The sequence below is a fragment of the Enterococcus sp. AAFC-DPL-5146 genome, assembly GCF_058216635.1.
On the sequence record NZ_CM177103.1, the window covers coordinates 1614285 to 1671955 of the forward strand.

General features: G+C 35.1%; 54 protein-coding genes, 1 pseudogene and 1 other annotated feature (3 of these 56 running past the window's edge). Of the genes and pseudogenes, 13 read left to right on the forward strand and 42 right to left on the reverse strand.

Going from position 1 to position 57671, the window contains the following annotated elements; genetic code table 11:
- Nucleotides 1-139 carry the end of a sensor histidine kinase gene (locus AC4BB2_RS07265; RefSeq protein ID WP_490472302.1) on the forward strand. Its footprint begins 1622 nt before the window's first position, so only the last 139 of its 1761 coding nucleotides appear in the window; its start codon lies beyond the left edge, outside the window; it ends in the stop codon at nt 137-139.
- A gap of 59 nt (nt 140-198) precedes the next feature.
- Here AC4BB2_RS07265 and AC4BB2_RS07270 read toward each other — a convergent pair whose 3' ends face one another.
- From AC4BB2_RS07270 to AC4BB2_RS07355, 18 genes are all read right to left on the reverse strand, one after another.
- On the reverse strand, nt 199-1101 hold the full coding sequence (locus AC4BB2_RS07270) for a phosphate ABC transporter substrate-binding protein PstS family protein (protein ID WP_490472303.1): 903 nt from the start codon (nt 1099-1101) through the stop codon (nt 199-201).
- Between the two features lie 196 nt (nt 1102-1297).
- Nucleotides 1298-2458: a pyridoxal phosphate-dependent aminotransferase gene (locus AC4BB2_RS07275; protein WP_490472304.1), complete on the reverse strand. Its 1161-nt coding sequence runs from the start codon at nt 2456-2458 to the stop codon at nt 1298-1300.
- Between the two features lie 339 nt (nt 2459-2797).
- Entirely contained in the window at nt 2798-3688 is an 891-nt protein-coding gene (locus tag AC4BB2_RS07280; protein ID WP_490472305.1) for a LysR family transcriptional regulator, read from the reverse strand.
- A gap of 14 nt (nt 3689-3702) precedes the next feature.
- Nucleotides 3703-4404, reverse strand: a complete 702-nt coding sequence (locus AC4BB2_RS07285) for a carbonic anhydrase family protein (RefSeq protein ID WP_490472306.1) — start codon at nt 4402-4404, stop codon at nt 3703-3705.
- Nucleotides 4405-4609: 205 nt separating this feature from the next.
- On the reverse strand, nt 4610-5245 hold the full coding sequence (gene pyrE / locus AC4BB2_RS07290; protein WP_490472307.1) for an orotate phosphoribosyltransferase: 636 nt from the start codon (nt 5243-5245) through the stop codon (nt 4610-4612).
- Complete coding sequence (gene pyrF / locus AC4BB2_RS07295) at nt 5242-5961, reverse strand: orotidine-5'-phosphate decarboxylase (protein WP_490472308.1); 720 nt, start codon at nt 5959-5961, stop codon at nt 5242-5244. Before pyrF ends, pyrE begins: the two co-directional genes overlap by 4 nt.
- Nucleotides 5958-6887 carry a dihydroorotate dehydrogenase gene (locus tag AC4BB2_RS07300; protein ID WP_490472309.1) on the reverse strand — a complete coding sequence of 310 codons (930 nt, stop codon included), beginning with the start codon at nt 6885-6887 and terminating at the stop codon, nt 5958-5960. The genes pyrF and AC4BB2_RS07300 overlap by 4 nt, the downstream gene beginning before the upstream one ends.
- Entirely contained in the window at nt 6884-7666 is a 783-nt protein-coding gene (locus AC4BB2_RS07305) for a dihydroorotate dehydrogenase electron transfer subunit (RefSeq protein WP_490472310.1), read from the reverse strand. Before AC4BB2_RS07305 ends, AC4BB2_RS07300 begins: the two co-directional genes overlap by 4 nt.
- 97 nt (nt 7667-7763) lie before the next feature.
- Nucleotides 7764-10946: a carbamoyl-phosphate synthase large subunit gene (carB, locus tag AC4BB2_RS07310; protein WP_490472311.1), complete on the reverse strand. Its 3183-nt coding sequence runs from the start codon at nt 10944-10946 to the stop codon at nt 7764-7766.
- Complete coding sequence (locus AC4BB2_RS07315) at nt 10946-12025, reverse strand: carbamoyl phosphate synthase small subunit (RefSeq protein WP_490472312.1); 1080 nt, start codon at nt 12023-12025, stop codon at nt 10946-10948. The genes carB and AC4BB2_RS07315 overlap by 1 nt, the downstream gene beginning before the upstream one ends.
- A 3-nt stretch (nt 12026-12028) precedes the next feature.
- Nucleotides 12029-13312 (reverse strand): dihydroorotase, encoded by a 1284-nt coding sequence (pyrC, locus tag AC4BB2_RS07320; RefSeq protein ID WP_490474678.1) that lies wholly within the window; start codon nt 13310-13312, stop codon nt 12029-12031.
- A gap of 9 nt (nt 13313-13321) precedes the next feature.
- On the reverse strand, nt 13322-14248 hold the full coding sequence (locus AC4BB2_RS07325; protein WP_490472313.1) for an aspartate carbamoyltransferase catalytic subunit: 927 nt from the start codon (nt 14246-14248) through the stop codon (nt 13322-13324).
- A 104-nt stretch (nt 14249-14352) separates the two neighbouring features.
- The gene (locus tag AC4BB2_RS07330) at nt 14353-15639 is read right to left on the reverse strand and encodes a solute carrier family 23 protein (protein WP_490472314.1); all 1287 of its coding nucleotides are present in this window, start codon (nt 15637-15639) and stop codon (nt 14353-14355) included.
- Nucleotides 15640-15673: 34 nt separating this feature from the next.
- Nucleotides 15674-16294 carry a bifunctional pyr operon transcriptional regulator/uracil phosphoribosyltransferase PyrR gene (gene pyrR / locus AC4BB2_RS07335; RefSeq protein ID WP_490474679.1) on the reverse strand — a complete coding sequence of 207 codons (621 nt, stop codon included), beginning with the start codon at nt 16292-16294 and terminating at the stop codon, nt 15674-15676.
- 370 nt (nt 16295-16664) lie between these two features.
- Nucleotides 16665-17579: an RluA family pseudouridine synthase gene (locus AC4BB2_RS07340; RefSeq protein ID WP_490472315.1), complete on the reverse strand. Its 915-nt coding sequence runs from the start codon at nt 17577-17579 to the stop codon at nt 16665-16667.
- Nucleotides 17557-18033: a signal peptidase II gene (gene lspA, locus AC4BB2_RS07345; protein ID WP_490472316.1), complete on the reverse strand. Its 477-nt coding sequence runs from the start codon at nt 18031-18033 to the stop codon at nt 17557-17559. The genes AC4BB2_RS07340 and lspA overlap by 23 nt, the downstream gene beginning before the upstream one ends.
- Before the next feature lie 6 nt (nt 18034-18039).
- Nucleotides 18040-18741, reverse strand: a complete 702-nt coding sequence (locus AC4BB2_RS07350; RefSeq protein ID WP_490472317.1) for a CBS domain-containing protein — start codon at nt 18739-18741, stop codon at nt 18040-18042.
- Complete coding sequence (locus AC4BB2_RS07355; RefSeq protein WP_490472318.1) at nt 18741-19124, reverse strand: hypothetical protein; 384 nt, start codon at nt 19122-19124, stop codon at nt 18741-18743. Before AC4BB2_RS07355 ends, AC4BB2_RS07350 begins: the two co-directional genes overlap by 1 nt.
- Before the next feature lie 511 nt (nt 19125-19635).
- On the opposite strand from AC4BB2_RS07355, the gene AC4BB2_RS07360 reads away from it, so the two are divergent.
- Complete coding sequence (locus tag AC4BB2_RS07360; protein ID WP_490472319.1) at nt 19636-19836, forward strand: cold-shock protein; 201 nt, start codon at nt 19636-19638, stop codon at nt 19834-19836.
- A 39-nt stretch (nt 19837-19875) separates the two neighbouring features.
- Here AC4BB2_RS07360 and AC4BB2_RS07365 read toward each other — a convergent pair whose 3' ends face one another.
- Nucleotides 19876-20319 carry an EbsA family protein gene (locus tag AC4BB2_RS07365; protein WP_490472320.1) on the reverse strand — a complete coding sequence of 148 codons (444 nt, stop codon included), beginning with the start codon at nt 20317-20319 and terminating at the stop codon, nt 19876-19878.
- An 83-nt stretch (nt 20320-20402) separates the two neighbouring features.
- Between AC4BB2_RS07365 and AC4BB2_RS07370 the strand changes: the two genes are divergently transcribed.
- Nucleotides 20403-20801, forward strand: a complete 399-nt coding sequence (locus AC4BB2_RS07370; RefSeq protein WP_490472321.1) for a ribonuclease HI family protein — start codon at nt 20403-20405, stop codon at nt 20799-20801.
- Between the two features lie 34 nt (nt 20802-20835).
- Here the strand turns inward: AC4BB2_RS07370 and ybaK are convergent, their stop codons facing one another.
- The 5 genes from ybaK to AC4BB2_RS07395 form a co-directional block, all read right to left on the reverse strand.
- A complete protein-coding gene (gene ybaK / locus AC4BB2_RS07375; RefSeq protein ID WP_490474680.1) occupies nt 20836-21288 on the reverse strand; it encodes a Cys-tRNA(Pro) deacylase in 453 nt (150 codons plus the stop codon).
- A 137-nt stretch (nt 21289-21425) separates the two neighbouring features.
- Entirely contained in the window at nt 21426-22181 is a 756-nt protein-coding gene (aroD, locus tag AC4BB2_RS07380; RefSeq protein ID WP_490472322.1) for a type I 3-dehydroquinate dehydratase, read from the reverse strand.
- Between the two features lie 15 nt (nt 22182-22196).
- Complete coding sequence (locus tag AC4BB2_RS07385) at nt 22197-23399, reverse strand: MFS transporter (protein ID WP_490472323.1); 1203 nt, start codon at nt 23397-23399, stop codon at nt 22197-22199.
- 16 nt (nt 23400-23415) lie between these two features.
- Nucleotides 23416-24294: a shikimate dehydrogenase gene (locus tag AC4BB2_RS07390; protein WP_490472324.1), complete on the reverse strand. Its 879-nt coding sequence runs from the start codon at nt 24292-24294 to the stop codon at nt 23416-23418.
- Between the two features lie 16 nt (nt 24295-24310).
- Complete coding sequence (locus tag AC4BB2_RS07395; RefSeq protein WP_490472325.1) at nt 24311-26371, reverse strand: oxidoreductase; 2061 nt, start codon at nt 26369-26371, stop codon at nt 24311-24313.
- 287 nt (nt 26372-26658) lie between these two features.
- Between AC4BB2_RS07395 and AC4BB2_RS07400 the strand changes: the two genes are divergently transcribed.
- On the forward strand, nt 26659-27555 hold the full coding sequence (locus AC4BB2_RS07400; protein ID WP_490472326.1) for a LysR family transcriptional regulator: 897 nt from the start codon (nt 26659-26661) through the stop codon (nt 27553-27555).
- A gap of 40 nt (nt 27556-27595) precedes the next feature.
- Here AC4BB2_RS07400 and AC4BB2_RS07405 read toward each other — a convergent pair whose 3' ends face one another.
- The gene (locus tag AC4BB2_RS07405; protein ID WP_490472327.1) at nt 27596-28768 is read right to left on the reverse strand and encodes a class I SAM-dependent rRNA methyltransferase; all 1173 of its coding nucleotides are present in this window, start codon (nt 28766-28768) and stop codon (nt 27596-27598) included.
- A 308-nt stretch (nt 28769-29076) separates the two neighbouring features.
- Here AC4BB2_RS07405 and AC4BB2_RS07410 point away from each other — a divergent pair, with 308 nt between their 5' ends.
- The 3 genes from AC4BB2_RS07410 to AC4BB2_RS07420 all read left to right on the forward strand — a co-directional run bounded on the left by AC4BB2_RS07410 (nt 29077) and on the right by AC4BB2_RS07420 (nt 32545).
- Nucleotides 29077-31170: an LTA synthase family protein gene (locus AC4BB2_RS07410; protein WP_490474681.1), complete on the forward strand. Its 2094-nt coding sequence runs from the start codon at nt 29077-29079 to the stop codon at nt 31168-31170.
- 108 nt (nt 31171-31278) lie between these two features.
- On the forward strand, nt 31279-31989 hold the full coding sequence (locus tag AC4BB2_RS07415; protein WP_490472328.1) for a hypothetical protein: 711 nt from the start codon (nt 31279-31281) through the stop codon (nt 31987-31989).
- A 4-nt stretch (nt 31990-31993) separates the two neighbouring features.
- Complete coding sequence (locus tag AC4BB2_RS07420) at nt 31994-32545, forward strand: P-loop NTPase family protein (RefSeq protein WP_490472329.1); 552 nt, start codon at nt 31994-31996, stop codon at nt 32543-32545.
- A 51-nt stretch (nt 32546-32596) separates the two neighbouring features.
- On the opposite strand, the gene AC4BB2_RS07425 is transcribed toward AC4BB2_RS07420, so the two are convergent.
- Nucleotides 32597-34066: an ATP-binding protein gene (locus tag AC4BB2_RS07425; RefSeq protein ID WP_490472330.1), complete on the reverse strand. Its 1470-nt coding sequence runs from the start codon at nt 34064-34066 to the stop codon at nt 32597-32599.
- Complete coding sequence (locus AC4BB2_RS07430) at nt 34067-34786, reverse strand: winged helix-turn-helix domain-containing protein (RefSeq protein ID WP_490472331.1); 720 nt, start codon at nt 34784-34786, stop codon at nt 34067-34069.
- 150 nt (nt 34787-34936) lie between these two features.
- Between AC4BB2_RS07430 and AC4BB2_RS07435 the strand changes: the two genes are divergently transcribed.
- The gene (locus AC4BB2_RS07435) at nt 34937-35710 is read left to right on the forward strand and encodes a Cof-type HAD-IIB family hydrolase (RefSeq protein WP_490472332.1); all 774 of its coding nucleotides are present in this window, start codon (nt 34937-34939) and stop codon (nt 35708-35710) included.
- Nucleotides 35711-35741: 31 nt separating this feature from the next.
- On the opposite strand, the gene AC4BB2_RS07440 is transcribed toward AC4BB2_RS07435, so the two are convergent.
- On the reverse strand, nt 35742-35930 hold the full coding sequence (locus tag AC4BB2_RS07440; protein WP_490472333.1) for a hypothetical protein: 189 nt from the start codon (nt 35928-35930) through the stop codon (nt 35742-35744).
- Nucleotides 35931-36172: 242 nt separating this feature from the next.
- Here AC4BB2_RS07440 and AC4BB2_RS07445 point away from each other — a divergent pair, with 242 nt between their 5' ends.
- Nucleotides 36173-36934, forward strand: coding sequence for a threonine/serine exporter family protein (locus tag AC4BB2_RS07445; protein WP_490472334.1), 762 nt, complete (start codon nt 36173-36175; stop codon nt 36932-36934).
- A gap of 12 nt (nt 36935-36946) precedes the next feature.
- Entirely contained in the window at nt 36947-37408 is a 462-nt protein-coding gene (locus AC4BB2_RS07450) for a threonine/serine exporter family protein (RefSeq protein ID WP_490472335.1), read from the forward strand.
- A 70-nt stretch (nt 37409-37478) separates the two neighbouring features.
- Here the strand turns inward: AC4BB2_RS07450 and AC4BB2_RS07455 are convergent, their stop codons facing one another.
- The 5 genes from AC4BB2_RS07455 to AC4BB2_RS07475 form a co-directional block, all read right to left on the reverse strand.
- On the reverse strand, nt 37479-38264 hold the full coding sequence (locus tag AC4BB2_RS07455) for an ABC transporter ATP-binding protein (RefSeq protein WP_490472336.1): 786 nt from the start codon (nt 38262-38264) through the stop codon (nt 37479-37481).
- On the reverse strand, nt 38261-39148 hold the full coding sequence (locus tag AC4BB2_RS07460; protein ID WP_490472337.1) for an ABC transporter permease: 888 nt from the start codon (nt 39146-39148) through the stop codon (nt 38261-38263). Before AC4BB2_RS07460 ends, AC4BB2_RS07455 begins: the two co-directional genes overlap by 4 nt.
- Nucleotides 39149-39166: 18 nt before the next feature.
- Nucleotides 39167-40156: a tryptophan ABC transporter substrate-binding protein gene (gene trpX / locus AC4BB2_RS07465; RefSeq protein ID WP_490472338.1), complete on the reverse strand. Its 990-nt coding sequence runs from the start codon at nt 40154-40156 to the stop codon at nt 39167-39169.
- A gap of 369 nt (nt 40157-40525) precedes the next feature.
- Nucleotides 40526-41107, reverse strand: coding sequence for an N-acetyltransferase (locus AC4BB2_RS07470; RefSeq protein WP_490472339.1), 582 nt, complete (start codon nt 41105-41107; stop codon nt 40526-40528).
- A 114-nt stretch (nt 41108-41221) separates the two neighbouring features.
- The gene (locus AC4BB2_RS07475) at nt 41222-41893 is read right to left on the reverse strand and encodes a hypothetical protein (RefSeq protein ID WP_490472340.1); all 672 of its coding nucleotides are present in this window, start codon (nt 41891-41893) and stop codon (nt 41222-41224) included.
- A gap of 215 nt (nt 41894-42108) precedes the next feature.
- Nucleotides 42109-42356 (forward strand) — a binding site (T-box leader).
- A 150-nt stretch (nt 42357-42506) separates the two neighbouring features.
- Between AC4BB2_RS07475 and AC4BB2_RS07480 the strand changes: the two genes are divergently transcribed.
- Nucleotides 42507-43631 carry a 5-methyltetrahydropteroyltriglutamate--homocysteine S-methyltransferase gene (locus tag AC4BB2_RS07480; protein ID WP_490472341.1) on the forward strand — a complete coding sequence of 375 codons (1125 nt, stop codon included), beginning with the start codon at nt 42507-42509 and terminating at the stop codon, nt 43629-43631.
- 190 nt (nt 43632-43821) lie between these two features.
- Nucleotides 43822-45528, forward strand: a complete 1707-nt coding sequence (gene efbA, locus AC4BB2_RS07485) for a fibronectin-binding protein EfbA (RefSeq protein ID WP_490472342.1) — start codon at nt 43822-43824, stop codon at nt 45526-45528.
- An 18-nt stretch (nt 45529-45546) separates the two neighbouring features.
- Here efbA and AC4BB2_RS07490 read toward each other — a convergent pair whose 3' ends face one another.
- The 7 genes from AC4BB2_RS07490 to AC4BB2_RS07520 form a co-directional block, all read right to left on the reverse strand.
- Entirely contained in the window at nt 45547-47358 is a 1812-nt protein-coding gene (locus AC4BB2_RS07490; RefSeq protein ID WP_490472343.1) for a penicillin-binding transpeptidase domain-containing protein, read from the reverse strand.
- A 666-nt stretch (nt 47359-48024) separates the two neighbouring features.
- On the reverse strand, nt 48025-49473 hold the full coding sequence (locus tag AC4BB2_RS07495; protein ID WP_490472344.1) for a DEAD/DEAH box helicase: 1449 nt from the start codon (nt 49471-49473) through the stop codon (nt 48025-48027).
- A gap of 486 nt (nt 49474-49959) precedes the next feature.
- Nucleotides 49960-50646, reverse strand: a complete 687-nt coding sequence (locus AC4BB2_RS07500; protein ID WP_490472345.1) for an alpha/beta hydrolase — start codon at nt 50644-50646, stop codon at nt 49960-49962.
- Between the two features lie 227 nt (nt 50647-50873).
- Nucleotides 50874-51188 carry a carboxymuconolactone decarboxylase family protein gene (locus AC4BB2_RS07505; protein WP_490472346.1) on the reverse strand — a complete coding sequence of 105 codons (315 nt, stop codon included), beginning with the start codon at nt 51186-51188 and terminating at the stop codon, nt 50874-50876.
- A gap of 19 nt (nt 51189-51207) precedes the next feature.
- The gene (locus AC4BB2_RS07510; protein ID WP_490472347.1) at nt 51208-51624 is read right to left on the reverse strand and encodes a cupin domain-containing protein; all 417 of its coding nucleotides are present in this window, start codon (nt 51622-51624) and stop codon (nt 51208-51210) included.
- Nucleotides 51625-51648: 24 nt separating this feature from the next.
- Nucleotides 51649-52632, reverse strand: coding sequence for an aldo/keto reductase (locus tag AC4BB2_RS07515; RefSeq protein WP_490472348.1), 984 nt, complete (start codon nt 52630-52632; stop codon nt 51649-51651).
- A 548-nt stretch (nt 52633-53180) separates the two neighbouring features.
- Nucleotides 53181-54332, reverse strand: a complete 1152-nt coding sequence (locus AC4BB2_RS07520) for a hydroxymethylglutaryl-CoA synthase (RefSeq protein WP_490472349.1) — start codon at nt 54330-54332, stop codon at nt 53181-53183.
- 178 nt (nt 54333-54510) lie between these two features.
- Between AC4BB2_RS07520 and AC4BB2_RS07525 the strand changes: the two genes are divergently transcribed.
- Nucleotides 54511-56931, forward strand: coding sequence for a hydroxymethylglutaryl-CoA reductase, degradative (locus AC4BB2_RS07525; protein WP_490472350.1), 2421 nt, complete (start codon nt 54511-54513; stop codon nt 56929-56931).
- Between the two features lie 448 nt (nt 56932-57379).
- Here the strand turns inward: AC4BB2_RS07525 and AC4BB2_RS07530 are convergent, their stop codons facing one another.
- Nucleotides 57380-57671: the 3' portion of a hypothetical protein gene (locus AC4BB2_RS07530; RefSeq protein WP_490472351.1), read on the reverse strand. It continues 2 nt past the right edge of the window; the window shows 292 of its 294 coding nt (coding positions 3-294); its start codon straddles the right edge of the window (only 1 of its three bases is visible, at nt 57671); it ends in the stop codon at nt 57380-57382.
- Nucleotides 57660-57671: pseudogene (locus AC4BB2_RS07535) on the reverse strand (HNH endonuclease); it runs 324 nt beyond the window's last position. The gene AC4BB2_RS07530 and the pseudogene AC4BB2_RS07535 overlap by 14 nt, the downstream one beginning before the upstream one ends.

Here is a 57671-nt window from a genome sequence, read left to right on the forward strand (position 1 = left end):
AAGCCGTCATTCTGGCGGAACTGGCTTAGGTTTATCAATTGTACAAAACTATACTGAATTGTTAGGCGGTTCTGTGACAATCGATAGTCATATAGGTTTGGGCTCAACATTTACGGTTAAATTGCCTAAGAATAACTAAAACAAAAAGAGGCTGAATGTAAAAACATTCGCCTCTTTTTTAACTGTTAGGGGAAGAAGTTATTTTGTTGTAATCGTTCCTGATACATCTCTTTCAACTTTCATCGCTGTTATTGGTAAGTAACCCAATTTTTTGACAACACCTTGTTGAACATCATCTGACAATATAAAATCGATAAATGATTGGACATCAGCATCTGGTTGGCCTTTTGTATACATGTGTTCGTATGACCAAATTTTCCAAGAATTATCTGCAACATTTTCTTCCGTTGGTTTTACGTCATCAATACTTAAAGCAACAGTGGAGTCATCCATGTATGAAAATGCAAGATAACTAATTGCTCCAGGTGTTTGAGAAACGATTTGGCGAACGGTTCCTGATGAGTCCTGTTCCTGTGATTGAACGGCAGTGGCTCCATCCAGTCCCCATTTTTCGAATGTCGCTCGTGTACCACTACCACTCGGGCGATTGATTACTGCTATCTCTTGATCTTTTCCGCCTAATTCTTTCCAATTTTTGGTCTTTCCAGTAAAAATATCCATCAATTCTTGTTTAGAAATATTTTTAACGCCAACATCTTTATTTACTACAGGGCCCATACCCACTACAGCAACGCGATGATCTACTAATTTTGACGCGTCAATTCCAGATTTTTCTTCTGCAAAAACATCAGAATTCCCTATGGTTACCGCTCCGTCTACTACTTGAGAAAGTCCTGTTCCACTTCCTCCTCCTTGAACTGAAATTGTATAATTAGGATGTTCAGAAACAAACTGATCCTTTGCTGCATCTACTAAAGGTTGTAACGCTGTAGAACCAACTGCTACGATTTTAACAGGTTGATTACTTCCGCTGTCTTTTTCTTTATTGCTGCTCTGATTAGTTGCAGCTCCTTGGTTGCCGCACCCTGCGACTAAAAGTCCTACACTTAACACAATTGCTGATAATAAACGTTTCTTCATCTTTGCACGTCCTTTTCAATTAGTTACAAGCTTAGTTTAACAGCGTTGTGTTAATTCTGTTTCAACGTTCTGTAAATAATGAGTAAAGGAATGTAAAGGTTTTGTTTAGTAAAAAAAGCCCTAGACAGAACTGGAAACCAGTTTTGTCTAGGAACTAAAATAGAATGTATCGTTTCATAAGTGCTACATATTTTTTCTATTTCATATAACTACCTATTCTTCTCATAGCTTCTTTCAATGTTTCTAAATCAGCCGCATAACTAATGCGTACATAGCCTTCAGCTTCATTACCAAAAGCAACTCCAGGAATGATAGCAATTGCTTGTTTCTGTGCTAAATCCACACAAAATTTCATTGAATCTTGTTCATAACCTGCAGGAATTTTAGCAAAGATATAAAAAGCACCATTTGGTCGAGCGACATCAAAACCAAAAGATGTCATTTGTTCATAGACAAAATCTCGCCGTTCACGATATTCTTCTTTCATAATTGCAGCATCATTCATTCCTTCAATTAAAGCTCTAACAGCTGCTTTTTGTGAAATAGTAGCTGCGGCTGTAACTAAATATTGATGAACTTTGATAATTTCCCCAATCAATTTCTCTGGTCCAAAAATAAAACCAATTCGCCAGCCAGTCATTGCATGAGATTTCGACAAACCATTGATTAAAATGGTTTGTTCTGGAATGAACTCTGCTATGGATACATGTTGATCTTCATAGGTCAGTTCACTATATATTTCATCACTGATAACAAAAATCGAGTAATTTTTCAAAACGTCAGCAATCGCTTTAACTTCATCACGATTATAAGTGACTCCTGTGGGATTACTTGGGTAATTTAGAATAATTGCTTTGACTTGATCCCCATGTTCTTCCATAGCTGCTTCGATCATTTCGGGAGTTAAAACAAAATTATTTGGTCTTGTATCAATATAGATTGGCTCTGCTTGAGCTAAAGTAATCACAGGTTCATATCCAGGATAAATAGGAGCAGGCATCAGTACCTTGTCTCCTGGTTCTAAAATAGATAATAAACTAGCTGAGATTGCCTCCGTTGCCCCAACAGTCACTAAAACTTCTGATGCTGGCTGATAACTTACACCGTATTTTTCTTTCATAAAAAAAGTTGCTGCTTCTCTAACATCAGTCAATCCAGCCATACCTGAGTAATGGGAAAAGTTGTTGTTAATCGCATCATGAGCCGCTTTTTTTATGTGCTCAGGTGTATTGAAATCAGGCTCACCCAAAGTTAGCTTTATTATTCCTTCAATGTCCGTAACTTGTTCATCAAACTGACGAATCGTGGATACGGCAATTTTATATACTTGCTTGTTAAATTTCTTAGATAAATCCATGAAACACCCTCCTCTTACTTATGATCCACCCTTTAATGCTGAATATTTTTAGTATTTAGAAGTTGGTGCATCAAAACACTTGTATATATCCACATTTTTATTAATGAATTTATAATAGCATAATATGATTGAAAATGAAATTTCTATTTCAAAAAAACGCGTTTTCTATTCAAATTCACATATTGCGACAAAAACTTCTTTGCTTACATATAAAAAAAGCGCTCAACGTATAAAATCACTCTTAACAATTTAATTTTTAAGAGTGATTTTTATCTGTTATTTATTATGTCTTTGCTATAACTCAACATAAATTAATAGTACTATCAACAGCCAACTTACTTAGAATAGCTGTTTCAATTCTTTCATAAAATATTGGCCAATTGTACTTATGGCTTTGTTCTTTTGATAGAGTACACAAATTTTGTTATTTGTACTTTCGGCTAATGGAATTAAGCGAATCTCTTTTTTAGTAAATCCAGTAACAACGCCAGAACCTGATGCATAAGCATCTGTTTCTACTAGTAAATTCATTAAGGTTCCCCGATCGTTCGTGTAAATCACCGTTTCTTGTTCTTGGTTTTCGATCAAATCCTCAGAAAAATAAGCAAAATTGCTACCTTCTTGTGTAAAACGTACTTGTGGATAGCAGCATAATTGTTCCAATTGGATTTCCTTTTGGCTAGCTAAGGGATGGTTTTTTCCAAGAAAAATGTGTGTCTTAAAACTTCCTACTACATCATAGGTTAGGTTCGCTTGTTCTAAATAACGCTCGATTCCAGCCTGATTTTGACTATTCAGATAAATAATACCTAATTCACTGTGATAGCTTTTTACATCTTCAATTACTTTTAAGGTTGTTGTTTCAAATACACGAAAATTTTTGTACTGATCCTTAAATTGCTGGATCACCCTTCCCATCACTTCTCCTAAAAAATCGTAATGTTGAGATGAAATTGAAAATCGTTCACTAGTCGCCGCTTCTTGATAACGGTTTTCTATGATTTCCATTTGTGTTAAAATTTTTTCTGCATGTTCTAAAAAAGTTGACCCCTCATCAGTTAAGGAAGCTCCTTTGTTTGTGCGGATAAATAAGGTTACACCAATTTCCTCTTCTAACTCACGTATCCCATTTGATAAACTGGGTTGTGTGATAAAAAGTTTCTTTGCGGCTTCCCGAAAACTGCCATTATTAGCGACAGCTACAACATATTTCATTTGTTGAATATTCATAGAAGTCCTCCGTTTTATTCAGAAAAATAGATTTTACGTCCATTCAGCGGTTGGACTGGTCGATTATTGAACGGCAACATGCCTTCATCTATACGTTGGAAAAAATCACTATCCATTTTTTGAACCGTATCAAATACAAACCAATGAACCGGACCTTTCGTTGGCGGTGTAGTTAATGAACCCAAATAATGAAAATGAGATTTTTGTTCTGGTAAAAAAATGGAAGGATTAAACCATTGTTGATGGGTTTTTGCATTCCATAATAATGTCTCCTGTTTTTTTGAAAACTTATTTTCTTCTTTAGTAATCGTAAATAAACAGCCTACAACTAAGTTTTCGCCAGAATTGTTCATATGAACGAGATGAAATTCTACTGGACAATGTTCTCCATCAAATGTATGCTCACTAGGAGTATGAAAATGAATATCTGTCAAATAATATTTTTCCTCTTCAAAAATTACATAGCTTTCTGTATTAGGTGGAATAAAATGGAACGTATTTTTAAATTCTTTTTCTGTAAATTCTTCTGTTGTATAACAAAAATTGATTTTTCTATTTTCGGATACACCATTGATTAGGTCTTTGGATAAATTGATTGGTGATTGGTATGGATATTTTGCTCCTGTCGAAAACCAATCACAAAGAGTGTGCCAGTTTTCTGGACCACGCTCACCTGTGTATCCCCATTCTACGTCCATATTTCGAATATTTTTCATCAAACCCCACCTTCAGATTTTATTATTTAAATAACTTTATCCTATTTATTATTAACAGTCAATTTTCAAAAACGATTTATTGTTTATTTAATCGTTCACTATTTTTTAATAAACAAATTATAGCATATACAATAAAATTGAGGTATAAAAAAAGAGACATGATTTTTGATTACCCATTCAAAAATCATGCCTCTTTTTACTTTAGTTAATCATTTAGCCAGTTTTCAGGATCTTTTTTCCAATTTTTTAACAAAGTAACATCGTTTTCTTCGATGTAGTTTGATTCTAAAGCTGCATCGATCAAGGTTGAATAATTCGTTAATGTAACTAACTTCATATTGTGTTCTGCAAATTTTTCTTTACCTTTTGGCAATTCATAAGTGAAGATTGCTGCAACTCCTAAAACGTCAGCGCCTTCACGTTCTGCTGCAGTCGCTGCTTCCAACACGCTTCCCCCAGTTGAAATCAAATCTTCAATCACTACCATTTTTTGGCCTTTAAAAATCCGACCTTCAATTTGATTGCCTTTACCGTGTTCTTTAGCCTTACTACGGATGTAAACCATTGGTAAATCTAAAATATCAGCTACCCAAGCTGCGTGGGGAATACCAGCTGTTGCTGTTCCAGCAATGACTTGGACATCTGGATAAGTTTCTTTGATTTTTGCGGCTAATCCTTTAGCGATGTCTTTACGAACGACTGGGTAACTCATGGTAATACGATTATCGCAATAGATTGGACTTTTAATCCCACTTGCCCAAGTAAATGGTTCATTTGGACTTAAAAATACTGCTTCTATTTCTAACAACTCTTTTGCAATGCGTTTAGCTAATTCAGTCATTGGTTTACTCCATTCCATTCATTTTTTATTGTTTGATATGCTTCATAAGGTGCAGTTACTTTTGTAATTGGTCTTCCAACTACTATATAAGTTGATCCAACTTTTCTAGCTTCACTTGGTGTGACAACACGTTTTTGATCGCCAACATCACTACCGCTCGGGCGTATACCAGGTGTTAGACAAACAAACTTTTCACTTGTTGCCTCATGAATCGTTTCAGCTTCTAAAGCTGAGCAGACAACACCAGATAAACCAGCTTCTTCCGCACATTTTGCGTAATGGAGTACACTTTCTTTTAAAGGTACTTGGATTAATTGGTCCTGCTGCATTTCAGTTTCACTCGTTGAGGTTAACTGTGTTACAGCAATCAAAATCGGAACTTGCTCTCCTGATTTGGTTCCTTTTTCCAATCCTGTTTTAGCTGCCTTCATCATTTGAATTCCGCCAGCAGCATGAACATTGGTCATATCCACTCCAAGTTTTGCTAAACCTGTCATTGCTTTTTCAACCGTATTTGGAATATCGTGTAGTTTTAAATCTAAAAATACAGAATGACCTAATGATTTTAACCAACGGACAATCTCTGGGCCTTCTTGGTAAAATAGTTCCATTCCAACTTTGACAAATAATGATTCATCTTGGGGAAATTTGTTTAAAAAAGTTTCTACCTCAATTTTTGAAGAAAAATCTAATGCGATGATTGGTCGTTGACTCATTGATTTTTTCCCTCTCTTACCTCTTTGATTAGTTGTTCTAATGATTCAATCCCAAGTTCGGCCATTCTTTGGGGTAAAGCATCAATCAATTTTGGACAAATGTATGGATCTGTAAAATTCGCTGTTCCAACACCTACCGCACTGGCGCCAGCCATAAACATTTCTAGCACATCATCAACTGTTTGAACACCACCCATACCGATAATTGGTAGATTAGAAATTTGAGAAACTTGATGAATAAGTCGAATAGCAACTGGTTTAATGGCCGGACCTGATAAGCCTCCAGTCTGGTTAGCTAAAATAGGACGACGTGTTTTTAAATCAATTCGCATTCCTAAAAGAGTGTTGATCATTGAAAAGCCATCAGCTCCGCCAGCTTCAATTGCTTGGGCTACTGGTACAATGTCCGTTACGTTGGGAGATAATTTAACATAAATCGGGACTTTAGCGACTTTTTTTACTGCTTGTGTTAATTGAAAGGCAACGTCTGGATCTGTTCCAAAAGCTATCCCACCATGTTTTACATTTGGGCAGGAAATATTTAATTCAATCGCTTTTACATTTTTAGCATCACCGATTTTACTGCAAACTTCTACATAGTCTTCTTCACAGGCTCCAGCGACATTGGCTATGATTGGTAAATCGTAAACTTCTAAAGCAGGTAATTTGGTATTCATAACAACATCCAAGCCTGGATTTTGCAAACCAATCGCATTGAGCATACCACTAGGCGTTTCTGCTACTCTAGGGGTTGCATTACCAAAGCGTGCTTGCGGTGTTGTTGCTTTAATCATGATGGAGCCTAGCTTTCCAAGATCATAATACTTTGCATATTCTTCACCAAATCCAAAACAACCGCTTGCAGGAATAATTGGATTTTTCAATTCTAAACCAGGAATACTTACAGCTAAAGGATTATTCATCATAAAACCACCTCACTCGCTCTAAAAATTGGTCCTTCATCGCATACTTTGACACTTTTTGTTCCTGTTTCATCATCTGGAACGTGACAAACACAAGCATAACAAGCTCCCATGCCACAAGCCATGCGCTGTTCCAAAGAGAGAAAGACATTAGGATTTTCAGAAAAAACTTGTGCTACCATTTTTAACATTCCATTAGCCCCACAGGCGTAAACAGCATCTGGCTGCTCTTTTTCCACAGCATCTAACAAGAGATTACCGACATTTCCTTCAACACCGAATGAACCATCATCCGTTGCAAATCTCGTATCTCCTAATGCTATAAATTCGTCTTGAAAATACGCAACTTCTTTAGAGGCATAGCCAAGAAAATGAACGACTTCTATTCCCTTTTGTTTCAATTGCTTCGATAGTTCATACATTGGGGGAATACCGATCCCACCGCCTATCACATATGCCTTTTGACCAGGATTCAGACAATTCACGTCAAAACCATTTCCTAAAGGTCCCATTACATCTAAAGTGTCACCAGCACAGAGCATAGAAAAGACTTTCGTACCTTCTCCTTCTGTTCGATAAATAATCGTACATGTTTGCGCTTGTTTGTCAATTTGATTTAAACTGATGGGTCTTCTTAAAAGCATATCTTCTCTTGGAACTTTGATGTGAATAAACTGACCAGGTTTTTCCATTTCTTTTACTAAATCGCCAGTCAAAATCATTTGAAAAATCCTAGGAGCTAATTGTTTTTGAGAAACGATCGTCATAATTTCCTGTTTCATGTTTTCTACTCCTTTATAACATATTGGTAGTAACAGCAGCTGAGAAAAACCGACTAACGCCAAAATGTCAGTGGTTTTTCTCAACATTTAATGAATATTAGATAGCCTCAGTTGAAAATGCTCTAGATTCTAAAACTTTCAAAATTGCTTCTGCCGTATCTAACGAAGTAAATAGTGGTACACCATGTTCCACTGCCTCTCTACGAATCAAGAAACCATCTTGATTTAGGTCAGAACGATTTTTATCCATCGTATTAACAACCACTTGCGCTTTTCCAGTACGGATCAAATCAAGAACTGTTTTATGACCTTCAGGATTGATTTTATCAACTGTTTTGACGACTAACCCATTCTTTCTCAGGAATTTTGCTGTTCCCTCTGTTGCAATCAAACTGTACCCAATTTCGTTAAATCGTTTTGCTAAGTCTAATGCTTCATTTTTTGTCTCATCCGCTATTGTAAACAATACTGCGCCAAAGTTTGGTAAATGTAATCCAGATGCTTCAAAGGCTTTGTATAAAGCTTTTTCTAAGCTATAATCTGAACCCATTACTTCGCCAGTTGATTTCATTTCTGGACCTAAATAGGTATCCACTTTTTGGAGTTTAGTGAAAGAAAAGACTGGTGCTTTAATGTGTACTTGTTTGCTTTCAGGGTATAATCCATTTTGGTAACCTAATTCATTTAATTTCTCACCAAGAATTGCTTTTGTAGCAATTTGAGCCATAGGAATACCAGTGATTTTACTTAAAAATGGTACAGTACGACTTGCCCGAGGATTAACTTCAATCACATAAACTTTTTCTTCATGTATAACAAATTGGATATTCATCATTCCTATACAGTTTAACCCCAGAGCTAATTTTTTAGTATAATCAGCAATTGTCTTTTGTATATCGTCTGATAACGTTTGGGGCGGATAAACAGCCATCGAGTCTCCAGAGTGGACACCTGCTCGTTCAATATGTTCCATAATGCCAGGAATCAGCACTGTTTCTCCATCACAAATCGCATCCACTTCGCATTCTTTTCCTAAGAGATAGCTGTCAACTAACACTGGATGTTCAGGGGAAGCTTTCACAGCATTAGTCATATAGTCTTCTAAATCTTTTTGATTCTCTACAATTTCCATTGCTCGTCCGCCGAGTACATAACTTGGACGTACCAGGACTGGGTACCCGATTTTATTAGCTACAGCAACTGCTTCTTCTGGACTTATTGCAGTGTTTCCTGGCGGCTGAGGAATACCCAATTCCTGCAATGCTTGCTCAAATAAATCACGATTTTCAGCTCGGTCTAAATCTTCAATTGATGTACCAAGGATTTTAACTCCTTGTTTTACCAATGGTTCAGCTAAATTGATTGCAGTCTGACCACCGAATTGAACGATGACACCTGTGGGTCGCTCCAATTCTATCACGTTCATAACATCTTCTAGTGTCAATGGTTCAAAATAAAGCTTATCTGAGATTGAGAAATCTGTTGAAACTGTTTCTGGATTGCTATTCATGATAATCGCCTCAAAACCAGCTGCTTGGATTGCTTTGACAGAGTGAACTGTTGCATAATCAAATTCAACACCTTGACCAATACGAATCGGTCCTGATCCTAGAACTAATACGGATGGCTTTTGAGAACGAATACTTTCATTTTCAAATTCATAAGTGCTATAAAAGTATGGCGTTTGAGATTCGAATTCAGCTGCACAAGTATCTACCATTTTGTAGACAGGAAGAATTTTTTGTTCATGGCGATAATCTGTCACTTCTTGTTCACTCATCTGCCATAATTCAGCGATTTTCCTATCAGTAAAGCCATTTTGTTTCGCTTCTTTTAATAGTTCACTGTTTTTGCTATTTTCTTTCAAACCATTTTCTAGTTCAACGATATGAAGTATTTTGTCCAAGAAGAATAAATCGATTTTTGTCAGCATTGCCAGCTCTTCGATTGGATACCCTCGGCGAATGGCTTCAGATAAATAAAATAAGCGATCATCTTGGGCTTTTACGACTTTTTCTATCAGTTGTTCGTCACTAACATTCTGCAGTTCTTTTAATTCATTATGGTAAGCACCGATTTCCAGTGAACGAACAGCTTTTAGTAATGATTCCTCAATATTTCTACCAATCGCCATAACCTCTCCTGTTGCTTTCATCTGAGTACCTAAACGACGATCACCTTTTTCGAACTTGTCAAAAGGCCAGCGAGGAATTTTCGCTACTACGTAATCTAAAGCAGGTTCAAACTCTGCATAGGTCGTTTCAGTTACAGGATTTTTCATTTCATCTAGTGTTAATCCCACTGCAATTTTCGCAGCTAATTTGGCGATTGGATAACCTGTCGCTTTACTAGCTAGTGCAGATGAACGGGAAACACGTGGATTTACTTCGATCACATAATAGTTAAAACTATGAGGATCAAGCGCAAGTTGAACATTACAACCGCCTTCTATTTTTAATGCTCGAATAATTTTTAGGGAGGCATCACGAAGCATCTGATATTCATGATCAGATAATGTCTGACTTGGTGCAAAAACGATTGAATCTCCCGTATGGATGCCTACTGGATCGAAGTTTTCCATGTTACAAACAACGATAGCATTATCTGCAGAGTCCCGCATTACTTCATATTCGATTTCTTTAAAACCAGCGATACTTCTTTCAATCAAACATTGTGTTACAGGTGATAATTTCAACCCATTTTCAGCAATGATCCGAAGCTCTTCTTCATTATCACACATCCCACCACCCGTTCCGCCTAATGTAAATGCAGGACGAACAATGATCGGATAACCAATTATATTCGCAAATTCTACCGCTTGTTCTACAGTATTAACAATTTCACTTTCTGGAATCGGCTGATCTAAGTCTTCCATTAGTTGTTTAAATAAGTCTCTATCTTCTGCTTGGTCGATAGCACTTAGTTTTGTCCCTAATAATTCAACATTTAGTTCATCTAAGATACCCGATGCTGCAAGCTCCATCGCCATATTAAGACCTGTTTGTCCACCTAGTGTTGGAAGTAATGCATCTGGACGTTCTTTTCGTAAAATTCGAGAAACAAATTCAAGTGTAATGGGCTCTATGTACACTTGATCTGCAATTTCTTTATCGGTCATAATCGTAGCCGGATTTGAGTTTACTAAAACGACTTCATAACCTTCTTCTCTTAAAGCAAGACATGCCTGTGTTCCGGCATAATCAAATTCTGCAGCTTGACCGATAATAATAGGTCCTGAACCAATGACCATGATTTTCTTGATATCTGTTCTTTTAGGCATTAGTCTTGCTCCTTCCATGCATCCATTAGTTCCATAAATTCATCAAATAAGTGCAATCCATCATGTGGACCTGGTGCCGCATCTGGGTGATACTGAACAGTAAATGCTGGATATTGACGATGTCTGACTCCTTCAACCGAACCATCATTTACTTCCACATGAGTCACCATCAATTTTTCAGGGTCAACCGTTGACTCATCTACGGCAAAACCATGATTCTGTGAAGTAAAATCAATTCTTCCAGTAGCTATTTCCCGAACTGGATGGTTTAATCCACGATGACCAAATTTCATTTTGTATGTGTCAGCGCCATTTGCTAGCGCAAATAATTGGTGACCTAAACAGATTCCGAAAATCGGGACTTTCCCTTGAATTCCTTGAATCATTTCAATAGCTTCCGGCACATCTTTTGGATCACCAGGCCCATTTGTCAACATGACGCCATCAGGTGAAAGTTCTAAAATAGTTTCAGCATCTGCGTTATAAGGAAGAACAGTTAAATTACAATGACGTTTAGACAACTCTCGTAAAATACTATGTTTCAATCCAAAATCAACTACTACAACGTTACGCCCAACACCAGGACTTGGGTAAGGTTTAGTTGTTGAAACTTGGGCAACTTGATTTTGAGGCAAGACTGTCGCTTTCAATTGGTCAAAGGCATGAGTTAAATCATCCCCTTCATCAATGAATCCGCCTTTCATTGTTCCGACAGAACGAAGTTTTCTTGTTAATGCGCGAGTATCAATTCCAGAAATCCCTGGAATCCCTTTTCTTTTCAGAAATTCATCCAGTGTCATTTGGGCACGCCAATTCGATGCAAGGCGGGCATGCTCTTTAACAATTACACCTTTGCAGGTAGGAGATATTGATTCATAATCATCACGATTGATACCATAATTACCAACCATTGGATAAGTAAATGTAATGATTTGACCGTTGAAACTTTGGTCAGTGATCGTTTCTTGATAACCCGTCATGCTCGTGGTGAATACAACCTCACCAACTACATCACTTGCTGCTCCAAATGCTTTTCCTTCAAAAACGGTTCCGTCTTCTAGTATCAATAATCGCTTCAAATTCTATGCATCTCCTTTAGACCAAGCTGAATGTCCATCAACAAAAGTCATTAATGTATTTCCTTTAACTTTCCAGCCAACAAAGGGCGTGTTGACACCTAGTGATTCAAAATCTTTGTCATCAATTGCTTCTTCTGTTGATAAGTCAAACACTGCAATGTCTGCTGCGCTTCCAATTGTTAACGTGCCAGCATCTAAACCGAAAATTTCTGCTGGTTTTGTTGCCATCCAATTAATGACTTGTTCAAGAGTAAATTTTCCTGTTTCAACAAAGTTTGTATAAATCAATTGGAAAGCTGTTTCACTTCCAACAATTCCAAAAGGTGCTTTTAAGAATGTTTGATTTTTTTCTTCTAATCCGTGTGGTGCGTGGTCAGTTGCGATACAATCAATCGTTCCATCTAGTAAGCCTTCAATCAACGCATCACGATCCTCAGTTGCTCTTAATGGCGGATTCATTTTCCAAAACCCGTTGTCTTCAGGGATATTTTCATCAACAAGAATTAAATGATGCGGGGCAACTTCTGCTGTCACATGAATGCCAGCTCGTTTAGCATCACGAATCACACGGACACTTTCTTTTGTAGATACGTGGCAAACATGATAGTGAACGCCCGTTTCCCCAGCTAAAACAACATCCCGAGCAATTTGTGAGGCCTCTGTAGAGCTTAGAATACCTGGCAGCCCTAATTTCTTAGATACCTCTCCTTCATGCATCACACCGCCGAATAATAAGGACTCGTCTTCTGTATGGGCAACGATTGCCATTCCTAACGAGGCTGCTTCTTTCATGGCAAGATACATCGTCCCGGCAGTTTGTACACCTACACCGTCGTTAGTGAAGGCAAATGCGCCAACTTCTTTTAAAGCTTTTTGATCGGTTAAGGTTTCACTACGGAGCTCTTCTGTGATTGGTGCATATTGTAGAACTTTTACCACAGCATTTTTTTTAATGATATCGTAAACTTCTTTTAGTTTTTCAGCGGTATCTGGTACTGGATTTAAGTTAGGCATGGCGCAAACCGTTGTGTATCCACCTCTAGCAGCTGATTTACTGCCAGTTTCGATTGTTTCTTTATACGTAAAACCCGGTTCTCTTAAATGAACATGAACATCAACTAATCCTGGTGTAATTAATTGTCCTTTTGCATCATACACTTTTTCAAAGTTACTTTCGTCAAAAGATTCACCAATTGCTCTAATTTTGCCATCTTCAATCCAAATTTCTGCTGGAATCAATTGATTACCCTTTTTAATGATTTTTCCATTTTTGATAAGTGTTTTCATTTTGTTCACCTATGCCTTTCCTTGTAGTACTGCTTCTAGTATAGCCATTCTCATGTAAACACCATTACTCATTTGTTGGATGATACGTGACTGGATTCCCTCTACAAGAGAATCTGCTAATTCAACATCGCGGTTGATTGGTGCTGGATGCATGATGATTGTTTGCTTTTGTAATCGTTTTGCTCGTTCTACTGTTAAACCATAGTCTTGATGATATTCTTCTTTTGAAAAGATTTCTGATCCATCATGACGCTCATGCTGCACACGAAGCATCATCATGACATCCACCGTTTCTACTACTTCATCTAGCGGCATATAATGTCCATAAGCTTCAAACTGCTTGTCATACCATTCTTCAGGACCCGAGAAAAAGATCGTTGCACCAAGTCGTTTGAGCATTTGCATATTTGATTTTGCAACTCTGGAATGAGTAATATCCCCAACAATCGCTACTTTCAATCCTTCAAAATGACCAAATTCTTCATAAATCGTCATTAAATCCAACAGACATTGCGTTGGATGCTGTCCGCTACCGTCTCCGCCATTAATGATGGCACATTGAATCGTTTTACTTTGAATCAGTTCATCATAATAATTTTCTTCTCCATGACGAATGACTGCCACATCCACTCCGATTGCCGACATTGTCAGCACCGTATCATAAAGTGTTTCACCTTTTTTGACTGAACTCATACTTTCTTCAAACTCAATCACTTCAATCCCTAGTTTTTTCTCAGCAACATCAAAGCTTTTATGGGTTCGAGTACTATTTTCAAAGAACAAGTTTGTCGCAAAATATTGTTTTTTTTCTGGCTGCCACGTTGCACCTTGTTTAAATTCTTGTGCGCGATGGATCAGCCCCATAACCTCTTGATCGCTTAATACTTCTACGGTTAAAAGATGTTTTAAACTGATACGTTCAGATGTGATGATCATGCATCCATTCCTCCTTATATAAGTAACAACGTTTCGCTTCACTACACCTTGTATTTCAGTTCACTTTTTTACAAAAAGCGTAGCAGGCTCGTCTAGACTTGAAGCTAGACAGATTTTTCTTCACTACGGGCTGTTTCTGGTAAGATTAAGTTCAGAATAATCCCTAATACAGTTGCTAATGCCATGGATGATAATTCAAATGTCTCTATCTTAAACACTAATCCTCCGATGCCAATAACTAAGATTACAGATGCAATCAATAAATTCTTTTTCTTATCAAAGTTGATTTGGTTATCAATCAAGATCTTCAATCCGCTTGCTGCGATTACTCCGAATAAAACGAAGCTGATACCGGAAATTACTGGTCCTGGAACACTTAAGATCACAGCGCTTAGTTTCCCAACAAAGCCAAGTCCTACAGCAAAAGCTGCTGCACCTCCAATAACGAAGACACTATGCACTCTTGTAATTGCTAACACTCCGATATTTTCTCCATAACTTGTGACAGGAGGTCCTCCCACCAAGCCAGCAACGATTTGTGCAGCTCCATCTCCCATCAATGTTTTTGATAAACCAGGCTCTTTGAAAAAGTTTCGTTTTGTTAATTTATTTAAAACCATTAAATGTCCAATATGTTCAGTCATTGTGACAAAAGCAATCGGCGCCATCGTTGTAATTGCGTTTAGATATAGTTTCGGTTGATATTGAACAAAGGGAATTTCAAAACTCGGTACTGTAAACCACGCAGCTTGTTTGATTGGCTCTGTATCAACGATTCCGAATAATAGCGCCACTAAGTAGCCACTGACAATTCCCAGCAAGATCGGAATCAATCCTAGAAACCCTTTGAAAAACATGTTGTAAAAAATCGTTAAGCCTAAAGTGATTAATGCAACAGCGATAAATTTGAAATCATATTCTCCATTATTAAACATGGCATTATTCGAGGCATTTGCTGCAAGTCCTAGACCTATGACCATCACTACAGGACCTACAACGATTGGTGGTAAAATTTTGTCTAGCCAAGCTGAACCAATTTTACTAACAATGAGTGAAACAATCAGATACACCAAACCAGTTGTGATTGCTCCTTGAGCGATAGCGGGGTATCCGTCACTTTTCATCAACATCTGCATAGCTGCAATAAAGGCAAAGCTGCTGCCTAGATATGCTGGGATTTTCCCTTTTGTGACGAACAAGTAAACCATCGTTCCTAAACCAGAACTGACCAAAGCTATTCCCGGATCAATTCCTACTAATATTGGAACTATAACTGTTGCTCCAAACATCGTGAATAAATGCTGTAAACTTAATCCAATCCACTGAGCCGTCTTCGGTTTATCATGTATATCTAAAACTGCCTCTTCATTGCGAAACTTTTTTTCTGTCATCTCTACCTATCCCATCTTTACTATATTTATTTGTTTATTCTTCTGTACTTGCAATCAAGATGCGGTCAGCACCATCTTTTTCTTCTACTTCCACAATGATTTCCTCTGCCATCGATGTCGGGATGTTTTTACCAACATAGTCCGCTCGAATAGGAAGTTCACGATGCCCTCGATCCACTAAAACAGCTAATGAAATTTTTCTTGGTCTCCCAAGATCCATCACTGCATCCATGGCTGCTCGAATCGTTCTTCCTGTAAAGAGTACATCGTCAATTAAAATGACTTCCTTACCTTCTAAAGAAACTGGAATGTCTGATGAATGAAGCTCTGGTTCTACAAGTGAACGTTTTTTCATTGATTGACCATCCATATCATCTCGATATAACGTGATATCAAGCTCTCCTACAGGGACTTCAATCTGTTCTAATTGTTTTAAACGTTCTGCAATCCGTTGTGCGATATAAATCCCACGAGTTTTAATTCCTACTAAGACAATGTCTTGAATTCCTTTATTTCTTTCAATAATTTCATAAGTAATTCTTGTTAATGCTCGTTTCATTGTTACTGCGTCAACGACTTCTTTTTTTTGCATTTCTTTCTCCTTCTGAAAATGTAATTTTGGTTTTTCTGTTGCCTTTTGAGCTTCCTGTTTCAGCGTATAAGGCGGGACGCTTGCTCTTTTTCATTTTTTGCGATGTTTCTTAGTTGCCGTGTCTTGTTTAATACCGTAAACACTTTGTATCTTTTGAGTAAGGTAGTTTCTCTCACTTCATTTGCTTTGATCACCTGTTCTGTCAGCTATGCTGGCAGTCGCAGTGAGGAAAAACAAAAATCCTCCTACCCGTGTTCGGATAGGAGGATTGAATTTATCTATACAAAGATACCATTCATCTCACACAGATTTTCTCTAAGCGCACCTAGATATTGTTCTGCATGTTTCCTTCTTAGCCTCACGGGACTACTCTTAAAGGATTACTTTATTTAATTTTCTTTCTCAAACAGTGTACCTTTTCTTCTGAAATAAATCAATCATTATTCCTTAATTGATCTAAAGTTTTTTCAAAAAGGGCTGGCAGAGGAGCTTCAAAGACCATCATTTGGCCAGTTGTGGGATGTTTGAATCCTAACATTTCAGCATGTAGAAATTGACCTTTGCCTTTTAACGTTTTTCTTGGTCCGTATAATGGATCGCCAGCAACTGGAAAGCCAATGTACTTCATGTGTACTCGAATTTGGTGTGTACGCCCTGTTTCTAGCTGCAACTGAACTAATGTGAAATCATTAAATCTTTCCAAAACTTCAAAATGAGTTACTGCAGGTTTTCCACCTTCAATTACAGCCTGCATTTTCCGATCATTTTTTGAACGACCAATAGGTGCATTAATTTCACCTTTGTCATGAGATATTTCTCCATGGACTAAGGCAATATATTTTCTAAGGGATGTTTTATCTTTCAATTGTTCTGCCAGTGCAACATGAGCTTTGTCATTTTTAGCAACCATCAATAAACCAGAAGTATCTTTATCGATACGATGAACGATACCAGGGCGAATGATGCCGTTGATTGAAGATAAATCTTTAATATGGTACAACAATGCATTAACTAATGTACCATTTTGGTGTCCTGCTGATGGATGAACTACCATGCCTTGCGGTTTGTTGATGACAAGTACATCGTCGTCTTCATAAACAATTTCAATAGGAATATTTTCAGCTTGAACATTCAGTTCTTCTGGTTCTGGAACAGTGATACTGATTTCATCGTTTTCTTTTACTTTATAATTTGAACGAGTCACTTCACCATTAACAGTTATATTTTGGTCTTTTAACCATTGTTGAATTTGAGAACGGGAGTGATTTTTTAACAACTCGCTTAAAACTTTATCAATCCGTCCTTTTTCTTGTTTTATTTTCACATTAATTGGTTCCATTTTTTCCATCCTTCGCTGCTTTTTCTTCTAAAAGCAAATAAATAAATATACATGCCACACCTATAACTAGTACTGAGTCAGCAACATTGAATATAGGAAAGTTAATAAATTCTGTCTGGAACATATCAACAACAAAACCTAAACGTAAACGATCAATAAAATTGCCAATCGCTCCTGCTAAAACTAAACTCAAACCAACGGTAAGCCATTTGCTTCCATTAATATTTTTAACTAAGATATATAAAACTACAGCGACTACAATAACTGTAATAATATAAAAGAACCACATTTTGCCTTCTAGAAGGCTCCATGCAGCCCCGGTATTACGAATATAGGTAAATGATAAAAATCCGGGAATAAATTCTTTCGTTTCCCCTAATTGGATATTAGCTACCGTTAAATATTTCACCCACTGATCTAAACCAATCAATGCGGCACTGATAATAAGATAGACTGCTAACAACGGCTTTCATTCCTTCTCTAAATTATTGTATAAATCTCTTGGACGAATAATACCAAGTAAACTGCCATTTGGATTACCATCTTTGGTTATCAATATGGCTTCTAATCTGATTTGAGTTGCAAACATTTCTTCTACTTGATAAACCGTCGTTTCTTTACTAACAAATTGGTAATTACTACCTTTGTAATTACTGACTAAAAGCTCAGAAGCTATTCTTCCTTCTAAATGAATGTCTCCTTTACAACTTTCAACAGCTAACCAAATGCCCAAGCCACGAACCGTAATCAATCCTTGAAAGATACCATCATCGTATATTGGAAACTGAGAATATTGTTTACGAGCGACGATTGATAAAATTTCTTTGATTGAAATATTTACATCAAATCCAGTCACTTTCTTTGCAAAACGAGGTAAAACTTTTTCAGGCCGAATCAAGGCTTCTTCAATTTCCTGAATACGTTTCACTGCCCACTCGTTTGGTTCTGCTATAACAAAATCTGTTGAAATTCTTTCATGCACGATTGCATTTCTTAGCTGTGCCATTTGTAGTAAATCATCTTGAAAAGTCAAAACCTGATTTTCTTTTTTTCTCGCTAACCTACGAACCATTTCGCTAAATCCCATATTTGTTGGATTATTTAATTGCTCACGAAACCATTTTTCAATCCGGTTAAAACTACTTAAAAATTCTTCAGCTCTCTCTCCCATTACGTCTTCTCCTTGATAATATAAGCTTTATTCAACATTGAAAGCACAAAAATAAAATAGATAATGAATAACATTAAAATGCCTATTATATTCAAATGAAGCAGAGGGATTAAAAACATTCCAACAAAGAGTATAACATAAATCAAAATCAGCGTAGGATTCATTGTTATCTCTAAATCAACCTGCTGTCCTTCGTCATTAACAATCAACGGCGCACTTTTCAAAAAGAAAAATTTTGCCTGAATTGTACAGTTTTTGTCATCTAACTCAATTTGCTTGGTTTCATTTTGGCTTAAATAAAACCATTTTTCACCATTTTTTTTGATCTCGATTGGACTGCCGATTCCATAAAATCCGGTATTTCTCGTACAACGAATATTCATGTTGATCCCTCCTCGAGCTTTAATATAAAGTATATAACAAAAAACGTCAGACTGAAAGAAGTAAGTTGATTTGAACGGAAATAAACTACATTAAATGACAACAAAGAACAAAAGTCTCAACCATAAACTCTTTTTAAAAAAAATCACTCTTATTAAAATAAACCAATCGCATTATTATTTTAGCCAAATGCTGAATAGTTGAAAAAAACAATTTTTATCTTGTATTTACCAAACAATTCTAGATAACTTTCTATCAAAGCGATTGATTCAAATCCTTTATTGATTAGTGGTAAGTCAATATCTTATGTGTTTTTGATATCTAGTTTCCTGAAAATAATTATTTACCGAACCTTTTTACAACATTCCTATCATTTCGTTAAGTTATTTCCGATTATATTCTTTTTCTTATGCTTTTCCCTCATAAAAACCACATTTTTGCAAAAGTTTGACGGGTACCTTTTTTCACTTTATAATGATGCTAGACTTTATAAACTAAAGGAGCGTGATTTGAATGGAAAAAGGGTTTGTCAAGTGGTTCGATAATAGAAAAGGTTATGGTTTTATTAGTTACAATGAAGACGATGAAATCTTTGTTCATTTCACAGCAATCGAAGAAGATGGCTTTAAGTCATTAGAAGAAAATCAAGCAGTAGCGTTTGAAGTAATGGAAGGTACACGTGGTTTACAAGCCGCTCATGTGAAGAAAATATAGATAAAAACAGTATCCTGCTCTAAGCAGAATACTGTTTTTTTAATAATGTTTGCCTATTTTCAGCTCAGGATCATCTATGATTTTTCCTGTAAACAATTTTTGCTGTTTCATAGACTCTATAAAGGCTATTTTGTTTTTTTGTGTCATAATAAATAGTTTTGTCTTGCCTTTAAAATCTGTTGATTTTAATTCAATACATTTAGGTCCAATTCGGATGATTTCGATTGTTGCTAATGCTATTTTTTTTCGTCTAACTGGCAATAAAGCATGGACGAGCAAGTGTTCATCTTCAATTATAAAATAACGATTAAATCCTAATATCGCAAAGAAAAAGAAAATGCCTAACACAATATTACTAGTCGTATAAGGACGAGTATGTTCCAATGTCAAAATTAAACTTAAAAATAAAATGCCAAATGTACAAGACCAATAAATTATCGCTGTTGATAATTCTGGTTGCCAATGATAGACTCTTTTCTTCATGTAGCGACCCCTTAATAAAAATTCAGTATGTTATAATAATAACATACTTCAACTTTGAACGAAAAGAAAATAAGGAGATATTTATGTTACGAATATATGTCGATGCTGCAACAAAAGGAAATCCTGGTCCAAGTGCCGGTGGTATCGTTATTGTGGGTGATTCTCTTCACGAGCAGATACATGTATCACTTGGTGAGTGTTCCAATCATGAAGCGGAATTTAAAGTTTTTATTAAGGCTCTTCAATTAGTGACTGAAAAACATTTAAATAATCAATCCGTTTTAATTCACTCTGATAGCAAAATCGTTGTTCAAACAATTGAAAAAAAACATGCTAAAAATCCATTATTCCAGCCCTATCTACATACCTTTCAAGAGCTAGAAAATAATTTCCCGCTACTATTAGTAAAGTGGCTTCCTGAAAGTCAAAATAAAGGTGCTGATACTTTGGCAAGACAAGCATTACGAAAATATCAGGACTAGCAAAGTCCATCTGTTCCTGTTTTTTATAAGAACCTTATATTGTCAAACTAACCATTTTACCATTCGTTACTTGAAGAATTGATGCAGACGGTAATTCGATCTGCATCCCCCGTTTACCAGCTGAGATGATAATAGTTTCATAAGTATTGGCTTCTTCTGCAAGATAGGTTGGAAATAATTTTTTCATTCCAATTGGTGAGCAACCACCTCTAATATAGCCTGTCGTTTCTTCTAAATCCCTCAAATGAAGCATTTCAACTTTCTTATTGCCACTTGCACTGGCCAACTTTTTTAAGTCTAATTCCTTATTACCAGGAATAACAGCAACAACAGGACCTGTTTTATTACCAACAGTTACTAATGTCTTAAAAATTTTCCCATCTTCTATTCCTAACTTTTCTGCCACATGATCTGCACTTAAATGGTCTTCACTCCATTCAAATTCATATTCTTTATACGGAATTTTTTGTTGCTCAACAATCCGCATAGCATTTGTTTTTTGTATTTTCTTTTTCTTGCTCAATTTTACTCACCTCAATTTAAGTTTATCAAATAAATAATGGGATGCAAGAAAAAACGGCTAAATTAGAAACGAACATCCTCGCTTCTAACCTAGCCTGCTTATTATAACGATAACGTTTCAAGAATTTCTCGTAATTCCTCTACGGGTATTTGTCCAGGTGCTGAAGCCTTTTTTGCTGCACCAAAAGTCATCGCTGAACCGAAAACTTCTCCACATATCCGACTAACCATTCCTAATTGTCCCATTGACATCGTAACAATTGGTCGATCTGCGTGGCTTCTTTTCATTTCATTAGTTGCTTCTAAAAGAGTTAATACATCGCCTGATGATTGCGGCATAACAGCAATTTTACAGATATCCGCATTTTTTTCTTGCATACTGCATAATCTTTCAACAATTTCTCCTTTATCAGGTGTTTTATCAAAATCATGATTACACATAACAATTTTAATATCTTTTTTATGAGCTAAGTTGATCGTTTGTTGAACCAGTTTTTCATCCATAAATAATTCAACATCCAATAAATCAATCACTCCACTTGTGATAACTGTTTCATATAAACCAAAATATTGTTCATCTGAAAATGGAATTTCGCCACCTTCTTGCTTGGTACGGAAGGTAAATAGAACTGGTTTATCTGATAAAATTTCTGCAATTTTTTTTGACATTTCAGCTGTTTCTTGAAAGTCCTGAACTTGATCAAAAAAATCTACGCGCCATTCAACAAGATCACAATCAATTGTCAATAAATGTTTTGCTTCTGCTACTAACTCTGCTTCATTTTTACCTACAAGAGGAACAATAATTTTAGGACTTCCACTTCCAAGTGTCACATTTTTAATCGTAACTGTCTTCATTTTTTTGGCTCCTCCTTATTTAGACGTATCGATTGTTTGACGATAGCGAATGAAAATAATAACCGCTAACACAAAACCAATCCCCGCAATAATCGTATCGAATAACATAATACCACGTACATTTGTTTTTGCAATTTGAGCTGCTGCTACAGGAATAACGAATGAGGCAATACTTCCAAAGGTATAATAAATACCTGTAATCGTTCCTTTTCCTGCCGGGAACATTTCCCCCATAACTGTTAAGCCTAATTGTAACACGCCGCCAGCTGCAAAGAAACCGACTAACGCTGCCCCAATCATACATACTAAAGGTGTTGGGAATAACCACATAACAGAAATCGTAAGGAAAGAAACCAATGTATAAATCACTACTAAATAAACGGAGCGGACTTTAGAAGCCATAATTGCTGTAAATGCCACACATAATAATGAACCAATTGAATAATAAGAAACCAAAACGCCTGCATCTGTCTGAGACATACCTGCTACTTTTTCACCATAAGTTCCGATAAATTGGCTGATTAAATAAAATGTTGCTTGTGCAATAAAACCGTATAAAACAAAAGCTACACCTTCGATGGCCATTTTTGGCTTTGATTTAAATACTACTGTGGGTGCTTCTTCCATCACTTCTTGTGTCTCTTCCACTTGTTTTGCGTCTGTATCTGGAAACGGTTGTTTCCACAAATAAATGGCATTTATTCCAAGTAAAATTGCTGCAATCATAAAGGACCAACCAAACCATAAGTGATTAGAAACTAAGAATTTAATAATCAAAGGTAACGCAAATTGACCAGCTTGAATAAATGCTTTTAACAAAACGGTCGCTGTACCTGCTGTTTTAGGGAACGATTCCATTAGTGCTGGATATGTTCCTGAATCAAGAAACGAATTAGAAATTCCGGCAATTACTGCAAAAAACATCGCTAACTCAACGCTAGGGCTATAAAGTATGCCAAAGAAATAAGCAGCGTAGGTAACCATCCCTAGGTAAATAAATGGTTTACGTCCAAATTTATCAGATAATCTTCCTGAAATCATAATAGCAATCAAACGTCCAATTCCTAACATTGAAATTACTTTAGCAATCCCCATCAAATCTGTATCCCATTGAGTCATTAACGAATTTTGGTTTTGCGAAATAATGATAACGCCCATACCGTGTACAATATAATTAATATATAGACCTATCGCGGTCGGTGTGTATTTATTTTTCATCATTTTCTCCTAACTATTAGTCTTTAAATAATAATTCTTGAATGTAATCAACTGGCATTTCTTCTCCAGTAAAATGTTTGAATGCTTCTGCCCCTTGATAAAGCATCATACCTAGACCATTGATTGTTTTTTTCGCACCATTTGAACGAGCAAATTTTAATAATTTTGTCTCTTTTGGACTATAAACTACATCGAATACAACCAAATCTGAATGAATAACTGCTGGATCATTAATCAGACTTTCTTCTTGTAAAGGTTTCATTCCAACACCTGTTCCATCAATATAAATACTACTTTCACTAATTGATTTTTTGAATGCTTCCTGTTCTGCTAAGTCCGTAAGCGTTGCTTTACATTCAGTATTTTCGTTGATTTTTTTCACAGTTTCCTCTGCAGTTTTATAATGTTGATCCTTAATATTAAATATTCGTAATTCTTTAACACCATCCAAAGCAGCTTGTATTGCAATAGCTGTTCCAGCACCACCAGCACCTGTCATTGTGACGATTTGGTCTTTTACTTCTACCCCTTCTTCTTTTAAAGCACGCATAGCGCCAGTACCATCTGTTATATGTCCAACTAAATACCCTTTCCCGTCTTTATTCGTCACTGTGTTCACTGCTCCAACTAATTTTGCAGCAGGTGATAGCTCGTCTAGATAAGGAATGATCGCTTGCTTATTAGGCATAGAAACATTTGAACCACGAATCCCTAGAGCTCGGATACCTTGAACGGCATCTTTTAACTCTTCATTCCCTACTTCAAATGCCATATAAGCATAGTCTAAACCTAACTTAGCGAATGCTTCATTATGCATGGTTGGTGATAAACTATGTCGAATCGGTGTTGCAATCAAACTGATTAATAACGTATGGCCGTCAATTCTTTCTGTCATTTCAAATTCCCTCGCTTTATATAGTTTGTGGTGCTTTTTGCAGATTTTTCGTTTGTTCAAATAACGCTTTCTGTGTTCGAGTATTTTCCAATACTTCGATGGTTTTCAGAATATCCCGCGCTTCTCTAGTTCCTTCCATAATTCGTCTAGCAACTTTACTATCTCCCATATTTAGAAGAACAGCGCCATTACTTCTAGCATAATTATCTAATTCACGAATCATCGGTGCTTGTGCACGCATCCCTAGACAAACAAAACCTAAATCAAATGGTAGCTCAATCGTTTGTCCATCTTTTTCAACTACGAAGCTGCTTTCTCTAACTTCTGTCAGTTTCGTTTCAACATGAACTTCTACACCAAATTTTTCTACAATTTCCATCATTGCTAATCTCGTGATCAAATCCAAGTCTTTTCCAATTTCACCTTGCATTTCTACAATGCTAACTTTTTTTGCACCACGTTCTGCATAATATTCAACAACATCCAAACCAACAGCACCGCCGCCGATTACAACAACTTCTTTGCCTTCAAACTCTTGGAATTTTGTCATATCATCTAAAATATCAAAAATAGAGAATATCTTTCTTTTTGGATTGTCTAATTGTTCTTTTAACCCATTGATTGGCGGCAACAAAGGTTTTGCTCCTGTTGCATTGACAATAATATCTGGACCGATTTTTTCAATATCTGCCAGTGTTGCGGCGTGGTTCAAATGGATAGTAAGATTATCTAATTCTTTACAACGATTAATTTCATAAGTGATAAAATCATCAATTCTTTTTTTATCTGGGAAGCGAGCAATTTCATGTCCTAAACCGCCTAAATAGTTTTTTTGCTCAAAAAGTTCTACATTCACCCCAACTTCAGCAGCTGTTGCTGCTGCTTCAAGGCCAGTAGTTCCTCCGCCAATCACAACCATTTTTGTAGGATGCAACACAGGTTTCATTTTATACTCATCTTCATAATGTAGATCAGGATTGACTGTACAGCGCATTGGACGTGCCTTAGCAATACGATGATCCGCACAACCAATGTTGCAAGAGATACATTTTCTCAAAAGATCCTCTTGCCCGTTTGCTACTTTATTGACCCAATTGGGTTCTGCAATCAGTCCTCGACCCATTGCTAACAAATCAGCATCGCCAGATTCAAGAATTTCTGCCGCCCGTTTAGGACTGCGAATATTTCCAGAAGTTACCGTTACTTTATCAGGAAAACGTTCTTTCACTGCTTTTGACATATATGCACGCCAGCCATCTGGCAAATTCATTTTATCAATTTGGTATTGTAAACTATCATTCAATGCTGCAGAAACGTTTAAAATATCCACTTCCTCAGCAAAATAACTCAAAATTTCAATCGTATCTTCTAAGCTATTGCCACCTTCTAATAATTCATCCGCACTAAAACGTAAAGAAATTGGGAAAAATGGCCCAACAGCCTTTCTAACCGCTTCAACGACTAATTTAGTCAACCGAGCACGATTTTCTGCACTGCCACCAAATTGATCTGTTCGCTTATTGTACAACGGTGATAAAAATTGACTTAGCAGATAAGAATGACCTGCGTGAATTTCTACACAATCAAATCCAGCCCGCTGCGCTCTTAAAGCTCCTTGTGCATACCGATCAACAATTCCATAAATCTCTTCTTCCGTTAAAGGTCGAGGAATTGGATTTCCTTTTTTAGAAGGAATATTTGATGCAGAAACAGGCTGCTCACCCTCTAAACGTAAGCCATAAGCTGATGCACCAGCATGATTGATTTGAACAGAGGTACAGGCACCGTATGCATGCATTTTTTCGTTGAAATTCCATAATCCTGAAATATATTGATCATTGTCCATTCTTAGTTGACGAGCACCATTCGTACCCATTGGAAAATCGATACAAACATTTTCTAACGTAATCAAACCTGTTCCACCTTTGGCACGTTGCTCATAATATGAAACATGCTGCATGCTGAATGTACCGTCCATATTTGCAAAGTTGGTTCCCATGGGTGGCATAACAACTCGATTTTTTAGCGTCATTCGTTTTACCGTTAAAGGTTCAAAGATTGCTTGATAATTATTCATGATGACCTCCTAAATTTGAAAGGTAAGCAAGCTAGCGTAACTAGATAATACACAGCTAGAGTACCTATTGAAACTAAATAAAATTGATTGTTACTTTTTTCACAATTTCTATAGTTTTATTTTAATTCAGACAACCCATAAATTCCAATGAATCTTTTTTATCCTTTCAATAAATAAATTTCATGTATTAACGATTATTTCTATTAAAGAGATTTTTATTTTTTAATGCATCTTTGTGTAATTATTGATAAACTGAATTTATGAATCAACAATAAGGAGTTTTCTGGATGAATCTAAGGCAATTAGAGTTTTTTAGAATGTTGGCAGACACCCAACACATGACCCATGCTGCAAAGTTGTTAAATACAACGCAACCCAATTTAAGTCACTCTATGTCTGAATTGGAAAAAGAGTTAGATGCCCAGCTATTTGAAAAAAAAGGTAGAAATATTCAGTTGACAAAATATGGTAAATTTTTCTACACCTATGTTTCCACTGCATTAGAAGAATTAACTAAGGGTGAACGAGCACTAAGAGAATTAGTCAGCCCAGAAAAAGGGTTGATTGATTTCGGTTTTATCTACACTGCTGGCTCTTATTTAGCCCCTATGTTAATGAAAGAATTTTCAGCTTATCCCGGTAATGAACAAATCCGTTTTAACTTGTTTCAAGGAAATTCATTTGATATGACTGACTTGTTACTAAAAGAAGAAGTTGATATTGCCATAACGTCTAAGTTAAAAGAAGATGAACAGTTGAATTATGAAATTTTAACTGAACAAGAAATCGTCTTGATTGTGCCCCTCGATCATCCATTAGCAATCTATGACAGCATTTCACTGAACGAAACCAGAGATTTTCCTTTCGTTTATTTCAATAATAGAAGCGGACTCAGACCTTATATTGATAAAATGCTGACGGCAGCTTCTATCACTCCAAAAATTATTTGTGAAGTAGAAGAAGATCATACGATGTTAGGATTTGTTGCAAATGATTATGGCATTGCATTAATTCCAAAAATCCCTTCGATTTCTGCCTATAAGGTTAAAACCATTGCTCTTGAAGATAACTTCTTCCCCCGTTATATTTATCTTGCCACCAAAAAGGAACATTTTCTTTCACCAGCTGCGTTACGCTTCAAAGAATTTGTTGTCCCATTTGCTCAAAATATGTTCTATCAATAAAAAGAGGAATCGTTCAACTAATCGAACGATTCCTCTTTTATTATTTCTGTATTTCAATGAAGAAAACTTTTAAATAATTTCCTTCTTCAAAGTGTCTATTTGTTTTAAAATCACTAGGAAGTTGATACGTTTCTTTAAATGCATAACGAACTTGTTTTTCTTCTAGTGCTTGAGTAATCATTTTTTTGTACTTATCAATAGAAATGTTTGCCGCATTTGTCGAGGCAATCAACAAGCCTTTATTTTTTAAAATATCAACAGAATCCTTCACTAGATCACCATAGTTTTTAGCAACTGAAAATACTTTTTTCTTATTCCGAGCAAAGCTTGGTGGATCTAGAACGATCACATCAAAGTTAAGATTTTTCCGACTCGCATATTTGAAATACTCAAAAACATCCATTACCACAATTTTTTGAGCATCCGCATCCAGATGATTCACTTCAAATTGCTCTTTTGTTTTTGGTAAACTACGCTTAGCCAAATCGACACTTGTTGTCGCATCCGAGCCACCCATTGCACTAGCAACTGAAAAAGCCCCAGTGTAACTAAACATGTTCAATACCGTTTTTCCAGCAGCGATACCATCAACCAGACGACCTCTTACTTCTTTTTGATCCAGAAAAATCCCAGTCATAAGGCCATCATTTAAATAAGTAGCGTAATTCACGCCATTTTCGCAAACCAACAGTGGTTCAGGAGCATCCGAACCAAATAATTTTTGAGATTCTGGTAACGATTGATTGGAAAAACGAATTTTTTCATATGCCCCTTTTATTTCAGGAACACTTTTTCTAAAGGCTTGAAGGATCTCAGCTTTTTTCTGATATAACGTTTGATTGTACCAAGAAAAAACTGCAAAATCCCCATATCGATCAATGGTCAATCCACCTAACCCATCACCTTCTCCGTTAAATAAGCGATATGCAGAAGTTGATTCATCCTGTTCAAATTGAGCACGATGATTTTTAGCTTTTAGAAATAGATTTTCCAAAAAAAGTGAATCTACATTGCCATTCCAATTCACTAACCAGCCAATCCCTTTATTTTGTTCACCAAGGTAACCTGTAGCAATATACTGCCCCTTACTACTTACAAAATTGATCCATTCATCTGAAAATGAATTGGGAACATTTAGTAAATCCTCTTTTTGAATAAGAGGATATCTCTCTTTAAACTTTTTTTCTGACTTATTCGTTACTATTATATCCATTTTTTGCGACTTCCTTTATCTAATTTCTTTCTATATTAATGCTGCTACTTATTTCATCCTTCGTTAGTATATCAAAAAACAGTTCGCCTGTCGTTAGCATTAATTTAATGATTTAACTTCAGTATCTTAAGAAAAGTAAAATTTTATTAACTTTTCCGTCTCAAAACTTGATTTAAATTGACATAAAATTAGAGAGAGAGTAGAATTAGAACAGTATATGTAAAGCTTATGAAAACTTTTCATTAGCTTTCTTTAGACTTGATATCGGAAGGGATACGTTTACTTTGACTATTTTTAAAAAAATAAAAATGCCTAACATTTTAAACACACGGTTGGGACTATTCGGTTTTGTCGCTATATTAATTTGGCTAAAAAATATTTTTGCTTATACAGTAGATTTTCATTTAAGAATTGAGAATGCTTTCGAGTATTTTATTCTCTTTATTAATCCAATTGCTTCAACATTTTTCTTATTGGCTATTGCATTATATGTAAGACGAAAAAAAGCATCTTATATAACTATGATGCTGATTTATTTCTTAATGACTTTACTAGTATTTTCTAACGTTGTTTATTATAGAGAATTTACTGATTTTATTACTGTCAATACAATGCTTGGAGCTGGTAAAGTTGCTAGTGGTCTTGGTGAAAGTGCCTTGCGTTTATTCAGACCCTACGATATTGTTTATTGGCTAGACTTTATTATTATTGGTATCTTATTAATTGCTAAAAAAATCAAAATGGATGAACGTCCTGTGCGAGCTCGAGTAGCTGTTTCAATTAGCTTACTGTCTGCTTTGTTCTTTGCGGCAAACTTAACTTTAGCTGAAACTGCCCGTCCTCAATTATTAGGCCGTCAATTTTCTAGGGACTATATCGTTAAATTCTTAGGGCTTAACGCTTTTACAGTTTATGATGGCGTTACTACTTATCAGACAAACCAAGTTCGAGCGGAAGCTAGTGAGAATGATATGGATACTGTGTCTGATTATGTAAAAGGTCATTATGCAGCTCCAAACCCAGATACATTCGGTATAGCAAAAGGTAAAAATGTGATTTACATTCACTTAGAAAGTTTCCAACAATTTTTAATTGACTATAAGTTAAAAGATGAAAATGGAACTGAACATGTTGTTACACCATTTATTAATAGCTTATATCACAACAACAGCACGTATAGTTTTGATAACTTCTTCCACCAAGTGGGACAAGGAAAAACTAGTGACGCTGAGACGATGTTCGAAAACTCTTTATTCGGTTTAGATCAAGGTTCACTTTTCACTCAAGTTGGTGGCAAAAACACCTTTGAAGCAGCACCAGCTATTTTAGATCAAAAAGCTGGTTACACAAGTGCAGTCTTCCACGGAAATGCTGGTAACTTCTGGAACCGTAATGAAACGTACAAACATTTAGGGTACAATTATTTCTTTGATGCAAATTACTATGATGTTAATGAAGATAATTCGTTCCAATATGGACTACATGACAAACCGTTCTTCCAGCAATCAGCACAATATTTAGAGCATTTACAACAACCGTTTTATTCTAAATTTATTGCTGTATCTAATCACTATCCGTATTCACAATTCACAAATAATGAAGCAGGATTCCCGATTGCTCAAACATCTGATGAAACAATCAATGGATACTTTGCTACAGCAAATTATCTAGATAAAGCAGTTGAAGAGTTCTTTAATTACCTAAAAGCTTCTGGCTTGTATGAAAACTCTGTAATCGTTCTTTATGGCGATCACTATGGTATTTCAACTTCTAGAAACCAAAACTTGGCTGAATTACTTGGAAAAACAAAATCAACTTGGAATGACTTTGACAACTCAGCAATGCAGCGTGTTCCATATATGATTCATATTCCAGGTCAAACAAACGGCGGTATCAATCATACTTATGGTGGTCAAGTTGATGCTTTACCTACCCTATTACATTTAATGGGGATTGATTCAAAAGAGTATATTCAAATGGGACAAGACTTATTCTCTAAAGAAAATTCTCAACTTGTTGCCTTTAGAAATGGAAACTATGTTTCACCAAAATACACTATGCTGGGCTCTAGTATTTATGAAACAGCAACTGGTCGTTTGATTGAAGAACCAACTGAGCAAGAGAAACAAGAAGCACAAGCATTAAAAGAAAAAGCGGATTTGCAGCTTAAAATCTCTGATCAAACAACTAATGGTGACTTGTTACGATTCTATACCAACAGCGGATTAAATCCTGTAAACCCAGATAACTATAACTACAAAGATCAATTACAACAATTAGAGAAGATTGAAAAAGACAAAGGTAAAGATTCAACTAGTGTTTATAGTAAAAATAATAATACATCTACTGTTGATAAATACCATACTGAGTCTTTCCAAGATTATCTAAAATCTGGAAAATAGCATAAAAATAGTCATGAAAGCTTGAGTAAATTACTCAAGCTTTTTTATATCTTGTTCATAATTAATTCATATTCTTATTTTATACTTATTGTAGTGAGGTGAATATATTTGAAAAATATACGTTACGCTTTTGCCAGCGTTTCTTACCATAAAAAAATTTCTTTTGGTATTGGAGTCTGCTCTGCTTTTTTTCTACTTTTCTCAACAAGTATTTTAAACTTAGTTGATACAGAAAAAATGGTGAACAAACAAATTCGTAATTTTATCAACGAATCTGACTACCTCCTTAATTACCAAAAAATTATGAAACTTTATACTGCTATGTACTTGATTGTTCTATTACTCGGGTTGATTTTAATTGTAAGATTGATTTTTGTTTCATCAAAGATAAAAGAACAGGATATGATGAAATGGCGTATTATGGGCTTTTCAAATCGTTTCATCATTAAGCAGTCCCTTTTAGAAAATCTTATCCCTATAATTGCAGGAATTTTGGCTATTGCCGTGCTGCTTTTAGTTTGCCAACATACATATGAGTTTATCTTAATGCTCCTTAGACCTTTGGTTTCAGATGGAGTCGGCATCAAGCAAGTCTCTTTCTTCTCATCTAGTGTACTTTTGGAAAGTACACCTAATCAAATCGTCAATGCAAACAAGGATACCCATTTTCTTGCAATCGGAATTAACAGCTTGCCTGTTGCAACAATTTTTAGGGCTTTCTTAAAAAATTGTCTTATCCTATTATCTATTACAATTGGGAGTACTTTATTGTTATCTTATTTTTCTTCAAAAAAATCTAAAAACGTATTTAGGATGTGAGTGAATGAATCATTCTTTAGCAAAAAATTGGACAGATGACCGCTTCAATGAATTGTTCCAGCAACAACACATGACTGTTGTTTTGGAAGATCAAGGCAGTATTCAAGCAGATTTTTATTTTCTAATTGACAAAACATTTGATTTGAAACAATCTATGGCCGTTGGTTTCATTCTTTCTGAAAACACATTTTTACCTTATCTTTCCATTAGAGATAATTTATTTGTAGGGAGTTCTATCAAAGAAAAAAATAAAAAAATGCTCCTTCATGAGCTGTTTGAATACGTGGGACTTCCGGATAGTGTTTTAAACACTCCAGAAAAAAAACTCACTTCTTTTGAACGTATTAAACTTCAACTAGTTCAACTAATGCTTATTGATAAGGATATTATTATTATTGATGATATTTTTCAGGAGCTTTCCATCAGCCAGCGGCAAAACTTACTGCCTTTGCTTCAAAAAATAGCAAAGGAAAGGCAAAAAGCGATTCTGGTTTTAACAAATGACATTCAAATTGCGGAAAGTCCTTATATGGACAAAATTATCAAAACTGCATAACTAAAAGATCCGATTAAACATTAATGTTTAATCGGATCTTTTAGTTTTATTCTATTCTTGATCAGCAATCTCTACATCAGGAAATGAAATAGTAAAACTGGTCCCTTTCCCTGCTTCACTTTCAACACTAATCTTCCCTTTGTGTAAACGAACCAATTGCTCAACAATTGATAAGCCTAAACCAGACTCACCATATTTTGTATTTTTTCTAGATGGATCAACTTTATAATAACGATCCCAAATATTTTGAACTTGTTCTTCTGACATCCCGATACCTGTATCCGTAATCGTTACAATTGTCTCCAAATAGCCTTTTTGTATGCGAACTCGTATTTCACCATCTTGGGTAAACTGTATTGCGTTTTGAATAATGTTTACCATTATTTGTACAAAACGATCGTAATCAGCATAAACATCAATTGGTTCATTCGTCTCTAAAATAAGTCGATCATTGGCAGAGTCAGCTTTTGCATCTAACTGTGTCAGAATATTTTTCAACGTTTCTGTTGCATCAAATTTCTTGATCACAATACTGATTTGGTTGGTTCTGATTTTTTCATAATCTAAGTTTTCATTTACCAAGCGAATTAAGCGAGAGGTTTCATTTTGCATGAGTTTAATAGCATTCTCTCTTTGACCTTCAGGTATTGCATTGTATTGCAGTCCTTCAAGTAGGCCATTAATCGTTGTTAATGGGGTTCTCATTTCGTGAGAGGCATCTGCCATAAATTGACGTCTTCGCTCTTCTTGACGATCGATTTCTTCTCTAGATTCTTTTAAAGATTCAGCCATTTTATTAAAATCATCCGCCAAATCATCAAATTCATCCTTATCATGGGTGACAAGTTTAACATCGAAGTTGCCACTAGTTATCTCTTTTGTCGCTTTTCTCATTCGATTAATTCGTTTCACTTGGAAACTGGCAAAGAAATAACTCAAAATCAACCCTACAATACTTGATATAATGAAACCTTTAAATAAATTTGCAGTGATTGCATCTACACTATTAGAAACATTCTTCGCTGGTTGCGTAATTACCAACGCACCTATAATGACATTTTTGTTGGATTGAACATCTATCTGGCTAACAGGCAGCATCACATAAGATGACACATGTTTCGCTCCATAAATATCTTTATCTACCGTAGCATATTTTTGCTGTCCTTCCATTAATGCATTCCAGTTCTCTTTGATTACAGAATTATCTATTTTTTTTTCTGTATTTTCAGGATACTGAACGTTCATTGCCCTATCATAAAAGACAAATTGAACATCTTGATTGCTTAAAAAGCCTTCAAACAAATTAAATGATCTATTCCAGATATCTTGATCTGTCATTCCAGGTAAGCGATTGATGGAATCTTTCGTTTGCCAAGCAGATATTGCATAGCCTCGAAGCTGCTCATAGTTGTTATCTTGCATTGTTTTTTTAGTCAGTTGTGTAAATGATGTACCTACAATCAAAATGATTAGAATAATTACACCCCAAAAAGCCAATAATTGTTGATATAAATATTTCATCTAAGCGACTCCGGAATCATCAAATTTATACCCAACGCCCCAAACAGTTTGAATCACTTGTGGTCCTACTTTTTCAATTTTTTGACGTAATTTTTTAATATGTGCATCAACGGTACGTTCGTCGCCAAAATATTGATAGTCCCAAACCATCTCAAGTAACTGTTCACGTGAAAATACCTGTCTTGGTTTTTTAGCTAAAGTATAAAGTAAATCAAATTCTTTTGGTGTTAAACCACCAATCAATTTATTATCTAGATAAGCTTCTCTGGTTTTTGTATTCATCTTAAAGTGATCTGTCTCCACATCAAATTGATCATCTGAGCGATCACTCCCCTCAGTCCCATGATCACCAATCTCTGAACGACGGTGTAAGGCTTTTATACGAGCAATCAATGTTAGTGGACTAAATGGTTTAGTCACGTAGTCATCTGCTCCCATCTCCAATCCTATAACTTGGTCACTTTCAGAGTCTCTAGCTGTTAGCATAATAATTGGTACAGTATTAGAAACCTTACGAACCTCTCGACATACAGCCATTCCGTCCATTGTTGGTAGATTTAAATCCAATGTAATCATATCCCATTTTTCAGGATTCTCTAAAAAAGCATCCAAGCCTTCTTTGCCATCATATTTAAAGGTAGCATCCCAACCTTCGTTTAAGAAAAACATTTGCATCATTTCTGATACTGATTCATTATCTTCTATCATTAATACATTCATTATATATTCGCCTCTTTCCTTCAAGTTTAACGTCAGTTATATTATACTCTAAAATTCGGCCAGCTCCAATAACTTCTCTCTTTCTTCAAAAAAGCTTTGTCTTTTGTTCATTCTTTGATAAGATTAAGACTGAAAGGACGTTGAAAATTCATGGAAAATATACAAGCAGTTGCTTTTTTTGATTTAGACGGCACATTATTGAATCATAAATCACAGATTACACCTGAAATTACTACCGCCATCAATACTTTAAAAGACAATCATGTCCTACCAATGATTGCAACCGGCCGTACAATTGTAGAAATTGAACATATTATGAAGGATAGTGGTATCGATTCTGCAATTGTAATGAATGGACAATTCATTCAAGTCGAAGGAAAGAAGATTTATTCAGATGAATTTACGTATGAAGAATGTTTAAAAATGTATGAGCACGTTAAAAGCTTAGGTCATGAAATTTCATACTACAACGATCAGCAGATTTGGTGTTCTGGCCATAATAACATCGTTGAGAATGCTTATACCTTTATTCATTCCCAACCGCCTATAATCGATCGATCAAATCTAAAAGATAAGACAGTCAATATGATGTTAGTTTTATCTGAAGATGGTGATGAGCATTACTTGAAACATTTTCCAGAAATGACTTTTTATCGTAATGGCCCATACTCTATCGATACAGTTAGAAAAGGTGTTTCTAAAGGCTCTGGTGTCCAAAACTTATTTAAAACACTGGATTTACCAAAAGTTCCAACTTTTGCATTCGGTGATGGGATTAATGATCTCGCCTTATTTGATGCTTGTGATAACAAAATTGCTATGGGAAATGCTCGAAAAGAGTTAAAAGAGCGATCTAGCTATATTACTAAAAAAAATACTGAAGGCGGAATTGTTCATGCCTTAAAACATTTTGATCTGATTTAAACTGACTTAACTACAAGAAAAAATCCCTCTTCTATTTAGAAGATGGGATTTCTTTTTTATGTCTTTTTTGATGAACACAGATAACGGTTCCTGTCACTTGAATCAGTAAGATTAAAAGCAAAACAAAGCTTAACCACATATGTCCCTGATCGAACGTTCTTTTTAACAATACAAGTAAAATCAGACTGCTTACTGAATAAAGTGACCATTGTTTATCCATAATATCTAGACCCCTTCGGTTTGTTATATCAAGGATAGGACTTTTGGTTGAAAAATGCAAGGGTCTTTCCTGTATCTGTGAATATTCATATGATTTTTTAGTATTTCTTTATAATTCTAAGTAAATTCTAAAAGTCATTTAATTGCCCCTTTTTATCACTAAGAAGTTTTATCCATTTCAAACCGTTGTAAAAAATGATACACTAACTTTACTGCAATCTTTACTGTTAGGAGTTATGATATATGAATGAAATGAAACAACCGCCTATTCAGCTTATATTAGATACTTGCTTATTGGCTGGTAAAATTATGACTGAGAGTGGCTCAGAAGTTTATCGTGTGGAAGATACCATGAACCGAATTGCTGAAAATGCTGGTCAAAAAGAAAGTGTTAGCTATGTCACTGCGACTGGACTTTTTATGGGATTCCGTTCAAGTAATTATACTCAATTAGAAAATGTAACCGAACGAAGCATTAATTTAGAAAAAGTAGCAATCGTCAACAACCTTTCACGAAAATTTGCTGATAAAGAAATTTCTTTGAAGGAACTTAACCACAGGCTTACAAATATTAATCATGAAGCCCCTACCTATTCTGTTCCGTTACAAATTTTTGCTGCTGGAGTAGTTAGTTGTACATTAATGTATATATTTGGTGGAACTTGGAACGATTTTTTAGCTACTTTCTTTATTGGAATGATCGGTTTTAGCGTTTCCTTTTTTACGAAAGAATGGCTAAGTATTAAATTTTTGGATGATTTTCTTTCGGCTTTTACGATTGGTCTACTGGCCTATCTTGCTGTAAAATTTCATCTAGCACAAAATATAGATAACATTATCATCGGCGCTGTAATGCCTCTTGTTCCAGGTGTTGCTATTACAAACTCTTTCAGAGATATATTAGCAGGTCATTTAATCAGCGGAACAGCTCGGGCAACAGAAGCAATTTTTATCGCCGGATCAATCGGAATTGGGATAGCAATTGTTTTTAAACTATTTATGTAAGGAGAAATGAATGTGGAAGTTGTGATTCATTATTTATTTAGTTATTTCAGTACAGTTACTTTTGGTATTGTCACAAATGTACCTCGAAAACTTTTAAACGCTTGTGGTATAACTGGTGCTGTTGGATGGATGGTTTTTTGGTGTACTAAAAATCTGGAAACAGGTGAAATCTTTGCCAATTTTCTTGGTGCAATTGGCATTGGCATGATGAGTATTTATTTTTCCCGTAGAAAAAAAATGCCTATGACAATTTTTAATATCCCTAGTCTTGTTCCTTTGGTTCCTGGCGGACCCGCCTATCAAGCAGTTAGAAGTATTGTTTTAGGTGATTACGTTAGTGGCTTTCATTTTATTATTAAAGTCATTATGACAGCTGGAGCCATTGCTGCTGGATTTATGGTTACTGGAATTGTAGAACGACTATTAAAAAAATTATTTGACAAAAATAAATCAATAATAAAAATACCAGAATAGCTTCTTTAACACAAATAAAAACAGACTATTCCAGTAATCAATAATGATAACTGGAATAGTCTGTTTTTTATTAATCTATTGCAATTTCTTCAGGTTCTTCTTCGAAAAATAGCAATAAATCCTGTAATGTTAATTTTTCTTTTTCTTCTTTGTTTAAATCTTTAATGATTTGACCTTTTTGTAAAACAATCAATCGATTACCATAATGCAGCGCATCTTCCATTCGATGAGTAATCATCAAACAAGTTAGATTAGCTTCTTTGATTCGTTGATCTGTCAAACGCATCAACTGTTTAGATGTCTTAGGGTCCAACGCTGCTGTATGCTCATCCAAAAGTAATAATTCTGGTTTCGTTAATGTTGCCATTAATAAACTTAACGCTTGTCTTTGACCACCGGAAAGGTTTCCTGTTGGTGTATCTAAATGATTTTCTAGTCCATTGCCTACCTCGCTGCATATTTTTGAAAACAATGCTCGTTGCTCGTTTATTTTCCGCAAGCGCAGGCCGCGTCTTTGTCCTCTGTACATCGCTAGGAGTAAATTTTCAGAAACGGTCATTCTCGGTGCAGTTCCCATCTTGGGATCTTGAAAAACACGGGAAAAATATTTCGCTCGTTTTTCTTCAGAATAAGTAGTAATTTTCTGTTCATTAATGAACAGGTCCCCTTCACTTAAGGCTAACGTCCCTGCAATACTGTTGAATAATGTACTTTTACCAGCACCATTACCGCCCAATACTGTAACAAATTCACCTTGAGCAATTTTTAGATTCACATGATTTAAAATCACCTTCGTTTCATTTAAACCATTATCAATTCGCTTGGTAGCATTTTTAAGTTCTAAAACTGTACTCATTTTCCATCCTCCTTTTCAGGTAGAAAGTGTAGATTTAATGCTTTTTTCAACTGAGGAATCATTAGACATGCAGCTAAGATTACTGCTGAAAAGATTTTTAAATAAGTTGTATCAAACCCAAGTTTAATCACAAGTAAGATAAGTAATTGATATATAATACTTCCTACAACGATTGCCACTAATCGTTCAGCAAAAGTTAATTCTCCAAACAACACTTCACCTATAATGATCGACGCTAAACCTATAACGATGACACCCGTTCCTTTATTCACATCGGCATAACCATCATTTTGAGCAATCAATGCACCAGATAAAGCAATAACACCATTTGATAACGTTAATCCTAAAATTTTCATAGAATCTGTTTTAATACCAATTGAACGAGCCATGTGCTCATTATCTCCTGTTGCAATATATGCCTGCCCTAAATTTGTATTGAAGAAATATAATAGTAAGCTAATGATAATCACTAGAAAGATTACACCTAAAAATACAATGTCATAATAATTAGGTAGGTTTAGTTGTAAAAAGAAATCTTGAATTTTCGGTTTGTTCAATAAAGATAAATTTGGTGTCTGCATCACATAAAGAATAACTGAATTTAAACCTGACATCACTAAGATACCCGCTAAAATTACTGGGATTTTTCCTTTTGTAAACAATAAACCTGTTACCAATCCCGCACACATTCCAGCTAAAACACCTAATAAAGTTGCTAAAATCGGATGAATCCCAGAAGTAATTGCTGTAACACAAACTGCTCCTCCTAAAGGAAACGATCCTTCCGTTGTCATATCCGGAAAATTTAAAATACGATAGGTCATAAAAATACCCAATCCTAATATTGCCCATAACATTCCTTGTCCAATTGCTGAAACAATCATTTGATCCTCTCCTTATGCTTATTCTATAATTTTTGCTTTCGAACGAATTGTTTCAGGAATTGAAATTCCTAATTTATCCGCTTGCTTTTGATTAATGATGATATCTCCTGTTTTAAATGTATAAATCGGCGTTGTCGCAGGTTTTGCTTTTCCTGATAAAATGTCAGCTGCCATTTTACCTGTTTGAACCCCTAAATCATACTGATTGATTCCAACTGTAGCTACTCCACCTTGTTCAACCATTGTATCTACAGATGGAATGATAGGTGTTTTGGTTTTATCGGCTTCATTGACAACGGTCTGCATCGCATTGGCAATGGTATTATCTGTAGGGATATAAATAGTATCTACTTCTCTTGCCATGACTTGAACCGTTTGAGCAATTTCATTACTCGAAGGAACGGCAAAGGTTTTAACAGTCAAACCTTTCTTCTCAGCCACTCTTTTCGCTTCTTCCACTTGATATTTTGAATTTTCTTCAGATGATGCATATAAAATTCCAATTTTTTTGCTTTGCGGTAAAATTTCTTTCACTAAATCAAACTGTGCATCAACAGGTGATTTATCACTGACACCAGTTATATTGCCTCCTGGTTTTTGATTATCTTTTACTAGCCCTGCACTAACCGGATCAGTGATTGCCCCAAGTACGATAGGAGTCTCTGAGGTTGTATTAGCAAGCGCCTGAGCTGCTGGAGTGGCAATTCCAATCAAAACATCCGATTTTTTTTCTTGAACCAATTGCTGACTCATAGTAGCTAACTTGCTTTGGTCAGCTTGTCCGTTCTGAAAAGCAATTGTCATATTTTTCCCATCTTCATATCCTTTTTCTTTCAACCCTGCTTGAATCCCTTTATAAATTTGGTCCAAGGCCGGATGACTAACAAATTGCAATACTCCAACTGTGGGTAGATTTTCTTTAACGGTTTCTTTCTTTTCTATAAAAAATGAAACAACTAAAAAAACAACAATAATTATTATAACGATTGATAAACGGTTTTTTCTCATTCCTATTCCTCCTACGATAAAAACTAAATACTAACGAAGTAACAATACTCAAACAAAAAAACAACGACAAATCCTAAAAAGGAGCGGTCGTTGTTTTATAAACAAAAACCACATAGATCAATCATCTATGCAGTCAAAAATTCAACTTGAACAAACTGACATAGATACAAAATTTAGAATTTATCTTCTAAAGTTGCATCTATGAGAGTCTCATACATACAACTATCTACGCCAGTTTTGCCATGAATTATTCAATTGGTTGATTGGTTTGGATAGTCTGTTCATGTAATCACTCCTATAGTCTTGTTAAAAACAAGTTTACACCAAATACAATTTGTTCGTCAAGTCTAAAAATGTTCAAACCTATCACTATACTGAATTTTCTTTTTTGGTTCTTTTTAACCTTCTACGATAACTCCAACTATCTTTTTGTTCATTGAACGGATAAAACTTTAGACTTGTAAACATTTTTTGTGAGCCTTTATTCCAATTGAAAATCTCGCTTACGGTAATAAAATCTCTGCCTAATTTTTTTGATTTATAGATAAAGTACTTCGTAACCATTCGTCCAATATGACGATTACGAAACTCTTGATCGATAACAATCGCATAATCATCTTCCGCCAACCAGACATCTCCGATTGTTTGAAAACGACTACCGCTGTTATACTCAATATAATAAAGCAATCCATGTTCATTTTGCCACGCATACATTTGTTGGATTTGTTCTTTTGAATAGGTCATTTTAACACCAACAATATTATACATGCTTTCTGGGTCCTGATACCATTTCAGCGACTCTTTTCTAATCTTATCAAAAGGCACTAAACGAAGTTTTTCATTTATTCTGACCTTTTTTGATAAATTATGTTTGAAAGAGGACTCAGTGTTAGGCTGAGTCCTCTTTTTGAATGCATCTACGGCCAACTTCCGCCATTTAGTACTTTTCACGTCGATCACATCTCACATACTCAGGCTGTAATTTAGGTCTCATTATCCAAACTCCCAATAAAATGAATAGAACAATTCCTTCCATATTAAACCCTTCTTTCTAAATTTAGAGGTTTATTGCGCCATAGAGTCAGCTTCAACTGACTGTTCAACGTCTGCTCCCTCTTGCCCTGTTGTTTGCGTTTCTGTCGTTGACTGAGTCGTCTGTGTTTTTACTGGCGGAGCCGATGATGCTGGTGTCTGAACACTTTGTCCGATACTTGACAATGGCAACTGATTCAATCCTGGTATGAGCATAGTTGACGTATCAAAGTTTTCACTAATAGATAATCTATTTTTTTCTTTTCCATTTTCAAAGAAAATAATTGTCACTTCATTCTTTTTGATATTATATTTGCTTTCGATTGTCTGGGCATCATAAACAATTGGATAAATGTAAATGCTATGATTAAAGTCGTTCATTAATTTAGAATCTTTTAAAACATCAATCACATTCTGATAAGTTTTTCCACTAGGAACTGAGAATAAAACAGTCATTGCTGTTTTTTCGCTAATTTCTTTATCTGCTGTTTTTGCATCTAAATAATTTGCTTTTTTAGCTAACTTTACTTCGTTTACTAAAGAATTGATCTCAGATGCACGAATATTCGCTTGCACTTTTGGTACAATGATAAATAAACTAATAATGAATAGAACGATCACTGCTAAAATAATTGCACTAAGCTTTTTCTGTCTATTTAAAATAGCCATGAAATCATCTTTAACATCAATAAAATTTTTCTTCATGGGTTCTCTCCTCTACAACTTATATGTTTATTATACTAATACTTCTTATCTTTGCCTAGTATAACAAATAATACCTCTCATAGTTTTAATAATAGAATGTATTGTTATTTATTTTTTATTACATAAATATGAATAAATCGCAATAATAAAAGACGGATTTCAGTTATTGACAAAAACTCACCTCTAGCCTATACTTTTATTTATGATGAATACATTAGAAAACCATGAAAAGAAAAGTACTGTTTTTATAAAATTCATGAGAGAGTCTCGGTAGCTGAAAAGAGATAATTTTAGAAAATAGGAAGATGGCCTTTTCGTTAACATTAGTGAATACTTAATTAGCTAATGTTGGGGGCGCCCATTACAGCGTTACGGTATTAATCCTTGTGATTTGTACCTGTTGAGGAAAATCTTGTGAGAGATTTTTAAACTAAAGGTGGTAACACGATTTGTCGTCCTTTACTTTTAAGAAAAGTATTGGGCTTTTTTGCGTTTTTCAATACAAAAAGGATATCATTTTACCACTGAAAATCAACGGAGTAATATTCAACTTGTGAGAACGATTGCTAAAAACATTTAGCAATCTATTAAAATATAAAAAGGAGGAAACAATATGACAACAATTAAGGATATCCCATTTCGCTATGATCAGGTAGGTAGTTTTTTACGTCCCGAGAAATTAAAAACAGCTAGAGAACAATTTGCAAATCATGAAATATCAGCAAAGGAATTAGAACAAGTTGAAGATCAAGCAATTATCGAATTGGTCAACAAACAAGTTCAAGTTGGATTAAAAGCCGTAACAGATGGTGAATTCCGCCGTAGTTGGTGGCACTTAGATTTTCTTTGGGGACTAAATGGCGTTAAGCAAACCATCCCTGATACTGGCTATCAATTTAACAAAGTTAAAACCAGAGCTGCTTCCTATGAAATTACAGATGCTGTGTCGTTTAATCCGAATCATCCATTTTTTGATGCCTTTACATTTTTAAAAGCACATACACCAAACGGCATTCTTTCTAAAGTATCTATACCTTCCCCTACTCTCTTATTCAATCGAAAAAGTAGTAATACATTTATTCCAGAAAATTATCAAGAGGAAAGTGTTTATATTAATGATTTAGTCCAAGCCTATAAACAAACAATCCAAAAATTTTATGACTTAGGTTGCCGTTACCTTCAATTAGATGACACTTCTTGGGGAATGTATACAGGCTTTATTGAAAATGCTAAAACAGATGCGGAAATTAAACAATGGCATCATCAATGTGAAGCTGGTGTGGCTGTTATTAACCAATTACTTGAAGGATTACCAGAAGATTTGACCATCACTATGCATGTTTGCCGTGGTAATTACAAATCTGACTGGGCGATTGCTGGTCCTTATGACCATGTTGCTGCTTATTTAGCTCAGTTAAACATAGATGGTTATTTCTTAGAATATGATGATGAACGTTCCGGTGGATTTGAACCCTTAGCTCAAATTTATAAAAATGGTGCAGCTAAAAAAATCGTTTTAGGATTAGTTACATCTAAATTTCCTCAATTGGAATCACAAGAAAGTTTAATCAAACGAATTACTGAAGCAACCAACTATGCCCCACTTGAAAACCTTTGTCTTTCTCCACAATGCGGTTTTGCCTCTACGGAGGAAGGAAACCATTTAACAGAAGATGAGCAGTGGGCGAAAGTTAAACTAGTTATTGATACTGCAAAAAATGTTTGGCAAGATGCTTAATAAAAAACAAGAAGCTGTTAGATAAAATCAGCTTCTTGTTTTTTATTGACTAAGAGTAAAGAAAACTACGTTATTTACGATTCAAATTAAACAATTTCACATTCTTCAACTTTTATTTCCCACTTCCTTTATAAATAAAAAGAACTCCGTTATAATAGTACTATTACGTATAAAGAATTGAGGGATGTTTATGTCATTTGATGGCGTATTTACTCATACAATGGTCTCAGAATTATCTGAGGCATTAATTACAGGACGAATTTCAAAAATTCATCAGCCATATGAAAATGAAGTTATTCTAGTTATCCGCACAAAAGGAAAAAATCATAAATTACTTTTATCTGCTCACCCAAGTTACACTCGGGTACAGCTGACTGAAATCGCTTATGCCAATCCTGAAACGCCACCAAATTTTGTTATGATGCTGCGGAAGTTTCTTGAAGGGGCTATCTTGGAACAGATTCACCAAATCGATAATGATCGAGTGATTCACTTTACCTTCACCAAAAGAGATGAACTGGGTGATTTGCAAAATATCATTCTAATTGTAGAATTGATGGGCAGACATAGCACGATTGTCTTAATGAACAAAGAAAACGGAAAAATTTTAGATGCTATCAAACATATCGGCAGTTCTCAAAATAGTTACCGTTCTTTACTGCCTGGCGTTGAATACATTGATCCACCAAAACAAGAACAACAAAACCCGTTCTTAGCTAGTAAAGAAAAAGTCTTCGAGATTCTTTCAAAAACCAGTGAACTTAACGGGAAATATTTACAAAGTCAATTTCAAGGTTTAGGTAAAGACACCGCTGATGAATTGGCGTTTCGTTTAAATGAACGACCAAACGAAAAAATGCTTGTCTGGCAAACATTCTGGTCTTCACTTGAAAGTAAGACTCTTCCAACTTTGACATCAAATGAAAAAAAAGAGTACTTTACTCCTCTTCCATTTGCTTCACTTGAAGGAAAACAGAAAAGTTTTGACTCACTTAGCAAATTACTAGATACTTTTTATGGTGGAAAAGCAGAAAAAGATCGAGTGAAACAACAAGGCGGTGAGTTGATTCATAAAATTGAAAATGAATTAAAACGTAACCAAAGTAAAGTTGTAAAGCTCAAACAAACCTTAGCAGATACAGAACACGCTGAAAATTATCGACGTGATGGTGAGCTTTTAACAACCTTTATGACTCAAGTCCCTAAAGGCGCTGAATTTGTTGAACTGCCGAATTATTATGAAGAAGATCAATTACTAAAAATAAAATTAAACCCAGCACTTACACCCAATCAAAATGCTCAAAAGTATTTTCAAAAATATCAAAAGCTAAAAAATGCGGTCAAAGTCGTTCATGGACAAATCCAACAAGCCGATCAAGAAATTAGTTATTTAGAGTCTGTTTTATCTCAATTAGAAATTGCGGGCCCGATGGATATTGAAACCATCCGTGAAGAATTGATTGAACAAGGATATGTCAAAAGACGAAGATTTAAAAAGCACAAGCAAACGAAAAAAAGCAAACCAGAAGAATTTTATTCTACTGATGGCAGCTTGATTCTTGTTGGTCGTAATAATCTGCAAAATGATCAACTAACACTAAGAACAGCGAAAAAAACTGATATTTGGTTACATGCAAAAGATATTCCTGGTTCTCATGTAATCGTTAAAGATACTAATCCATCTGATGAAACGTTACTACAGGCAGCTAACTTGGCAGCTTATTATTCGAAATATCGTTTATCGGCACAAGTTCCTGTTGATTATGTACAAGTGAAACATGTTCATAAACCTAACGGAGCTAAACCAGGATACGTCATTTATGAAAACCAGAAAACCCTCTATGTCACACCAGATGAACAATTAGTAGAAACACTAAAAACGAACACCCCTCACTAAGAGAGGTGTTCGTTTTTTTTAATCACGAGCAACCATTGCCCGCTGTACTAATTTATTGGATACATCAGAAATGATTTTATTTGCAGAGACACCTTCTAATAAAGGTTTTTTAATTGTCATATAAAAAATGTACTTAGGATCTTCCGTTGGTGTGATTGTAACCACTGAATGGAGATAATCTTGTTTTTGATAAATGCCATCTTCAAAAAATTCTGCTGTACCTGTTTTTGCAGACACATTCAGTCCTTCTATCGCATATTCTCGACCTTTTCCATATTTAGGATCTGTCGTAACGTCTTTCATATATTGTAAAACTTTTCCAGCAGTTTCACTGGAAATCGGTGTTCCTACAGTCTCTGGTTGAATCATTTTTTCTTCTCCAGTTGAAGAGACTATTTTACTGATGATATTTGGTTTTAGCATTTTACCACCATTAGCAATCGCAGTATAAGCTTGAAGCATTTGTAAGTGCGTAACAGAAATTCCTTGTCCGTAAGACGTCATTGCTCTATCAACAGTCGTCTTATTTTGAATCTCTCCATTAGCTTCTCCAGCCAAACCTAAATTTGTACTTTTACCAAAACCGAATTTTGTCAGGTAGTTTTGCCACAAATCCGGCATTCGCTCTTGAAGCGTCACCATTCCCACATTACTTGACCAAGCTAAACCTTGTCTAAAGGTCATATTCCCCTCACCTACACCGCTATTCCAATCATTGATTGTTGTATCATCGACTTTGATGTTTCCTGAGGTAAATTGCTCATTTTCATTGAATTTATTTTCTTCAATTGCACTTGCTATTGTCATGCTTTTCATAGTTGAACCTGGCTCATAGACATCCTCTACAAGAATATTCCGCCAACTAGCATTTATATCACTCAACCCTTTTTTCGTGTCTAATTCAAAAGTAGGCCGTTGAGATGTTGCTAAGATGTTCCCGGTTTTTGCCTCCATCAAAGTTGCTGTGATATGCTCTGGTTGGTATTTTTTTGCAGCATCGTCTAATAGTTCTTCCAGATAAAATTGTAGATTACTATCTAACGTTGTATACACATCGCTTCCATCAACTCGTTTTGTTTCTTTGACACTTCCAGGCTTTACATCTCCTAATGGGGAATTTTTTTCATAGCTTCTAGAGCCATTTTTACCAGACAGCTGCTTGTTATAGGATTTTTCGATTCCCATGATCCCTTGTTCATTCTCATTATCATCTTGCTGAGTATAACCGATAAAATAAGAAGCAAAGTTTCCAACTTGATAACTACGTTTTGTTTCTTCTTTAAAATAAATTCCTGATATTTTTTTCTGCTTTAATTCTTCCTCAATATTTCTTTTTGTTTCAAAATTTAAATTTCTACCGTTTGTTCCAAATTCGACGGTTGTGATTGCTTCTCCATCTTTATTTACACTAGGTTTTAATTGTTTCAAGGTTACCGACTTATCGATTTTCACGTATTTTTCAAATATCTCTGCAATTGTAGACCAATCTTTTTCTTGAACATATAGTTTTTTTCCATTTAAATTTGTATAGTTTTTATCTAAAATGGCATACAAAGAAAATGCGCTGGAATCTTCAACTAACACATTGCCATCCTTATCAAAAATCGATCCTCTTTTTGCCTCAAGACTTTCATGAACTTCGTAAAGCTCTTTCGTCTTTTCTTTCAAAGAAACACCTGCAACTTTACCTGCTATTACAATATATGAAAGTCGTGTCACAAACAATAAGAACAGAGCAACCGTTAAAAATAAAATAATCACACTCACCCGCTTGCGATTTTTGGTTGTTGAAAGTTTACGACTATTAATAAATTTTTTTATTTTTTCCATCCTTATTTATCTCCAAATCATTCATGAACTTTTTGTTAATTGATTAAAAAATACCTTCTTCTTAACTATAATTTATAGGAAGAATAATTAGCGTTTATCATAGCTTTCTTAATAAAAAATTAGATTTTACTTATTTGTTTATATTCCAGTAATCTAAGAGCATATATCAATTTTAACAAACAAATAGAATAAAATAAATTATTATTTGAATGAAATTCTAAAAAGATTTAAATTTAGACTATACTTAAATTTAAGGAGTGATTTCACTGAATCAAGAAAGCGTTATCATCGCTGACGCTGCATCAGGTATTGGCCAGGCTTCAGCGGTTAAGTTTTCTGAAAAAAACTATAATATTGTCATCGTTGATATCAACAAAATCAAAGGAGAACAGGTGGCTGCGTCAATTAGAGAACAAGGTGGATAGGCTATTTTCGTCCAAGCTGATGTTAGCAAAAAGTTGATTGCGAAATTTACGTAAACAAAACAATAGAACGATTTGGACGTATTGATGTTTTTATCAATAATGCCGGAGTATTGCAAAACTGGTAAAAGACTTTTTACAGGCATTGGTAAGCGGGATCACCTTTCCCCAGTTTCAAACATAAAAATTAATGAGAGGGAAACAAAACTAAGGTTTAGTTGTGTCTCTCTCCCATTTTCTTTAATTATTTTTTTCGTGCAACATGTACTTTTAATTGCTTTCCTTTAATTGTACGTTCTTTCATTGCTTGTATAACAAGTGGACCTTTACCATTTAAAATATCAATATACGTCACATTCTCCTGAATCGTGATGATTCCAATATCTTGTGAAGTAACACCATCAATTTTTGAAATTGTTCCAACGAAATCAAGTGCTCGCAATTTCTTTTTCTTGCCGCCATTAAAATAAACTTTTGTGATTTCTTCATTTAGACGTTTGGCTTTTTGACCTTTTTGCCTTTGCTTAGTCGTTATTTTTTTCTCAAAAGCATCTTTACTTCTTGTCACTAGTTTAGAATTTGGTATCGTAATTCGGTTCATGGAAAGATTACCATAATCTTCGATTTCTTTTCTAAGTTGCTCTTCTTTTGGTGTGACAAATGTCAACGCAAAGCCTTCTTTGCCAGCACGACCTGTTCGACCTACTCGATGGATATAGCTTTCTTTTTCAAAAGGAACATCCAGATTAATGACATGCGTGATATTTTCAATGTCAATTCCTCTTGCCGCCACATCTGTCGCCACAAGATATCTAAATTTCCCTTTTCTAAAGGCATCCATAACGTCAAAACGATCTTCTTGCATCATTCCACCATGTAATTTACCGACAGGATAACCTGCTTTAACAAGAAATTCATAAGTATCATCGACTTTTCCTTGTGTATTACAAAAAATAATACATGTGTCAGGATTTTCAACAATTGTCACTGCTTGTAGCCCTGCTAACTTGTTTTCTTCTGTTATATCTAAATAAGCATGTTGAATTTTAGGTGTCGTCTGTTGGCTTGCTTCAATTTTTACGACTGTTGGTTCACGTAAATACGAACTGCTCATCTTCTCGATGGTTTCAGGCATCGTTGCAGAAAATAAAAGCGTATGTTTTACTTTAGGCAAAACTTTAATAATATCTTTGACTTGTTCGATAAAACCCATATTTAACATTTCATCAGCTTCATCAATAACCAAATAATCTATCTTTTCAAGAGGTAATGTCCCCTTAGTTATATGATCCAATACTCGTCCAGGTGTTCCAACTACCATGTGGCTTTTCTGTTTTAGTTCTGATTTTTGTTTAACGAATGATGCTTTTCCAAAAACAGCCGTTGCTTTGATTCGTTTATATCTACCAATATTTATTAAATCTTCTTGAACTTGCTGCGCTAACTCTCTAGTAGGCTCTAAAACAAGGACTTGAGGTTTGTTTTCAATCCAATCTACTTTTTCACAAAGTGGGATACCAAAGCTTGCTGTTTTTCCACTTCCTGTTTGAGACTGAACTAATAAGTCTTTTCCTTCTAAAACAGCCGGAATCACAGCTTGTTGGACAGCTGTTGGTGTTTCGTACCCTAAATCAGACACGGCATTTAAGATGACTTCACTTAGTGGATATCTATCAAAATTATTTTTATTCATTATTTCCCCAATCTATTATTTTATTGATCAACATATATTCTACACGACTAAAACTAGTTTATTTACTGTGAATTTAATGTAATCAAAGTCTTCCAAGTATCATCTGTTCACGTTGAGACTCAAGTACTTATTATCCATGAAAAGCTCTCGGACTGCAAGAGGTTGAATCATTCTTCTCTTTAATCCAAATTTATTACTTTCGCACAGACTAAATATGTCTTTACTTTTCTAAAAAATAAGTTTATAGTCCGCTCTTTTTTTATTAATCATTCCTTTTTCCAGAACCTTTAAAAAGCATTTTATTGAGCTATCAATAAAATGCTTTTTCGTTCTCTTCTTTGTTCACTATTTTTAAGTTTCCTTGTTCTTGAAATTGGGAATGTTTATGTTTTAACCTAATTTTCAAGCCATTTATATTTTTAGATGGACTTCTCCACACAGTTAAGAAAGACTTGAATATTTCAAAAGTTTACACGATCAACAAAACTAGTTAAGGATAAAATTTTTAATATCTCTCACTGCTAGATTTTTATTCTCTCCCAAAAATAACTGATGCCTTCCATTTTCATATATTTTCAAAGATACTTTTGCATTACTGGCTTTGGCTAGATAATATGCACTTTTATAATATGTAGTTTCGTCTTTTCTATTTTGCAAAATAAGCATTCTTTTCGTCGGTGTTGATTTGAGAGTTTTTTTCATTTTTTTCTTTGTTTTTTTTAGTAGCGACAAGAACTGAAAGCATGAATGAATAGATGTCGTTTTTGCTGAATTAACATAATAATCTAATTTTTCTTGTTGTTTGAATAATAATCCTTGCAGAATATCTTGTATGATGACATTGGCATTATACAGATAAATTGGTGTACTACATAAAATTAGTTGATCCACTGATTCTCTCTCAGATGCCTGAATTGTCAACAAACCACCCATTGAAAAACCAATACAGGTAATGTGCGTATAACTTTGTTCAAGTTCATCTAATTTCCTATCAACATCTGCTAACCATTGATCAGAGGTAGCTTTTGAAAAGTTTTGTCTATTTCCATCGTGTCCAGTTAATTGAATCCAAAAAGAAGCAAGATTACTTTTTTCCAAATATTCATGTAAATAAAGAATTTCTTGTTCATTACCACCAAAGCCGTGAATAATCAGTATCGCTCTTTTTTTCATTATGACCTACTTTCTTATAAATAAATGATCTTTCCCAGTTTAACAAACTATCATTTGATTTTTTATTACATTATCATTTTATCCTGAATTCTGCTAAATATTCTTCTCTTTAGCATTAAATTTAATAAAAAATTAGCATCCAGTTCTAACTATTTTTTCAACAAAAAAGAAGTAAAACAGTAAAAAAGCACTTGTCTTACTCCCTTTTTATATTGAATTACTTTGTTCTATTCACCAAAAATTTCTTTTGCCATCGAAAATGCCGACCACGCTTTTGGCCAACCACTATAAAAAGCTAAATGTGTAATCAATTCCACGATTTCTTCTTTAGTAACACCATTTTCTTTAGCTATTTTCATATGAGCTTCTAATTGTGGCGCGCCTTGTGTTAATAAACTTGAACAAGTAATCAAGCTTCGGTCACGTGGCGAAAGTTGTTCTTCTCGTGACCAGACTTCTCCAAATAAGATATCATCGTTTAATTCTGCAAATTTTGGAGCAAACGCACCAAGTTGATCTCTGCCGGCTGTTTGTTTTTTCATTAGGTAGAACTCCCATCTTTTATTCATTTTTTAATTTCCTGTATAATTCATCTGAAACAGGTTCTAACCATTCTGGCATCCCTGCAGTGATTGCTAGATGTTCAAACCAGCTGTCTTTTGTGGCACCATGCCAATGTTTGACACCATCATGTGTAACGATAACATCTCCAGCTGTTAAAAATTGGGCGGGTTTCCCATCTTCTTGGTACCAGCCTTCACCGCCTGTTACTAATAACAATTGAAAGCCATCATGATGAACATGCCAATTATTTCGACAACCAGGTTCGAATGTTACATTAGCAACTCCAACATTGACTTTAGGATCTGTGACTAAATTTTTTAAATAACTCTGACCGATAAAATAGTGTCCGTAAGCATCATTTTTTTCTCCTATAGGAAAAATCACACCATTTTTTACTTCTTGAAATCTCGCCATTTTCTATTCCTCCAGCGATTATATTTATTTATGCCCAACGATTACATGTGGAACGTATGGTTCTTCTAAAAACGCCACTTCTTCTTCGGTTAAAATTAAATCCAAAGCAGGAATTGCATTCGTTAAATGACTTTCTTTAGTTGCACCAATGATCGGTGCAACAACAGGTTCTTTTTGTAGTAACCAAGCAAGCGCAATTTGCACTCGCTCAACGCCACGTTTTTCAGCAATTTCAGCGACTCTTTCTACAATGATCCGGTCTTGATCAGCGGTAGTGTCATATTTTGACATCGCCGTTTTATCCATTTCAAAACGCTTAGTTTGTGCGCTCCAATCACGAGTTAACCGTCCAGAAGCTAATGGACTATAAGGGGTAACAGCAATTTTCTGATCCTCACACAATGGCAGCATTTCTCTTTCTTCCTCACGGTATAATAGGTTTAAGTGATTTTGCATGGAAACAAACTTTGTCCAACCATTTTTCTCAGCCACTGCTTGTGCTTTCGCAAACTGCCAAGCAAACATAGCAGATGCGCCAATGTAGCGAACTTTACCAGATTTTACTACGTCATGTAATGCTTCCATGGTTTCTTCAATTGGCGTAGTGTAATCCCACCGATGAATAATATACAAATCTACATAATCCATACCTAATCGTTCCAAACTATCATCAATTTGATGGAAGATTTCTTTTCTTGAAAGTCCTCCACTATTTGGTACATTTTTTTTCATCGTGGTAAATAGTTTTGTCGCAACAACAATTTCATCACGATTGGCATATTCATTCAATGCTTTTCCAAGAATCCGTTCACTTGCGCCATATGAATAAACATTAGCTGTATCAAAAAAATTAATCCCTAAATCAAGGGCTTTTTTGATAACTTTTTTACTGTCTTCCTCTTCTAATACCCACTCATGAAATCCACTTTTCGGATCACCAAACCCCATTGCACCTAAACAAAGTCTTGAAACTTCCATTCCTGTATTCCCAAATTTTACATAGTTCATTGAATTTCCTCCTCTTAATGAATTGCAATTCTTGCTACTAAGTATAGTCTACTTCTTACAGTGAACTCTAAGTCAAGCGTTTTCTCTGATAAATAAAAAATTTCTGACTATCGTTTACTCTAAAATAACCTAATTAGAAGCTCAACAATATGTAGAAGATTTAAGATTTCTATAAAAAATAATCGATTTATCTATTTAATGCGTATTTTAACATTGTAGAAAAGTGAAAAAAGATGGTGGCTAAATCTCTCATGAAGGAGTTGATTGCCTTTGCAACTTTAGTTGTGTTGATGATAGATAAAAATAAACCAAAAAAAAACCATCTAATTTTACTTTAGGCAGTAATTAGATGGCATCAAAAACTATTTAACTATTAGTCACCGTTTTTTAGAGGCATGAATTTGCAGTCCTCTTTTCAATAATATCGTAACACAACTTTTTTTCCCTTGTCACTACCTCTAAATATAAAAAATAATAGACATTCGCACTCTAAAAAGTTCGTGCGAAACGAAACAGTCAGGAACAACTGTTACAACAAAATTTTTAAGTTAGTTTTCTTTATAGGTTCTCACCGTATTTGAAATAGAAACAATACTGTACAGAAGTTGGTCTACATAATCACTATCTACATCAATATCTAGTACATCATTAAACATCTCTTCATACTCAGTAATTGATAATCCCTTGCGTTCTTCTAATTGTTTTTGGTGAAGATCCGTAAGTAGGTGTTCTTGATAATTTTCAACAAGTCTACCGCTAAAGAACTCGGATACAGTACCAGAACCATAACTAAACAAGCCCACTTGCTCTCCACCATTCAATCCACCATTTTCTAATAGTGAAATCAAACCCAGATATAAAGACCCTGTATATAAATTACCGACTTGTCGACTATATAAAATACTTGCTTCATATTTCGCTAAAATTCGTTCTTGCTCTTCAGGTGACTCCTCTTCTAAAGCAGCTAATAATGCTTTTTTCCCCATCTTTGTATAAGGTATATGGAAGGTTAATGCATGAAAATCAGCAAATGATTTCTTGTTTTTTCGTTGGTATTCTTCCCATACTTTTTGAAAAGCTTGGATATATGTTTCATTAGATAATTGCCCATCAACCATTGGATATTCATGTCCCACTGGACGCCAAAAATCATAGATATCTTGCGTCAATGCCACACTATCATCATTTAATCGTAAAATTTTTGGTTCAGCCGAAACCAACATAGCAACCGCACCTGCTCCTTGTGTAGGCTCACCGCCAGAAGCTAATCCATATTTAGCGATATCAGAAGCGACAACTAATACCTTACTTGCTGGATGACTTTGAATATGAGCTACAGCGTACTGCAATGCCGCAGTTCCTGCGTAGCAGGCTTCTTTTATTTCAAAGGCACGAGCAAACGGTTGAATGCCCAACAAGCGATGTAAAACTACCGCTGATGCCTTCGATTCGTCTATACCAGATTCAGTCCCTACAATCACCATATCAATTTGCTCTTTATCTTCATCAGCTAAAATGTTCTTTGCAGCATTTGCAGCAAAAGTCACAATATCTTGTGTTTTTTTGTTAACTGCCATTTTATCTTGTCCGATACCAATATGGAATTTGTTAGGATCCACCTCTCTTGCCAAAGCTAAATCGGTCATATCTACATAATATGGTGGGACAAAGAAACTAATTTTATCTATGCCAACGTTCATTTCATATCTCCTTTTTCAATATTCTCTTCATTACATAGTATAATTTATCATAACTTTGATGAAAATAGGTAAAAAAAGAATTAAATATTCATTTGAGTATGTCAGAAGTTTTTTATTCTGGATTATAGAGTATTCTTTTTTCACAAATCATGGTATATTTCATATTGGAGGTGACGTCGTGGAAATCGTAATTATCGACGCCTTGAGAACGCCTATCGGCAAGTACCGAGGACAATTAAAATCATTATCTGCAGTAGAATTAGGAACGGCTGTTACAAAAGAGTTACTTAAAAGGAATGAACAAGCGGCAAACCATATAAAACAAGTAATATTTGGAAATGTATTACAAGCAGGAAATGGCCAAAATCCTGCAAGACAAATTTCAGTCAACAGCGGATTAAGCGTTGAAGTGCCTGCTTTTACCGTAAATGAAGTCTGTGGGTCAGGAATGAAAGCAATCAGCTTAGCGAAACAAGCCATTCAATTAGGCGAAGCGGACGTTGTTTTAGCTGGCGGAACAGAAAGCATGACAAATGCTCCTGCTATCACTTACAAGGAAGAAGACACCTATTCAAAACCTGCTCCAACTATGATGGTTGACGGCTTAACAGATGCATTTAGTGGCAAAGCGATGGGATTGACAGCAGAAAATGTTGCTGAACAGTTTAACGTTACAAGAAAAATGCAGGATAACTTTGCGGCTCATTCACAAGTAAAAGCAGCTAAAGCACAAGCTGAAGGAAAATTTGTAAAAGAAATAGTACCCTTAATCATCAATGGGACTATTTTTCAAGATGACGAAGGTGTTCGTAAAGATACAACTTCTGAAAAACTAAGTACCTTAAAAACAGTTTTTAAGGACAATGGCTCTGTCACTGCAGGAAATGCATCAACGATTAACGATGCTGCATCTGCAATGATTCTAGCGTCAAAATCTTTCGCAGAAAAGCACCATCTTCCCTATATTGCTATCGTTAAAGATGCTACTGAAATTGGAATTGACCCAAGTATAATGGGTATTTCACCAATCAAAGCGATTCAATCCTTATTACAACGCAACAATATGAACGTTGAAGATATAGATTTATTTGAAATCAATGAAGCTTTTGCGGCATCTTCAATTGTCGTTCAAAATGAATTGAATATTCCTGAAGAAAAATTAAATATCTGGGGTGGCGGCATTAGTTTAGGACATCCAATTGGTGCTTCTGGAACAAGAATCGTATCAACTTTAGCGCACCAATTAGAAGACACAAATAGTCAATACGGTGTGGCTTCACTTTGTGTCGGTGGTGGTCTTGGGCTTGCTATGCTTATTGAACGCCCTCAAAAAAAAAACTCTAAAAAAAAATTTTATCAACTATCCAAAAATGAACGATTAACTTTTTTGCAAGAAACTGGAAACCTTTCTCTAGAGAACAGACAAGAGTTGGAAAACACCTCTTTAGATGAAGATATTGCTAATCACTTAATAGAAAATCAAATTAGCGAACTGGCTTTGCCAATGGGTGTTGTTATGGATGTTTTAGTGAATGAAAAAAAATATAATGTTCCTATGGTAACAGAGGAACCCTCAGTTATTGCCGCATGTAGTAATGGAGCCAAAATGATTCGAAACTGTGGAGGAATTCATAGTGAATTATCAGAAGGTCTTTTACGAGGCCAAATCGTTTTTATGAATGTTACTGAACCAATGTGTATAGAGAAAAAAATCAACCAGTTTACAGAAGAAATTTTCATTCAAGCAGAAAAAAGTTATCCCTCTATCGTGAAACGCGGAGGCGGATTAAAAAAAATCCAAGTTCGTCAATTTCCAGATGACATAGGCTTCTTATCAGTGGATTTACTTGTTGATACAAAAGATGCTATGGGAGCTAATATTCTAAATTCCATTTTGGAAGGTGTAGCCAGCTTATTCCGTCAATGGTTTGATGAAGAAATTCTATTTAGTATCTTAAGTAATTTTGCAACAGAATCCTTAGTAACTTCTACTTGTAGTCTTTCCTTTGCTAGTTTAAGTAAAACAGGAGATGTAAAATCTGGAAAATTAGTGGCTGAAAAAATTGCTGCTGCTTCAAAATTTGCTCAACTAGATCCTTACCGGGCAGCGACACATAACAAAGGAATCATGAACGGTATTGAAGCTGTAGTTTTAGCAACCGGTAATGATACACGCGCAGTAGCTGCCGCGGCTCACGCCTATGCAGTGAAAGGAACTTATCGTGGATTAAGTCAATGGGAAATTCTAGAAGATGGCTTAAAAGGCACAATAGAGTTACCTTTAGCTATCGGAACAGTTGGCGGTGCCATTAGTGTATTACCTAAAGCACAAGCTGCTTTAGAAATTTTAAGCGTAACTACCGCAAAAGAATTAGCAGAAGTCATTGCTGCTGTCGGTTTAGCTCAAAATCTAGCTGCTTTACGCGCCTTAGTGACAGAAGGAATTCAACAAGGTCACATGTCCATGCAAGCTCGTTCTTTAGCTATGTCTATCGGTGCGAAAGGATCAGAAATTGAAATCATCGCAGAAAAGCTAAAAACAGGTTTAATGAATCAAGAACAAGCATTGGCGTTTTTATTAGAATTAAGACAGTCGTAATGCTCGTTTACAACATAAAACGTCTTATTTTTATATCAATTTCACGAGAAAAATTAAACACTTAGACAAAGTAGAATAGACTGTGTCAGTAGCCGACCCCAGATACGCTACCTATACAGTTTATTCTACTTTCTTCTTACCTATTTTTTAAAACCATCTTAAATTTAATACTATTTCAGATTTTTTTGTAAATTTTTTTAATTTTTATTTAAAGCTGTTACAATTATTTTCGAGGTGAAAATAGTGGTTTTATTCGTAATTTTCTTTATTTTAGCAATTTTATCATTATTTAAGTATCGAGTAACAAAGGAAAGTCTATATTTATATATCGCATTATCTTACTTTGTCTGTTCCTTGCTTCTATTCTTTATTTTACGTTAATTGTTTCTCCGCATTTGGAAAGTTGACCCCATCCACCGGTTTCCCGCAAAGGAAAAAAACACCAAAATTATTCGATGGGGGTCCTGTTTGCTAATCTGTGTGTATAAAATTCTTTAACTGTTAATGATAAAATCCCCTGCGTTAATTCTTCTTGTTCTATATCTAAGATGGATTTCGTCAGATTATTAAGTCGTTCCTCGTTTCCATAACTAAAAACCTTTAACATGCTTATGAGATTCCTTATAGTAATGCGTTCATACGAATTAATATAACCTAACAAAGCTACTACCTCTTTAGGCGAAATATCTTTTCGCATTGGCTTGATTCCTGTTGACTTTAGCATGTTTTCACCACCATTC

What these genes read in the sequence shown, in the direction of transcription:
- AC4BB2_RS07435 (WP_490472332.1), top strand. Translation starts at nt 34,937, where the DNA reads ATGGAAAATATACAAGCAGTTGCTTTTTTTGATTTAGACGGCACATTA.
- trpX (WP_490472338.1), bottom strand. Translation starts at nt 40,156, where the DNA reads ATGAGAAAAAACCGTTTATCAATCGTTATAATAATTATTGTTGTTTTT.
- AC4BB2_RS07430 (WP_490472331.1), bottom strand. Translation starts at nt 34,786, where the DNA reads ATGAATGTATTAATGATAGAAGATAATGAATCAGTATCAGAAATGATG.
- ybaK (WP_490474680.1), bottom strand. Translation starts at nt 21,288, where the DNA reads ATGCGGATTGTTGAGCAACAAAAAATTCCGTATAAAGAATATGAATTT.
- AC4BB2_RS07515 (WP_490472348.1), bottom strand. Translation starts at nt 52,632, where the DNA reads ATGAACTATGTAAAATTTGGGAATACAGGAATGGAAGTTTCAAGACTT.
- AC4BB2_RS07270 (WP_490472303.1), bottom strand. Translation starts at nt 1,101, where the DNA reads ATGAAGAAACGTTTATTATCAGCAATTGTGTTAAGTGTAGGACTTTTA.
- AC4BB2_RS07390 (WP_490472324.1), bottom strand. Translation starts at nt 24,294, where the DNA reads ATGACAGAAAGAATTGACGGCCATACGTTATTAATCAGTTTGATTGCA.
- AC4BB2_RS07520 (WP_490472349.1), bottom strand. Translation starts at nt 54,332, where the DNA reads ATGAACGTTGGCATAGATAAAATTAGTTTCTTTGTCCCACCATATTAT.
- efbA (WP_490472342.1), top strand. Translation starts at nt 43,822, where the DNA reads ATGTCATTTGATGGCGTATTTACTCATACAATGGTCTCAGAATTATCT.
- AC4BB2_RS07350 (WP_490472317.1), bottom strand. Translation starts at nt 18,741, where the DNA reads ATGGGAGAGAGAGCTGAAGAATTTTTAAGTAGTTTTAACCGGATTGAA.
- AC4BB2_RS07475 (WP_490472340.1), bottom strand. Translation starts at nt 41,893, where the DNA reads ATGAAGAAAAATTTTATTGATGTTAAAGATGATTTCATGGCTATTTTA.
- AC4BB2_RS07425 (WP_490472330.1), bottom strand. Translation starts at nt 34,066, where the DNA reads ATGAAATATTTATATCAACAATTATTGGCTTTTTGGGGTGTAATTATT.
- AC4BB2_RS07445 (WP_490472334.1), top strand. Translation starts at nt 36,173, where the DNA reads ATGAATGAAATGAAACAACCGCCTATTCAGCTTATATTAGATACTTGC.
- AC4BB2_RS07275 (WP_490472304.1), bottom strand. Translation starts at nt 2,458, where the DNA reads ATGGATTTATCTAAGAAATTTAACAAGCAAGTATATAAAATTGCCGTA.
- pyrF (WP_490472308.1), bottom strand. Translation starts at nt 5,961, where the DNA reads ATGAGTCAACGACCAATCATCGCATTAGATTTTTCTTCAAAAATTGAG.
- AC4BB2_RS07370 (WP_490472321.1), top strand. Translation starts at nt 20,403, where the DNA reads ATGTTACGAATATATGTCGATGCTGCAACAAAAGGAAATCCTGGTCCA.
- AC4BB2_RS07285 (WP_490472306.1), bottom strand. Translation starts at nt 4,404, where the DNA reads ATGAAAAATATTCGAAATATGGACGTAGAATGGGGATACACAGGTGAG.
- pyrE (WP_490472307.1), bottom strand. Translation starts at nt 5,245, where the DNA reads ATGACTGAATTAGCTAAACGCATTGCAAAAGAGTTGTTAGAAATAGAA.
- AC4BB2_RS07325 (WP_490472313.1), bottom strand. Translation starts at nt 14,248, where the DNA reads ATGATCATCACATCTGAACGTATCAGTTTAAAACATCTTTTAACCGTA.
- carB (WP_490472311.1), bottom strand. Translation starts at nt 10,946, where the DNA reads ATGCCTAAAAGAACAGATATCAAGAAAATCATGGTCATTGGTTCAGGA.
- AC4BB2_RS07355 (WP_490472318.1), bottom strand. Translation starts at nt 19,124, where the DNA reads ATGAATATTCGTTGTACGAGAAATACCGGATTTTATGGAATCGGCAGT.
- AC4BB2_RS07400 (WP_490472326.1), top strand. Translation starts at nt 26,659, where the DNA reads ATGAATCTAAGGCAATTAGAGTTTTTTAGAATGTTGGCAGACACCCAA.
- AC4BB2_RS07280 (WP_490472305.1), bottom strand. Translation starts at nt 3,688, where the DNA reads ATGAATATTCAACAAATGAAATATGTTGTAGCTGTCGCTAATAATGGC.
- aroD (WP_490472322.1), bottom strand. Translation starts at nt 22,181, where the DNA reads ATGAAGACAGTTACGATTAAAAATGTGACACTTGGAAGTGGAAGTCCT.
- AC4BB2_RS07480 (WP_490472341.1), top strand. Translation starts at nt 42,507, where the DNA reads ATGACAACAATTAAGGATATCCCATTTCGCTATGATCAGGTAGGTAGT.
- AC4BB2_RS07330 (WP_490472314.1), bottom strand. Translation starts at nt 15,639, where the DNA reads ATGACAGAAAAAAAGTTTCGCAATGAAGAGGCAGTTTTAGATATACAT.
- AC4BB2_RS07510 (WP_490472347.1), bottom strand. Translation starts at nt 51,624, where the DNA reads ATGGCGAGATTTCAAGAAGTAAAAAATGGTGTGATTTTTCCTATAGGA.
- AC4BB2_RS07395 (WP_490472325.1), bottom strand. Translation starts at nt 26,371, where the DNA reads ATGAATAATTATCAAGCAATCTTTGAACCTTTAACGGTAAAACGAATG.
- AC4BB2_RS07410 (WP_490474681.1), top strand. Translation starts at nt 29,077, where the DNA reads ATGCCTAACATTTTAAACACACGGTTGGGACTATTCGGTTTTGTCGCT.
- AC4BB2_RS07305 (WP_490472310.1), bottom strand. Translation starts at nt 7,666, where the DNA reads ATGAAACAGGAAATTATGACGATCGTTTCTCAAAAACAATTAGCTCCT.
- AC4BB2_RS07460 (WP_490472337.1), bottom strand. Translation starts at nt 39,148, where the DNA reads ATGATTGTTTCAGCAATTGGACAAGGAATGTTATGGGCAATATTAGGA.
- AC4BB2_RS07500 (WP_490472345.1), bottom strand. Translation starts at nt 50,646, where the DNA reads ATGAAAAAAAGAGCGATACTGATTATTCACGGCTTTGGTGGTAATGAA.
- AC4BB2_RS07420 (WP_490472329.1), top strand. Translation starts at nt 31,994, where the DNA reads ATGAATCATTCTTTAGCAAAAAATTGGACAGATGACCGCTTCAATGAA.
- AC4BB2_RS07440 (WP_490472333.1), bottom strand. Translation starts at nt 35,930, where the DNA reads ATGGATAAACAATGGTCACTTTATTCAGTAAGCAGTCTGATTTTACTT.
- AC4BB2_RS07360 (WP_490472319.1), top strand. Translation starts at nt 19,636, where the DNA reads ATGGAAAAAGGGTTTGTCAAGTGGTTCGATAATAGAAAAGGTTATGGT.
- AC4BB2_RS07495 (WP_490472344.1), bottom strand. Translation starts at nt 49,473, where the DNA reads ATGAATAAAAATAATTTTGATAGATATCCACTAAGTGAAGTCATCTTA.
- AC4BB2_RS07405 (WP_490472327.1), bottom strand. Translation starts at nt 28,768, where the DNA reads ATGGATATAATAGTAACGAATAAGTCAGAAAAAAAGTTTAAAGAGAGA.
- AC4BB2_RS07505 (WP_490472346.1), bottom strand. Translation starts at nt 51,188, where the DNA reads ATGAAAAAACAAACAGCCGGCAGAGATCAACTTGGTGCGTTTGCTCCA.
- AC4BB2_RS07340 (WP_490472315.1), bottom strand. Translation starts at nt 17,579, where the DNA reads ATGGAAAAAATGGAACCAATTAATGTGAAAATAAAACAAGAAAAAGGA.
- AC4BB2_RS07455 (WP_490472336.1), bottom strand. Translation starts at nt 38,264, where the DNA reads ATGAGTACAGTTTTAGAACTTAAAAATGCTACCAAGCGAATTGATAAT.
- AC4BB2_RS07490 (WP_490472343.1), bottom strand. Translation starts at nt 47,358, where the DNA reads ATGGAAAAAATAAAAAAATTTATTAATAGTCGTAAACTTTCAACAACC.
- AC4BB2_RS07365 (WP_490472320.1), bottom strand. Translation starts at nt 20,319, where the DNA reads ATGAAGAAAAGAGTCTATCATTGGCAACCAGAATTATCAACAGCGATA.
- AC4BB2_RS07385 (WP_490472323.1), bottom strand. Translation starts at nt 23,399, where the DNA reads ATGAAAAATAAATACACACCGACCGCGATAGGTCTATATATTAATTAT.
- pyrC (WP_490474678.1), bottom strand. Translation starts at nt 13,312, where the DNA reads ATGAAAACACTTATCAAAAATGGAAAAATCATTAAAAAGGGTAATCAA.
- AC4BB2_RS07300 (WP_490472309.1), bottom strand. Translation starts at nt 6,887, where the DNA reads ATGATGAATAATCCTTTAGCTGTAAGTATTCCTGGTTTAGAATTGAAA.